Origin of the sequence: Aquabacterium sp. (genome assembly GCF_049317225.1) — a bacterium.
In the GTDB taxonomy this organism is placed as follows: Bacteria; Pseudomonadota; Gammaproteobacteria; order Burkholderiales; family Burkholderiaceae_C; genus Aquabacterium.
Genome location: NZ_JBMOIR010000003.1, coordinates 1 through 56368, shown reverse-complemented (window position 1 = coordinate 56368; position 56368 = coordinate 1). Strand labels below are relative to the sequence as shown.

54 protein-coding genes and 1 tRNA gene (1 of these 55 cut by a window edge) are annotated in these 56368 nt (G+C 60.9%); 35 read left to right on the top strand and 20 right to left on the bottom strand.

All coding sequences use genetic code 11. The annotated features are described in order from the left end of the window. Together katG and dut are read left to right on the top strand one after the other, a co-directional pair. Window positions 1–1765: the 3' portion of a catalase/peroxidase HPI gene (gene katG, locus ACOYNB_RS03545; protein ID WP_422837740.1), read on the top strand. The gene continues 443 nt to the left of window position 1, outside the view; the window shows 1765 of its 2208 coding nt (coding positions 444–2208); the start codon falls outside the window, past its left edge; the stop codon is at window positions 1763–1765. Window positions 1766–1819: 54 nt separating this feature from the next. Continuing rightward, on the top strand, window positions 1820–2281 hold the full coding sequence (gene dut / locus ACOYNB_RS03540; RefSeq protein ID WP_422837739.1) for a dUTP diphosphatase: 462 nt from the start codon (window positions 1820–1822) through the stop codon (window positions 2279–2281). Window positions 2282–2305: 24 nt separating this feature from the next. Here dut and ACOYNB_RS03535 read toward each other — a convergent pair whose 3' ends face one another. Next, a complete protein-coding gene (locus ACOYNB_RS03535) occupies window positions 2306–2827 on the bottom strand; it encodes an FKBP-type peptidyl-prolyl cis-trans isomerase (protein WP_422837738.1) in 522 nt (173 codons plus the stop codon). 101 nt (window positions 2828–2928) lie between these two features. On the opposite strand from ACOYNB_RS03535, the gene ACOYNB_RS03530 reads away from it, so the two are divergent. The 3 genes from ACOYNB_RS03530 (at window position 2929) to ACOYNB_RS03520 (ending at window position 5061) form a co-directional block, all read left to right on the top strand. After that, a complete protein-coding gene (locus ACOYNB_RS03530; protein ID WP_422837737.1) occupies window positions 2929–4191 on the top strand; it encodes a JmjC domain-containing protein in 1263 nt (420 codons plus the stop codon). A gap of 12 nt (window positions 4192–4203) precedes the next feature. After that, entirely contained in the window at window positions 4204–4734 is a 531-nt protein-coding gene (locus tag ACOYNB_RS03525) for a hypothetical protein (RefSeq protein WP_422837736.1), read from the top strand. Between the two features lie 117 nt (window positions 4735–4851). After that, entirely contained in the window at window positions 4852–5061 is a 210-nt protein-coding gene (locus tag ACOYNB_RS03520) for a hypothetical protein (RefSeq protein WP_422837735.1), read from the top strand. Window positions 5062–5233: 172 nt separating this feature from the next. Here the strand turns inward: ACOYNB_RS03520 and bamC are convergent, their stop codons facing one another. The 5 genes from bamC to fliE form a co-directional block, all read right to left on the bottom strand. After that, on the bottom strand, window positions 5234–6385 hold the full coding sequence (gene bamC / locus ACOYNB_RS03515; RefSeq protein WP_422837734.1) for an outer membrane protein assembly factor BamC: 1152 nt from the start codon (window positions 6383–6385) through the stop codon (window positions 5234–5236). 61 nt (window positions 6386–6446) lie between these two features. Then, window positions 6447–7328, bottom strand: a complete 882-nt coding sequence (dapA, locus tag ACOYNB_RS03510; protein ID WP_422837733.1) for a 4-hydroxy-tetrahydrodipicolinate synthase — start codon at window positions 7326–7328, stop codon at window positions 6447–6449. Window positions 7329–7477: 149 nt separating this feature from the next. Further along, window positions 7478–7612, bottom strand: a complete 135-nt coding sequence (locus ACOYNB_RS03505) for a hypothetical protein (RefSeq protein WP_422837732.1) — start codon at window positions 7610–7612, stop codon at window positions 7478–7480. A 2-nt stretch (window positions 7613–7614) separates the two neighbouring features. After that, window positions 7615–8847, bottom strand: coding sequence for an MFS transporter (locus tag ACOYNB_RS03500; protein WP_422837731.1), 1233 nt, complete (start codon window positions 8845–8847; stop codon window positions 7615–7617). Between the two features lie 26 nt (window positions 8848–8873). Continuing rightward, window positions 8874–9224 (bottom strand): flagellar hook-basal body complex protein FliE, encoded by a 351-nt coding sequence (fliE, locus tag ACOYNB_RS03495; RefSeq protein WP_374259030.1) that lies wholly within the window; start codon window positions 9222–9224, stop codon window positions 8874–8876. A 317-nt stretch (window positions 9225–9541) separates the two neighbouring features. Between fliE and fliF the strand changes: the two genes are divergently transcribed. From fliF to ACOYNB_RS03415, 16 genes are all read left to right on the top strand, one after another. Continuing rightward, on the top strand, window positions 9542–11167 hold the full coding sequence (gene fliF / locus ACOYNB_RS03490; protein WP_422837730.1) for a flagellar basal-body MS-ring/collar protein FliF: 1626 nt from the start codon (window positions 9542–9544) through the stop codon (window positions 11165–11167). A gap of 15 nt (window positions 11168–11182) precedes the next feature. After that, entirely contained in the window at window positions 11183–12178 is a 996-nt protein-coding gene (gene fliG, locus ACOYNB_RS03485; RefSeq protein ID WP_374258279.1) for a flagellar motor switch protein FliG, read from the top strand. Further along, window positions 12165–13214 carry a FliH/SctL family protein gene (locus ACOYNB_RS03480; protein ID WP_422837729.1) on the top strand — a complete coding sequence of 350 codons (1050 nt, stop codon included), beginning with the start codon at window positions 12165–12167 and terminating at the stop codon, window positions 13212–13214. The genes fliG and ACOYNB_RS03480 overlap by 14 nt, the downstream gene beginning before the upstream one ends. Continuing rightward, a complete protein-coding gene (gene fliI, locus ACOYNB_RS03475; protein ID WP_422837728.1) occupies window positions 13211–14641 on the top strand; it encodes a flagellar protein export ATPase FliI in 1431 nt (476 codons plus the stop codon). Before ACOYNB_RS03480 ends, fliI begins: the two co-directional genes overlap by 4 nt. Before the next feature lie 18 nt (window positions 14642–14659). Then, window positions 14660–15142: a flagellar export protein FliJ gene (fliJ, locus tag ACOYNB_RS03470; protein ID WP_422837727.1), complete on the top strand. Its 483-nt coding sequence runs from the start codon at window positions 14660–14662 to the stop codon at window positions 15140–15142. 12 nt (window positions 15143–15154) lie between these two features. Then, on the top strand, window positions 15155–16543 hold the full coding sequence (locus ACOYNB_RS03465) for a flagellar hook-length control protein FliK (protein WP_422837726.1): 1389 nt from the start codon (window positions 15155–15157) through the stop codon (window positions 16541–16543). 139 nt (window positions 16544–16682) lie between these two features. Beyond that, on the top strand, window positions 16683–17321 hold the full coding sequence (locus ACOYNB_RS03460; RefSeq protein WP_422837725.1) for a flagellar basal body-associated FliL family protein: 639 nt from the start codon (window positions 16683–16685) through the stop codon (window positions 17319–17321). 45 nt (window positions 17322–17366) lie between these two features. After that, a complete protein-coding gene (gene fliM, locus ACOYNB_RS03455; protein WP_422837724.1) occupies window positions 17367–18368 on the top strand; it encodes a flagellar motor switch protein FliM in 1002 nt (333 codons plus the stop codon). Continuing rightward, the gene (fliN, locus tag ACOYNB_RS03450) at window positions 18361–18837 is read left to right on the top strand and encodes a flagellar motor switch protein FliN (RefSeq protein WP_422837722.1); all 477 of its coding nucleotides are present in this window, start codon (window positions 18361–18363) and stop codon (window positions 18835–18837) included. Before fliM ends, fliN begins: the two co-directional genes overlap by 8 nt. Before the next feature lie 30 nt (window positions 18838–18867). Continuing rightward, window positions 18868–19233: a FliO/MopB family protein gene (locus ACOYNB_RS03445; protein ID WP_422837721.1), complete on the top strand. Its 366-nt coding sequence runs from the start codon at window positions 18868–18870 to the stop codon at window positions 19231–19233. Then, the gene (gene fliP, locus ACOYNB_RS03440) at window positions 19233–19994 is read left to right on the top strand and encodes a flagellar type III secretion system pore protein FliP (protein ID WP_422837720.1); all 762 of its coding nucleotides are present in this window, start codon (window positions 19233–19235) and stop codon (window positions 19992–19994) included. The genes ACOYNB_RS03445 and fliP overlap by 1 nt, the downstream gene beginning before the upstream one ends. Before the next feature lie 9 nt (window positions 19995–20003). Further along, complete coding sequence (gene fliQ / locus ACOYNB_RS03435; protein WP_374258295.1) at window positions 20004–20273, top strand: flagellar biosynthesis protein FliQ; 270 nt, start codon at window positions 20004–20006, stop codon at window positions 20271–20273. Window positions 20274–20276: 3 nt separating this feature from the next. Beyond that, window positions 20277–21038 (top strand): flagellar biosynthetic protein FliR, encoded by a 762-nt coding sequence (gene fliR, locus ACOYNB_RS03430; protein WP_422837719.1) that lies wholly within the window; start codon window positions 20277–20279, stop codon window positions 21036–21038. A gap of 22 nt (window positions 21039–21060) precedes the next feature. Next, the gene (locus ACOYNB_RS03425) at window positions 21061–22428 is read left to right on the top strand and encodes an alkaline phosphatase family protein (protein WP_422837718.1); all 1368 of its coding nucleotides are present in this window, start codon (window positions 21061–21063) and stop codon (window positions 22426–22428) included. A 28-nt stretch (window positions 22429–22456) separates the two neighbouring features. Further along, window positions 22457–24454: a DNA topoisomerase IV subunit B gene (locus ACOYNB_RS03420; RefSeq protein WP_422837717.1), complete on the top strand. Its 1998-nt coding sequence runs from the start codon at window positions 22457–22459 to the stop codon at window positions 24452–24454. A gap of 2 nt (window positions 24455–24456) precedes the next feature. Then, entirely contained in the window at window positions 24457–24849 is a 393-nt protein-coding gene (locus ACOYNB_RS03415; protein WP_422837715.1) for a hypothetical protein, read from the top strand. 16 nt (window positions 24850–24865) lie between these two features. On the opposite strand, the gene ACOYNB_RS03410 is transcribed toward ACOYNB_RS03415, so the two are convergent. Further along, on the bottom strand, window positions 24866–26407 hold the full coding sequence (locus tag ACOYNB_RS03410; RefSeq protein ID WP_422837714.1) for a cryptochrome/photolyase family protein: 1542 nt from the start codon (window positions 26405–26407) through the stop codon (window positions 24866–24868). A gap of 83 nt (window positions 26408–26490) precedes the next feature. On the opposite strand from ACOYNB_RS03410, the gene parC reads away from it, so the two are divergent. Then, window positions 26491–28818 (top strand): DNA topoisomerase IV subunit A, encoded by a 2328-nt coding sequence (gene parC, locus ACOYNB_RS03405; RefSeq protein WP_422837906.1) that lies wholly within the window; start codon window positions 26491–26493, stop codon window positions 28816–28818. Window positions 28819–28828: 10 nt separating this feature from the next. Here the strand turns inward: parC and ACOYNB_RS03400 are convergent, their stop codons facing one another. After that, window positions 28829–29317: a DUF4405 domain-containing protein gene (locus tag ACOYNB_RS03400; protein ID WP_422837713.1), complete on the bottom strand. Its 489-nt coding sequence runs from the start codon at window positions 29315–29317 to the stop codon at window positions 28829–28831. 277 nt (window positions 29318–29594) lie between these two features. Here ACOYNB_RS03400 and ACOYNB_RS03395 point away from each other — a divergent pair, with 277 nt between their 5' ends. Both ACOYNB_RS03395 and ACOYNB_RS03390 read left to right on the top strand, forming a co-directional pair. Then, complete coding sequence (locus tag ACOYNB_RS03395) at window positions 29595–30416, top strand: SDR family oxidoreductase (protein ID WP_422837712.1); 822 nt, start codon at window positions 29595–29597, stop codon at window positions 30414–30416. Window positions 30417–30545: 129 nt separating this feature from the next. After that, window positions 30546–31487, top strand: a complete 942-nt coding sequence (locus ACOYNB_RS03390; RefSeq protein WP_422837711.1) for a PEP-CTERM sorting domain-containing protein — start codon at window positions 30546–30548, stop codon at window positions 31485–31487. A 3-nt stretch (window positions 31488–31490) separates the two neighbouring features. On the opposite strand, the gene ACOYNB_RS03385 is transcribed toward ACOYNB_RS03390, so the two are convergent. Continuing rightward, window positions 31491–32915 (bottom strand): protein kinase domain-containing protein, encoded by a 1425-nt coding sequence (locus ACOYNB_RS03385; protein ID WP_422837710.1) that lies wholly within the window; start codon window positions 32913–32915, stop codon window positions 31491–31493. Window positions 32916–32966: 51 nt separating this feature from the next. Then, a complete protein-coding gene (locus ACOYNB_RS03380; RefSeq protein WP_422837709.1) occupies window positions 32967–34565 on the bottom strand; it encodes a methyl-accepting chemotaxis protein in 1599 nt (532 codons plus the stop codon). A gap of 197 nt (window positions 34566–34762) precedes the next feature. Between ACOYNB_RS03380 and ACOYNB_RS03375 the strand changes: the two genes are divergently transcribed. After that, complete coding sequence (locus ACOYNB_RS03375) at window positions 34763–35065, top strand: H-NS family nucleoid-associated regulatory protein (RefSeq protein ID WP_422837708.1); 303 nt, start codon at window positions 34763–34765, stop codon at window positions 35063–35065. 75 nt (window positions 35066–35140) lie between these two features. Here the strand turns inward: ACOYNB_RS03375 and ACOYNB_RS03370 are convergent. The 9 genes from ACOYNB_RS03370 to ACOYNB_RS03330 all read right to left on the bottom strand — a co-directional run bounded on the left by ACOYNB_RS03370 (window position 35141) and on the right by ACOYNB_RS03330 (window position 42247). After that, a tRNA-Arg gene (locus ACOYNB_RS03370) sits at window positions 35141–35215 on the bottom strand. Between the two features lie 19 nt (window positions 35216–35234). Continuing rightward, a complete protein-coding gene (ureG, locus tag ACOYNB_RS03365; RefSeq protein WP_374258997.1) occupies window positions 35235–35879 on the bottom strand; it encodes an urease accessory protein UreG in 645 nt (214 codons plus the stop codon). Next, entirely contained in the window at window positions 35876–36646 is a 771-nt protein-coding gene (locus ACOYNB_RS03360; protein ID WP_422837707.1) for an urease accessory protein UreF, read from the bottom strand. Before ACOYNB_RS03360 ends, ureG begins: the two co-directional genes overlap by 4 nt. 11 nt (window positions 36647–36657) lie before the next feature. Next, the gene (gene ureE / locus ACOYNB_RS03355) at window positions 36658–37272 is read right to left on the bottom strand and encodes an urease accessory protein UreE (RefSeq protein ID WP_422837706.1); all 615 of its coding nucleotides are present in this window, start codon (window positions 37270–37272) and stop codon (window positions 36658–36660) included. A gap of 60 nt (window positions 37273–37332) precedes the next feature. Next, a complete protein-coding gene (locus ACOYNB_RS03350) occupies window positions 37333–38895 on the bottom strand; it encodes a methyl-accepting chemotaxis protein (RefSeq protein WP_422837705.1) in 1563 nt (520 codons plus the stop codon). Window positions 38896–39121: 226 nt separating this feature from the next. Continuing rightward, window positions 39122–40849 carry an urease subunit alpha gene (gene ureC, locus ACOYNB_RS03345; RefSeq protein ID WP_422837704.1) on the bottom strand — a complete coding sequence of 576 codons (1728 nt, stop codon included), beginning with the start codon at window positions 40847–40849 and terminating at the stop codon, window positions 39122–39124. A gap of 20 nt (window positions 40850–40869) precedes the next feature. Then, on the bottom strand, window positions 40870–41175 hold the full coding sequence (locus ACOYNB_RS03340) for an urease subunit beta (RefSeq protein ID WP_422837703.1): 306 nt from the start codon (window positions 41173–41175) through the stop codon (window positions 40870–40872). 32 nt (window positions 41176–41207) lie between these two features. After that, window positions 41208–41867 carry a HupE/UreJ family protein gene (locus ACOYNB_RS03335; protein WP_422837702.1) on the bottom strand — a complete coding sequence of 220 codons (660 nt, stop codon included), beginning with the start codon at window positions 41865–41867 and terminating at the stop codon, window positions 41208–41210. Window positions 41868–41944: 77 nt separating this feature from the next. Beyond that, entirely contained in the window at window positions 41945–42247 is a 303-nt protein-coding gene (locus ACOYNB_RS03330; protein ID WP_374259004.1) for an urease subunit gamma, read from the bottom strand. Window positions 42248–42330: 83 nt separating this feature from the next. Here ACOYNB_RS03330 and ACOYNB_RS03325 point away from each other — a divergent pair, with 83 nt between their 5' ends. Then, window positions 42331–45870, top strand: a complete 3540-nt coding sequence (locus tag ACOYNB_RS03325; RefSeq protein WP_422837701.1) for an ATP-binding protein — start codon at window positions 42331–42333, stop codon at window positions 45868–45870. After that, a complete protein-coding gene (locus ACOYNB_RS03320; RefSeq protein WP_422837700.1) occupies window positions 45863–46822 on the top strand; it encodes a response regulator in 960 nt (319 codons plus the stop codon). The genes ACOYNB_RS03325 and ACOYNB_RS03320 overlap by 8 nt, the downstream gene beginning before the upstream one ends. On the opposite strand, the gene ACOYNB_RS03315 is transcribed toward ACOYNB_RS03320, so the two are convergent. Further along, window positions 46809–47552 (bottom strand): fused MFS/spermidine synthase, encoded by a 744-nt coding sequence (locus ACOYNB_RS03315; RefSeq protein WP_422837699.1) that lies wholly within the window; start codon window positions 47550–47552, stop codon window positions 46809–46811. The two genes, ACOYNB_RS03320 and ACOYNB_RS03315, sit on opposite strands and share 14 nt — an antisense overlap. A gap of 145 nt (window positions 47553–47697) precedes the next feature. On the opposite strand from ACOYNB_RS03315, the gene urtA reads away from it, so the two are divergent. From urtA to ACOYNB_RS03275, 8 genes are all read left to right on the top strand, one after another. Then, window positions 47698–48975: an urea ABC transporter substrate-binding protein gene (gene urtA, locus ACOYNB_RS03310; RefSeq protein ID WP_422837698.1), complete on the top strand. Its 1278-nt coding sequence runs from the start codon at window positions 47698–47700 to the stop codon at window positions 48973–48975. 134 nt (window positions 48976–49109) lie between these two features. Next, window positions 49110–50714: an urea ABC transporter permease subunit UrtB gene (gene urtB / locus ACOYNB_RS03305; RefSeq protein WP_422837697.1), complete on the top strand. Its 1605-nt coding sequence runs from the start codon at window positions 49110–49112 to the stop codon at window positions 50712–50714. Window positions 50715–50724: 10 nt separating this feature from the next. After that, complete coding sequence (gene urtC, locus ACOYNB_RS03300; RefSeq protein ID WP_422837695.1) at window positions 50725–51861, top strand: urea ABC transporter permease subunit UrtC; 1137 nt, start codon at window positions 50725–50727, stop codon at window positions 51859–51861. Continuing rightward, window positions 51858–52754 carry an urea ABC transporter ATP-binding protein UrtD gene (urtD, locus tag ACOYNB_RS03295; protein WP_422837694.1) on the top strand — a complete coding sequence of 299 codons (897 nt, stop codon included), beginning with the start codon at window positions 51858–51860 and terminating at the stop codon, window positions 52752–52754. Before urtC ends, urtD begins: the two co-directional genes overlap by 4 nt. A gap of 11 nt (window positions 52755–52765) precedes the next feature. Further along, a complete protein-coding gene (gene urtE, locus ACOYNB_RS03290) occupies window positions 52766–53470 on the top strand; it encodes an urea ABC transporter ATP-binding subunit UrtE (protein WP_422837692.1) in 705 nt (234 codons plus the stop codon). Between the two features lie 102 nt (window positions 53471–53572). Then, complete coding sequence (locus tag ACOYNB_RS03285) at window positions 53573–53926, top strand: FKBP-type peptidyl-prolyl cis-trans isomerase (RefSeq protein WP_374259303.1); 354 nt, start codon at window positions 53573–53575, stop codon at window positions 53924–53926. 6 nt (window positions 53927–53932) lie between these two features. Then, a complete protein-coding gene (locus ACOYNB_RS03280) occupies window positions 53933–54364 on the top strand; it encodes a DUF1841 family protein (protein WP_422837691.1) in 432 nt (143 codons plus the stop codon). A 229-nt stretch (window positions 54365–54593) separates the two neighbouring features. Next, on the top strand, window positions 54594–56368 hold a 1775-nt coding region (locus tag ACOYNB_RS03275; RefSeq protein WP_422837690.1), incomplete at its 3' end, for an Ig-like domain-containing protein.

Below are 56368 nucleotides of genomic sequence, written 5' to 3'. Positions count from 1 at the left end.
ATGGGCCGACCTCTTCATCCTGACCGGTAATGTCGCCCTTGAGTCCATGGGTTTCAAGACCTTTGGCTTTGCAGGTGGCCGCGCGGACATTTGGGAGCCCGAGACCGACATCGACTGGGGCCCCGAAGCCAAGTGGCTGGCGAGCAGCAAGGAGGCCAACAGCCGCTACTCAGGCGATCGCGAGTTGGCTAACCCCTTGGCAGCTGTGCAGATGGGCCTGATCTATGTGAACCCCGAAGGCCCGGACGGCAACCCCGACCCCATCGCCTCAGGGCGGGACGTGCGCGAAACCTTCGCCCGCATGGCCATGAACGACGAGGAGACCGTGGCCTTGGTCGCAGGAGGCCATACCTTTGGCAAGGCACATGGCGCGGGAGATCCGGCCTTGGTGGGACCGGAGCCCGAGGCCGCGCCCGTGGAAGCCATGGGCCTGGGTTGGATCAACCAGTTGGGTTCGGGCAAGGGCGTGCACACCACCACCAGCGGCATTGAAGGCGCCTGGAAGCCCAACCCCACCACTTGGGACAATGGCTATTTCGACATGCTGTTTGGCTACGAATGGGCGTTGACCAAGAGCCCGGCCGGCGCACACCAGTGGGTCGCGCAGAACGTCAAGCCCGAACACATGATTCCCGACGCACATGACCCGTCGAAGAAGCATGCGCCCATGATGACCACTGCCGACTTGTCGCTGCGCTTTGACCCGGCCTACGAGAAGATTTCGCGGCATTTCCATCAGAACCCGCAAGCCTTTGCCGATGCGTTTGCGCGGGCCTGGTTCAAGTTGACGCACCGTGACATGGGCCCTCGTGCGCGTTACCTTGGCAAGCTGGTGCCGGAGGAAACGTTGATCTGGCAAGACCCGATTCCTGCCGTCGATCACAAGTTGGTGGATGCGACCGACGTGGCTTCCCTCAAGGCTGAGGTGCTGGCATCGGGCTTGAGCACACAGGCTTTGGTGGCTACGGCCTGGGCATCGGCCTCAACCTTCCGTGGCAGTGACAAGCGAGGGGGCGCCAATGGGGCGCGCATTCGCCTGGCGCCGCAAAGGGACTGGGAGGCCAACCAGCCGGCCCAGTTGACCACGGTGCTGAGCAAGCTCGAAATCATTCAGCAGGCCTTCAATGCCAAGGCTACCAATGGCAAAAAGCTGTCGCTGGCAGACCTGATCGTGCTGGCGGGCAACGCCGCCATCGAGGGGGCTGCCCGCCAGGCAGGCCACGACGTGGTGGTGCCCTTCACGCCGGGTCGCATGGATGCGAGCCAAGATCAAACCGATGTGGCCTCGTTCGCCGTGCTGGAGCCGCGCGCCGATGGTTTCCGTAATTTTGCGAAAGCCGGCTACGAGGGCGTGGCTGCAGAGATGCTGGTCGACAAGGCGCAGTTGCTGACCTTGAGCGCGCCCGAGATGACCGTGCTGATCGGTGGCTTGCGGGCCCTGGATGCGAATGTAGGCGGCACTCGGCATGGCGTGCTCACGGGGCGTCCGGGTACTTTGAGCAACGACTTCTTCGTCAACGTGCTGGACATGCGCACCACCTGGCAGCGTTCAGCGGCCCATCCCCATGTGTTGGAGGGGCGTGACCGCCAGTCTGGGCAGCTCAAGTGGACGGCCACCGTCGTTGACTTGGTGTTTGGCTCGAACTCGCAATTGCGATCGCTGGCCGAGGTCTATGCCTCTGCGGATGCCGAAGGCCGGTTCGTGAGCGACTTCGTGGCGGCCTGGACCAAGGTCATGAACCTTGACCGCTTCGACATTCGGTAAAGTGTGCACCGTGCGCCTGCTTCGGCAGGCGCCTGTGCTCATTGAGGAAACCGGATGTTCAGACGCATTGAAGCTCGAATCGTCAACCCTTTGCTGGGTGACAAGATTGATCGCCCCTCCTACGCCACCGACGGCGCAGCAGCCATGGACCTGCGGGCCTGCCTGGAGGCGCCCGTGACGCTTCAGCCCAGTGAGCGACTGCTCATCAAAACCGGTGTGGCCATCAACATGATGGACCCCGGACTGGTGGCCATCGTTGCATCACGGTCGGGCTTGTCGCTCAAGCATGGCATCCGTGTCGCGCAAGGCATTGGCGTCATCGACGCCGATTACCACGGAGAAATCGGCGTCATCCTCATGAATGACAGCGCCACGCCCTACGACATTCAGCCGGGCGAACGCATTGCGCAGTTGATGTTCCAGCCTGTGATCCAGGTGGATTTGCAGTATGTTGACACCTTCTCCACGGCCACGGCGCGCGGAGAAGGGGGCTTTGGCTCCACAGGTCGCGTCTGAGACCCGTCTACCTCTGCGCTGGGGTCAGTGCAGGGTTTCGCCCGGTGCGGGCGTGGGGGCAAAACTGAAGGGCGAGGTCGACACGGAGCCGTGTTCGATCTCTTCTTCGGTAGCCGGGCGAACGTCGCACACCTTCAGGTTCAGGCGAATGGCGATGCCGGCGAGTGGATGGTTGCCGTCGAGCACCACGTGGCTGTCGTACACCTCGGTGACGGTGTAGAGCGCGTCTTTGGCCAGATCAGGGGTTGTTGCACCTTCCGGCGGACCTTCAAACTGCATGCCTTCGTAGACCTGCTCAGGGAAGATCTCGCGCTTTTCAAAGAACACGAGGTCGGCGTGGTAGTCGCCAAACGCTTGCTCGGGCTCCAGGTGCAGATGGGCTTCAAAGCCTGTGGTCTGACCGATCAGGGCTTGTTCAACCTTGGGCAGCAGGTCATCGCCACCCAACAGAAATTCCATCGGATCGGCCAATTCGTCAATCAACTGGCCTTGCGCGTCTTCAAGACGCCAGACAAGGCTCACAACGCAGGGAGAGGAAATGATCATGGGCGAGATCATCTCACGAGGCGACCTACGTTGTGGCGTGCATCGGAGATCCTTGAGACGGATCAGGTGATGAATGGCCTGCTTCAGCGCACAATCCGAGCATGAAAAAAGCTCGCACCACTGACAAGCCCTCTACCAAGGTTTCTGCCACCGAAACGGCCCAGGCCCCTCAGGTCGCCGGCCCGCTGGCGATTGACGAGGCCACGCCCCTGCTCGGCGGGATCTCGCCCGAGACCTTCATGCGCAAATACTGGCAGAAGAAGCCCTTGCTGATTCGCCAGGCTGTGCCAGGCGCGGTGCCGCCCATTGACCGCGCCAAGCTGTTTGCTTTGGCCGGCGAGGAGGAAGTCGAGTCTCGTCTGATCGTGCGTGACATGCCGGGTGATGCCCCCAAGGCGCGCAGCAAGGCCACCAAGGGTGCCAAGCCGTCGCCGGGCTGGAAACTCGCGCATGGCCCTTTTACGCGCCGTAGTCTGCCCGCGATGACGCAATCGGGCTGGACTTTGCTGGTGCAGGGGCTGGATTTGCATGTGCCCGCTGCGCATGACCTGATGCAGCAGTTTCGCTTCGTGCCAGACGCCCGACTGGACGACTTGATGATTTCCTACGCTACCGACGGCGGTGGCGTGGGCCCGCACTACGATTCTTACGACGTGTTCCTGTTGCAGGTACATGGCAAGCGCCGTTGGCGCATTGGTCGCCTGAAGGATTCGACCTTGCAGGAAGACGTGCCGCTGAAGATTTTGACGAACTTCGAGCCCGAGCACGAGTACGTGCTGGAGCCGGGTGACATGCTGTATCTGCCGCCCAAGTGGGCGCACGATGGCATCGCCGAGGGCGAGTGCATGACCTGTTCGATCGGCTTCCGCGTGCCGGAAGCGACTGAGTTGGCGCGCGAGGTGCTGGTGCGTTGGGTGGAAGAGATCGAATGCGACGACAAGGTGCGTCTGTATCAGGATCCCAAACAACCTGCGACGGCCCATCCTGGACGCATTCCGGACGCCTTGCAGAAGTTCACGGCAGAAGCCATCGAGCGTCTGCTCAAGGACCCGGATGGCCTGAAGTCAGCGTTGGGCGAGATCCTCACCGAGCCGAAGCCGCGCGTGTGGTTCCACTCCGGTGCGCCGTTGCAGGCGGGCGTGGGGGTTCGCCTCGATGCGCGTACCCGCATGGTGTACGACGATGATCGGGTGTTTGCCAACGGTGAGTCGTGGCGTGCTGCGGGCAAGGATGCTCGCCATTTGCGTCAACTGGCCGACAAGCGTTTCCTGGATGCTCGGACGGTGTCTCAGGTCAGTGATGACCTGCGTGATCTGTTGGACCAGTGGTCGCAAGACGGTTGGCTGCATCCGTTGACCGCTTGATGGAAGTCAGTCATGAGTGAAGCGTCGTCCACACCAGGTGAGCCGCGCAATGTGACCGAGTTGTCCGGGCGCATTACCAGCTGGCGCGATTTCGCTGACCGGGTCAGTGCAGTCATGGCCATGGCTGCGGTCGAGCCGGTCAGCATCACCATGACAGACACCAATTTTGTGCACTGGCCCTTGGGGCAGCGCAGCGTCATGGAAGCCTTTCAGCAGTGGGCTGTGAATGGTTCCAGCGTGGTGAAGTGCCGTTTACTGGCGGGAACCTATGAAGAGTTTGCGCGAAGTCATCCTCGTTGGCTGATGTGGCGTGCAAACTGGTCACATCGGGTCATTTGTCAGGAAGCTCCGGAGGAGTTGGCTTCACAAATTCGCCCTATGTTGCTGCTTCACGGTCGTTTGGGATTGCGTTTGGTGGAAGAGCATCTGGGGACAGGCGTCTGGACCCGCGATCCCGGTGTCTTGTCGGACTGGCTGTCTGACTGTGATGCTATTTCGCAACGATCGCATGACGGTATGCCTCCGACGACACTCGGTTTATAGGGATTAGCCCGAGGCATCGTATAATCATTGTCTGAATATGGCGCTCAGCTCATTGAGGGCTTGGCACATAGTTTCAATATCACCGGTTTTATTGACACTCCTTTTGAGGATACAAGCATGAAAAAGTCGCTCCTGCTGGCTTCCCTGATCGCTGCCATGGCCCTGGCTGCTTGCGGTAAGAAAGAAGCCGCTCCTGAAGCCGCTTCCGCTGCTTCCGAAGTCGCTTCCGCTGCTTCTGACGCCGCTTCCGCTGCTTCTGACGCCGCTCCTGCTGCTTCTGAAGCCGCTTCCGCTGCTTCTGACGCTGCTTCCGCTGCTTCGAACTAATCTTTAGTTCGCACGGAATCAAAAGCCGCTCTTCGGGGCGGCTTTTTTTCGTCTCTGCTTGGCGCGAGATATTCTGTAACCGAGTTATTACAGGTTTCCCGTGAAGTAAAAAAGCCCGATCGCTATTCGCGGATCGGGCTTTTTGTTTCCCCTTGAATAAGGGGGGGCTGAATTAATTCAGTTCGTCTTGCAATTGACGGGCAATGCGCTTGGCTGCGGCAGAGGTGGTTTGCTCGCCGCCGCTGGTCAGCACGCTGATCAGGCTGGTGCGGTTGCCTTGGGCTTGCACGCGCACCTGATAGCGTTGCAGGTTTTCTGCTGCCTTTTCGCTGCTGAACATGCGAGCGAAGAAGCCGGGCTTGGCGGCGGCAGGATCGTTGTCCGACAGTCGCACGTCGAAGGTGCCTTGCTTGCGGTCGCGGTTTTCAACCGTGAAGCCGCTGCGGTCCAGAGCCAGGCCCACACGGCGCCATGCTGTATCGGCGTCAACATCCAATGTCAGGGCATTGCCGGCGGCGTTCAGTTGAACAGCCTGACGGGCGGGGGCTGCTGCCACCTCGGGGGCCTTCTCTTGCTTGACCGCTGCGGCCGCTTCCTTGGTGGCGCCCAACTTCAGCATCAGGCGAGACAGCATTTCAGCTTCCAGTCCTGGGTCGGAGGGGCGGGCGCGCCAGGTGGTGCGTTCTTTGCGGTTGTCCTCGTACTCTTCAGACATGCCGCGGTGGCTGATGTAGATCTCGGTGCCGTTGGCGGTGCGCTCGATGCGAGTGCGATACATGTCGCGCTCGCCGGTGTCGTAGAGCATGTCAAAGACGCGACCCAGCGACTGGCGAATGATGCCATCTTGAGGAACCTTGGCCTTGTTTTCGGACCAGTTGGTTTCCATGATGCCGACGTCAGCCTTGTCCACTGTCAGCTCAAAGCCCACGTCTTGCCAGAAGGCGCGGACTTGAGGCCACACTTGCTCGGGCGTCTGATTGACGCTCAGCCAACGGTTTTGGCCCTGACGTTCCAGCTTGACACCGCCTTGCGTGGTCGATGCCACGGCAGGGTTGGCAGCGGTATCAGCTTGCTTGGCGCCAGCGCGCTGCAGGCTGGATGCGCTAATGGTCGATGCTTGCACCTGACCGTAGCGGATCTGGCCGGGCAATTGGCTCAGATCGGGCGGGACGTCCAGTTTGACGGACTGAGTGCCCGTCGTGCGGTAATCCACCTTTTCGCCAACCAGCGTGTCGCTGATCGACGAGCAACCGGATGTGAGCAGGACGCAGGCCAGCGCGGCGCCGGCAACGATAGTGGTCTGGTGACGAGGTGTGATCGGCATGGAAAAGTGCTTCTGATCCCGACACCAGTGGGGTCGGGCCAAGGGTCAGGATCGGAGAGGTTTACAGAACCCCGGAATCGCGCAGGGCGCCTTCCACCAGAGTCTGAGACGCGGGTGTGAGTTCCGTGAGAGGCAGGCGCAGTGTGCCGCCAATTTTGCCCATGCGTGCCAGCGCCCACTTCACGGGAATTGGGTTGGGCTCGCAGAACAGTTGCTTGTGCAGTGGCAGCAGTTGCATGTGCAGGTCGATGGCGCGCTTGGCGTCTTGCGCCATGGCGGCTTTGCACAGCTCGGCCATGCCGCGAGGTGCGACGTTGGCGGTGACGCTGATGTTGCCGTGACCGCCCATCATCATCAGATGAACGGCAGTGGGGTCATCACCCGAGAAGATGCTGAAACCCTTGGGCGCTTGCTTGATCAGCCAGGCTGCACGGTCGAGGTTGCCGGTGGCTTCCTTGATGCCGATGACGCCGGGCAACAGAGCCAGGCGCAGCGCAGTTTCAGGCGTCATGTCGGCAACGGTGCGGCCGGGCACGTTGTACAGCACCACGGGGATATCGACGGCTTCGACAATCGCCTTGAAGTGCTGGTAGATGCCTTCTTGGGTTGGCTTGTTGTAGTACGGCACGACCTGCAGGGTGCAGTCTGCGCCGACCTTCTTGGCGAACTTGCTCAGCTCGATGGCTTCGGCCGTGGAATTGGCGCCTGCACCAGCCATGACGGGCACGCGGCCGGCAGCTTGCTCCACCGCGACACGGATGATTTCGCAGTGCTCTTCCACCGACACGGTGGGGGACTCACCCGTCGTGCCCACCACGCCGATGCAATTGGTGCCTTCGGCGATGTGCCAGTCGATCAGTTTGCGCAGATTGTCGTAATCGACGCTGCCGTCTTCATGGAGGGGGGTGACCAGTGCAACGATGCTGCCAAAAATGGGTTTCATGGTGATTCCTTCAATCCGACGATTCTACTGGGGCGCGAGGGCAATCTGACGCACTCGTGACGCGCTCGGTGGCTCGCCGGTTTGATTCAACGTTTCAGGCGCGATCAGGATGACAGAGATGCACGCAAATGCGGCGTTTGACTGGGACGTCACATGCAATTCCAGAGACGGCCGGCCAGGTCCACGATAAAGCCCGGCTGAAGGTAAAGCGCAAAGACGCCGCCAAGAGCAATGGCTGCGGCGAGGTAGGCCAGTCGCTTGGGCCAGGGGCTGGGCTTGCGCATGCTCAAGCTGTGACAAGACGCGATGCGGGTTGCCGGTTTTCCCGAATGGGAAGGTTCAGCATGCTGGCGACAACGCCCAGCGCAATCGCAATCCACCAAACGACGTTGTAACTGCCGGAGAGGTCATACAGTCGCCCAGCCAGCCACACGCCCATGAATGAACCGATTTGGTGGGAGAAAAAGACGATGGCGCCCAGCATGGTCAGATGTTGTACGCCGTGCATTTGAGCGACGACGGCGTTGGTGGGTGGGACGGTGGACAGCCACAGCGCGCCCATGACTGCCGCAAAGATGCCGACGGACAGTGGGCTGATGGGGGTGAGGATGAACAGCGTCATCACCACGGCGCGACTCAGGTAGATCGTCGACAGGATGCGAGTTTTGCGCAGGCGCTGCCCCAAGGCACCTGCTGCATAGGTGCCAATCACGTTGAAGAGACCGATCAGGGCCAAGGCCGTTGTAGCCACTTCGGGCGAGAGCTTTTGATCGGCCAGATAGCTGGGCAGGTGGACCCCGATGAATGCGACCTGAAAGCCGCACACGAAATAGCCAGCAGTCAGCAGAAGGTAGTCACGATGGCTGAAGGCTTCGCGCAGCGCCTGTGCGGCCGATTGAGCAGGCGTGTCAGTGGGATGCGCGTGACGCGGGGGGCTTTGGCGACTTGGCTCGCGCAGGCCCCATGCAAATGGCGCAATCAGCAACGCCGATGCGGCCAGCGCGAGCAAGGCGGAGGACCAGTCCAGTCGGTGTAGCAGTGTGCTGGCCAGAGGCACCATCAAGAATTGACCGAAGGAGCCTGCCGCAGCGGTGATGCCCATGGCCCATGAGCGTTGCGATGCATCGATGTTGCGACCAATCACGCCATAGATGACAGCGTAGGTGGTGCAGGCCTGGCCCAGACCGATGGTGACCCCGGTTGCGAGCAGGAAGGGCAGATGCTGGTCAAAAAGTGCCATGCCCGCCAGGCCCAGCGCGTACAAGAGGGCGCCGGGCACCAGCACACGGAACGCGCCGCTGCGGTCGGCCCACCATCCGATGAAGGGGCCGCTTGCACCCCAGACGAGGTTTTGCAAGGCCAGGGCCAGTGAGTAGTCTTCCCGCGTCCAGCCATGAGCCATGGTGATGGGTTGCAGCCACAAGCCAAAAGCGTGGCGAATGCCCATGGACAGGGTGACGATGAGTGCGCCGCACAGCAGCATTTGCCGCATGGGCAGTCGACCGGGAGAGGATGTCATGAAGATGGCAGGGCGGGCAGGGGGCCTCAAACCTGCATGTTCATGATATCGGTGTACGCCTGAACGAGTTTGTTGCGCACCTGAACAGCCGACTGGAAGCCGAGTTGGGCTTTTTGCATGGCGACCATCGTCTCTTCCAAGCTGACGGTCGGGTTGCCAAACTGTACTTCGCGCTGCAAGGCCGTGGCGGCTTCCTGGGATTTGCTGATTGAGCCCAAAGCGCCTGTGAGGGCGTTTTGAAAACTGGGCTTGTCAACGGCGCCAGTGGAGCCTGCGGCTTCGGCTCGGGTCTTGGCCTCGACGCGCCGTGCGACGTCGGCCATGCCAGCCTTGGCGGCTGCCTGCGCGAAATCAAAGGGCTTAAGTTTGAGGTCCATGATGCCGTTAAGTCCGACGTGGGTGTGGTGCCAATCACCACGATTTGGACTCTAGAGCGTTCAGGCATTGTTCAATGCACGGAAGAAGTCGGCATTTCCGGGGCTGTTCGCAGCATTTTTGTCTGCCTTCTTCTCAATAATGGGGCCGTCATAGCGGTAATGCGGCGTCGTATGGTTACGGTGCGCAGCCTCTTGTATCGGCCACCATGGAAGTTACTGTCGCTCAACCTCAATCTGTTGCAAATGCCTCCGCCGGGCAAGTGGTGGACGCCACCACGTCTCAGCCGGGGTTCGCGCAACGTGTGATGGCTCTCCCCATGCAGCGCAAACTGATGCTGGCGGGTGGGATCGCAGCCATCGTGGCGATTTTTGCGGCCATGCTGATCTGGGGGCGCGAGGGTGATTACCGCGTGCTCTATACCAACTTGTCTGACAAGGACGGCGGGGCCATCCTGGCGCAGCTGCAGCAAATGCAGGTGCCTTACAAGCATGCAGACGGTGGTGCGGCCATTCTGGTGCCTGCCGACAAGGTGCATGACGTTCGACTGAAGTTGGCCTCTGCCGGTTTGCCCAAGGGCTCGGTGGTGGGGTTCGAGTTGATGGAGAACCAGAAGTTCGGCACCACGCAGTTTCAGGAGCGTTTGAACTTCCAGCGCGGTTTGGAAGGCGAGTTGATTCGCTCGATCCAGGCGCTCGCCAGTGTGCAGAGCGCCCGCGTGCATTTGGCGCTGCCTAACCAGAATGGTTTTTTCCGTGAGCAACAGAAGGCCTCGGCCTCGGTGGTCCTGACCCTGTACCCAGGGCGTACGCTGGATCGGGCTCAGATTGCCGGGATCGTGCATCTGGTGTCGTCGAGCGTGCCTGAAATGTCACCCAAGGCCGTGAGCATCGTGGATCAGACTGGCACGCTGTTGTCCGGCCCTCAGGAGGGTGTGGATCAGACGGGGCTGGACGCGCAGCAACTTCAGTATGTGCGCCAGATCGAGGCGAACTATACGCAGCGCATCAAGGACATCCTGGAGCCCGTGGTGGGCAAGGACAACTTGCGCGCCCAGGTGACGGCTGAGCTGGACTTCTCGCAAGTGGAGTCGACGGCCGAGGAGTACAAGCCCAATCAAGGTCAATCGACCACGGCCACTGTGCGCAGTCAGCAAACCAGCGAGCAGGTGGGGCAGGGTACGGCTCAACCATCTGGTGTGCCTGGTGCCACGTCCAATCAGCCTCCGGTGCCAGCGACGGCACCGGTCAATGGCGCTTCGCAGCCCTTGCAGGCTGCGCAGGGCGGTGCAAATGGCGGAAACAGTCGCCGCGAAGCGCTGACCAATTACGAGGTGGACAAGACAGTGCGGGTGACTCGCAGTGCAACGGGCTCCATCAAGCGCTTGAATGCCGCGGTCGTGCTGAACCACCGCACTGTGACGGATGCCAAGGGCAAGACGACGACCCAGGCCATTCCTCAGGAAGAATTGGACAAGTTGACGGCTTTGGTGCGCGAGGCGATTGGTGTGGATGACCGTCGCGGTGATTCGATCAAGGTGGTGAATACGCCATTCCAGGTTGTCAAGGAAGAAGAAGTCGACACGCCAATGTGGAAGTCGCCTGAAACGCAGGACATGATTCGGACGCTGGCTGTTCCGGCTGCGCTGACTCTGGCTGCGTTGATCGTGGTTTTCGGTGCCATCCGGCCCGCCATTCATGCAGCACGTCCGGTGCAGCCTTCCGAGACCGAGGTAGCCAAACTGAATGCCGTGGTGGATGATGCGAATGAACTGCCCGCATTGGAGGCCACGCTGGTGGATGGTCACGTAGTGGGACCGGATGGTCACCCATTGCCTGCACTTGAGGCGCCGGGGACCGATCCACGACTGGATGCTGCCCGCCGACTGGCCAAGGAGAATCCGCTGGCAATGGCCACGGTGCTGCGCGGTTGGATCACTAACTGATCAAGGACTCAAGTCATGGACGAAAAAGGCCTCGAAGACGCCGCCATCCTGCTGATGTCCCTGGGCGAGGAAGAAGCCGCCGAGGTGTTCAAGCACCTCGAGCCTAAGGAAGTGCAGGGCTTGGGCGAGACGATTGCCAAGCTCAAGACGGTGACCAAGGACCGTATCAGCAGTGTGCTGGATCGGTTCACGGAAGAGTCGACCGAGATGGGCATGCTGGTGCCCGATACTGACGAGTACATCAAGACAGTGCTGCGCAAGGCCTTGGGTGATGACAAGGCCAATTTGCTGATTGACCGGATCATCCAGGGTAGTGACACCACGGGCATTGAAAGCCTGAAGTGGATGGACCCCGGTTCGGTGGCTGAACTGTTGCGCAACGAGCACCCGCAGATCGTGGCCGCCATCTTGGTGCATCTGGATCCCGATCAGGCCTCGTCGGTGTTGAAGTCGTTCCCCGAACGTCATCGCAACGAGGTGATGGTGCGGATTGCGACGCTGGACGGTATCCAGCCTGCGGCACTGAAGGACCTGAACGAGGTGCTGTCGCGTGTGTTGGCAGGTGGTCAGCAGTTGCGCAAGTCGTCGCTGGGCGGTGTCAAGCCTGCGGCCGAGATCATCAACCTCATGGGCTCGAGCCTGGAAACGTCGATCCTGGATTACATCCGCGAGGCCGATGGCGATCTGGCGCAGAAGATCATGGACAACATGTTCGTGTTCGACGATCTGATCAAGTTGGACGACAAGGGCTTCCAGGCCCTGCTCAAGGAAGTTCAGACCGAATCGCTCATCATCGCGCTCAAGGGCGGTTCGCCGGAGATTCGCGAGAAGGTGTTCAAGAACATGTCCAGCCGCGCCGCCGAAACCTTGCGCGAGGACCTGGAGTCTCGCGGTCCGGTCAAGTTGTCCGAAGTGGAAGGCGAGCAGAAGGAACTGCTGAAGATTGTGCGCCGTCTGGCCGACGAAGGTCAGATCGTGTTGAGCAGCGGAGGCGACGATGCCTACGTCTAAGCCTAAGTCGCCGCTGGGTTCTCAGGGCGGGTCGGGAGCGCCGACTGGTACGCCCTCTGCCCCCAGCTCATACGCCAGATTCATCCCTCGGGAGGAACTGGGGAGCTTTTCTGCATGGAATCCTGCTGCATTTGAGGCGCCCAAAGCCCCCGCCCAGCCGGATCTCGTGGGTGGTGTGCGCAAGCCGACCTTGGCTGAACGGGCCGCTGCCGAAGTGCGGCCGCCCATGCGTTCATCGACCGCGCATCATGCTGCGCAGGCCATGGGGGCCAAGGTGTCTCAGCAAGAGCCAGCCGCACCGCCCAAGCCTGCTGTCCGCCGACCGATCGTAGGCGGTGTGCCAGGACAGGCCGAAGCCGAAGCGGCCGCAGCCGAAGCTGCTGCGCGTGCGGCCGCTGAGCCACCACCGCCACCGCCGCCCAATGTGGATGAGTTGGTGGCTGAGGCGCGCAACACCGGCTATCAGGATGGCTACCGCAACGGTTTGGCCGCATTGGAGTCTTACAAGCAGACTCAGGCTGCGCAGTTAGCCGCTCACATGAGCGAACAGGTTGCTGCTTTGGCCAACGAGTTCCAACTGCGGCTGGAATCGTTGGAGCAGCAATTGGCCGGGCGCATTGCAGGCGTGGCGCTGGAGTTGGCGCGACAGGTGGTTCGCAGTGAGTTGCTGCAGCGTCCGGAATTGGTGGTGGACGTGGCCGAGCAGGCATTGAGTGCCTTGCTGACATCCGCGCGTCAAATCGTTTTGCGCCTTCACCCAGATGACCACGCCATGGTGCAGGCGCAACTCACGGAGTTGTTGGCCGCACGTGGTGCGCGTGTGGTGGGGGATCCCTCCATCACCCGGGGTGGCTGCGTGGTGGAGTCGGATATTGCCGTGGTGGATGCGTCCATCGAGGCCAGTTGGGAGCGTGCGGCTGCCGCCATGGGCCATGACGCACCTTGGAACGGTGGTCATGAGGCTCATGGCTCGACGGCTGTGGTGCGTGATCCCGCTGAGTTGCAAGAAGATGATTGGCCGGAGGGTGGTGTATGACAGCCTCTGCGCGTGATCGTCAAGATGTCGGCATGGATCGTTGGGCGAGGTTTCTCGACGATCTGGATGTTTGCGCAGGCACGCCGTTGCCTCTGGAAAATCACGGCAAGCTGGTGCGTGTGGCGGGCTTGGTTCTTGAGGCTGCCGGTTTGCGCCTGCCGGTCGGCGCGGTGTGTGAAATTCATTCGGAAGCCCGTCTGGAAGCCACCCCCGTTTTGGCTGAAGTGGTCGGGTTTGCCGGTGACCGTGCGTATTTGATGCCAACCGCTGAAGTGCATGGTCTGGCCAGCGGCGCGCGTGTGGTGCCGCGATCCATTCCCATCAATCCTCCGGTGTTGGGGCGTCCGAATCACCCTTGGCGTCGCAGCGAGGACAGAACTCGACATTTGCCCATTGGCGGCGGACTGCTGGGACGTGTCATTGACGCGCAAGGTGTTCCCATGGACCGAAAAGGCGCCTTGCAGCATGTGCGCAGTGTGCCGTTGGCCCGTCGTCCGATCAACGCGATGGAGCGCGACCCGGTACGCCAACCGCTGGACACGGGCGTGCGCGCCATCAATTCCATGCTGACCGTGGGGCGTGGACAGCGGATTGGTCTGTTTGCGGGCTCCGGCGTGGGCAAAAGCGTGCTGTTGGGCATGATGGCGCGTTACACGCAGGCCGATGTGATTGTGGTGGGCCTGATCGGCGAACGGGGCCGCGAAGTCAAGGAGTTCATCGAGGACATCCTGGGCGAAGAAGGGCTGGCGAGGTCCGTCGTTGTGGCGGCACCAGCGGATGCGCCGCCTTTGACGCGTATGCAGGGTGCCAACTACGCCACCGCCATTGCCGAATATTTCCGCGACCAAGGCCTGCATGTGCTGCTGCTGATGGATTCGCTGACCCGCTACGCCATGGCGCAGCGTGAAATCGCGCTGGCGATTGGTGAGCCCCCTGCAACCAAAGGTTATCCGCCCTCGTGCTTTGCCAAGTTGCCCCAACTGGTGGAGCGCAGCGGCAACGGGTTGAACGGACACGGCTCGATCACGGCCTTCTACACGGTGCTGTCCGAGGGAGATGACCAGCAGGATCCGATTGCGGATGCGGCCCGCGCCATTCTGGATGGTCACATCGTGCTGTCACGAGAACTTGCGGAATCCGGACATTTCCCAGCAATAGACATCGAACGCAGTGCTTCTCGAGTGATGCACAACGTCGCGGAGCCTCAACATATCGATGATGCGCGGCGCTTCCGTCAGTTGTGGTCGAAGTACAGCAAAGCCAAGGATCTGATTCAGCTGGGGGCCTATGTTCCCGGCCACGATTACGACCTTGACATGGCAGTCAAATCCCACCAGGCGATGGTGCATTTGTTACAGCAAGGCATGCATACGCCGGCCCCTATGGAAGAAAGCGTTAACGCGTTGCATCATATTGTGGCGAGTTGATAAAAGGACGAGACGAGCATGAGTGCAAACCAAGCTTTGTTGATGGTGTTGGAGTCGGCTGAAAAAGAGCGTGACGAAGCCATGGCGCAGCTTGAAGCGCGCCGAAAGGCTTGTGACGCGGCGCGTCAGCAGGCGCAGTCCCTCACCGATTGGCGCAAGGAATACCAGCAGCGCTGGCAAAACCAGTTCCGCCAGTCCGGTGGCATGGAAATCGTGCGCTGCTACAACGACTTCATGCAGCGCCTGGCTGATGCCGTGACCGAACAAGACAACCGATTGGCGCAAGCCGAGCAAATGCTTGAGCGCAGCCGTCTGGAGTTGATCGAGCGCGAACGCAAGGTGGCCGCGGTGTCCAAGTTGATCGACAAGCGTGTCCTGGAAGCTCAGGCGCGCGTGAATCGTCAGGATCAAAAGGCCATGGATGAGATGGCCTCGCGGGCTGCTCGTGTGTCGACGGCGTTGTCCGGCAGCGTCAATCCGCTGGCGGGTTCGGTCATCTAAGGAGCAGGGACCATGAGCACGTCGGTGAAAAATGCGAATGCACAAGCCCTGAGTGGCAATGTGTCGTCGACCAGCAGTGAGTTGATGGCACGCCTGAGTGCGCAAGCCCGTGCGGCGGAGGGCCTTGGGGCACAAAAGGATTTTTCCGGCTGGATGGTCCAGCACGGCCAAGACATGGCCGCCAAACCTGATGCCAAGCCGGCTCAGACCGCGGCACCAGCCAAAGCAGCAGGGACTCAGCCTGAACAGACGGCTGCCGAGCGTGGTTTGACCAATGCTCGCTTGAGTGAGCAGGCCATGGCGCGTGCGCGTCAGCAGGCACTGGCCGCGCAGCGCCAAGCCGAGCAAGCCCGTTTGAATGAGGCTTCGGCAGGGGCGCGCAAGGACAAGGCTGCTGCACCGACCGCAAAGTCTGAGGGTGAGAAGCCGGCAGAGGCTGAAGCCAAGGTCGAAGACAAAGAGAGGCAGCCTGCTGATGCGGCGCCGACCGCTTTGACAGCCGATGCAAAACAAGTGGCCACGCCCCAGGATGCAGCCCCCTCGGATAAGTCCGGCATGATGGCTTTGCTGGCCAGCCTGAACCATGCGGGTGCCAAGGCAGGTCAGCCCGGTGGCGATGCGTTGTCTGACGCAAGCGAGGCCGTACAAAAGCGAGACCTGCTCCAAGGCGGCGACACCACTCTGGTCCAAAGTGATCGCTTGGGTGCTGGCGCCAACGGCGCGCATGGACTGGATCCGCAGTTGTGGCAAGGCGTTCAGTCCACGGCCGCTCTGCAAGTGGATGCGATGTTGTCGCAAGCTGGCGCGGTGAGCGAACGTAAAGCGGATGTGGATGCGCTGTCCGGCTTGATGGCAAATGGTGGCATGCGCGCTCCCACGCCGGGTTTGGGTACGGCTGAAGCTGCCGCATCCGGTGTCCGGCACGAATCCGCGACCTTGGGTGTGCCCTTTGGCAGCGCCGATTTTGCACAAGCGCTGGCGGAAAAAGTCAGCATGTGGGTCAGTTCGGCGCGAGCCGATGGCCCGATGACGGCTGAATTGCACCTCAACCCGGCAGAAATGGGCCCCATCAACGTGAAAATTTCACTAGATGGTGATTCCGCCCAAGTGGATTTCGCTGCAGCAGCGGTAGAAACCAGACAGGCTATCGAAGCCAGTATGTCGATGTTGTCCTCGTCACTGAGCGACGTGGGCCTGACCTTGACCGGTGGTGACGTGTCTGCGCAGACCTCGCAGCAGTCGTTTGCCCAGCAGTGGGGCCAGTCCGAGTCGGGGGGGCGTTCGGGCAATGCGCAGACCTCAGGTTCGCGTGATCTGCCCGAATCGGATGAGGGTCTGTCCATGCGTCAAGTGGCTGCGCCGCGGCCAGGGCGCGTGGGTGGTTTGGATCTCTACGCTTGAGCGTCGGGTGACAGCAACGAAGAATCGAACGGATTTACTACTGCTTATCGGTTCTTCAGTTTGACGCTGACTTCGAATAATCCACCTATGGGCCAGTCTTAAGTACTTGGTTGGTTCATAAAACCCAGGAGATACACGAATGTCAGCACCTGCAGCCGCGCCGGCTGAAGGCGAAGCCCCCAAGAAGGGCCCCAAAAAACTGGTCATCATCGGTGCCGTGGTGGCGTTGCTGCTCGTGCTCGGTGGTGGTGGCGCCTTCTATATGATGAAAAAGAAGGCGGCTGATGCCGCTGCCGCAGAAGGCGGTGACGCCGAGGGCGGTGATGCCCATCATGAAGCGCCCGCCAAATCGGCCAAGAAGCCTTCTGGGGATAAGCACGCTGGCCCGCCAACATTTGTGCCGCTTGATCCGTTCATTGTCAATCTGACGGATCGTGACTCTGAGCGCTACGCGCAGGTGGGCATCACCTTGCAGGTGGATGACCCTCACATGGGCGACGAAATGAAGGCGTACATGCCAGCCATCCGCAATGCCGTGTTGCTGGTGCTGTCTCACAAGTCTTCTGCGGACCTGTTGAGCGCGGAGGGCAAGGAGAAGCTTGCTCACGAGATTCGTCGTGATGCAGCCCGCGCCATGGGCTACGAAATCTACGACCCCGATGAAGAGGCAGAAGATCCTGAAGCGGAAACATCTTCCAAGAAGAAAAAGAAGAAGCGTCCAGCGGAGTCTTACAACCCGATCGTTCAGGTTCACTATTCCAACTTCATCATCCAGTGATCGCTTGCTGACCAACCCTAACCCGGCTCAGAGAAGTCACCGGCCATGAACCAGCAAATCCTTTCTCAAGACGAAGTCGATGCCCTCTTGCAGGGCATCACCGGCGAAAGCCAGAAGCTGGAGCAGGAAGAGGCGCCAAAGGAAGGCGTTCGTGACTACAACCTGGCTCAGCAGGAGCGGATCGTTCGTGGGCGCATGCCGACCATGGAGATCATCAATGAACGCTTTGCCCGCAACATCCGGGTGGGGTTGTTCAACTTCATTCGCAAATCGCCTGAAGTGTCTGTGGGTGGGATCAAGGTACAGAAATACAGTGCCTTCCTGCGCGAAATCGTGGTGCCCACCAACTTCAACATCATGGCGGTGCGGCCTCTGCGCGGGTCTGGTCTGATCGTTTGTGAGCCGTCGCTGGTGTTTTCGGTGATTGATGCCTTGTTTGGCGGCGCCGGCAAGTTCCATACGCGGATTGAAGGGCGTGATTTCTCGGCCACCGAGCAACGCATCATCCACCGCCTGGTCGACGTCATCACACAGGAATACAAGCGGTCGTGGCACGGTATTTATCCGGTCGAGCTGGATTACCAGCGCTCGGAAATGCAGCCACAGTTTGCCAACGTGGCCACCCCCAGCGAGATCGTGGTGTGCTGTTCGTTCACGCTGGAAATTGGTGACACCAGCGGCACCATCCACATTTGCATCCCTTACGCGACCCTGGAGCCCATTCGGGACATTCTTTTCTCGTCCATCCAGGGTGATTCGGCCGAACCTGACCGTCGTTGGGTCAAGTTGCTCACGCAGCAGATCCAGGCCGCTGAGGTGGAACTGGTGGCGGAACTGGCCCACGCACCCGCGACCGTGGAGCAGTTGCTGGCGCTCAAACCAGGTGACTTCATTGAGCTCGATCTCGAGCAGGTGATCCAGGCCAAGGTCGATGGTGTGCCGGTATTTGATTGTTACTACGGCACATCCAACGGCAAGTACTCGCTTCGTGTTGACAAGATCCTGACCAATACCGGCAGCAGCTGGCTTGGAGAACAAAATGTCTGATCCCGCAGAATTCCCCCCGTCCGGCGACGCTGAACAGGATGCCATGGCCGCTGAATGGGAGGCTGCGCTGGCACAACAGTCCAGCACGTCCTCGGCATCATCCGGCGGCAGTTCGGCCGCCAGTGAGGTGTCAGACCCTGCGCCTCAGATGACGCCCGCGGCGTTTGCCAACTTTTCGCCGACACCCGCAGCGGCGGCAGGCAACGACATCAACATGATCCTGGACATTCCCGTCCAGTTGACGGTGGAGTTGGGTCGCACGCGCATTCCGATCAAGAACATCCTGCAACTGGCGCAAGGCTCTGTGGTGGAGCTGGATGCCTTGGCGGGTGAGCCCATGGATGTGCTCGTCAACGGTTTCTTGATCGCGCAAGGCGAAGTGGTGGTGGTCAACGACAAATTTGGTATCCGTTTGACTGATATCGTGACGCCTTCGGAGCGCATGCGTCGTCTCAGCCGTGGTGGCTGACCGCTGCGCCCGCAGGCAGAGGCTTCTCAGATGGCATCCAGTGGCTTGATGGTGTTGTGGTTTGTGGTCATCGTGGCGCTGATTCCGGTGTCACTGTGGCTGCTCAAGCGTTCAGGGCTGGCCGCTGGTGCGCTCGGTGGTGCCGCGCAGATCATCAAGCCAGTGGGGCAACTCAATATCGGCCCCGGCCAACGCATCGTGACGGTGGAAGTGGGCTCGGGGGACGAGCGCACGTGGTTGGTACTGGGTGTGACCGGTCAAAGCATTCAGACCCTGCACACCATGCCTGCGCAGACCTTGCCAGAGGGGGCTTCGGTGCCCGACAGTTCGCACCCGGCCTTTGCTGCGCTGTTGCGTCGGACGACGTCGCAGGCTCAAGGCAAGGAGAGCGTGTGATGCGTTCAGGCATGAAAAAAGGGTTGCTGGCTTTGACCTTGTCGGGCATGGCCGGCTGGGCCATGGCGCAAGGTGCGCCCACCGGTTCGGCCACCTTGCCGCTGCTGATCGGGCAGGGCGTGGGGGGCAACAGCTACTCGGTGCCCATCCAGACCCTGCTTTTCTTCACGGCACTGAGCTTTCTGCCCGCGCTGTTGCTGATGATGACCGGCTTCACCCGCATCGTGATCGTGTTGAGCCTGATGCGACAGGCCATTGGTGCGCAGGCCGCGCCGCCCAATCAGGTCATCATCGGCTTGTCGCTGTTCCTGACGCTGTTCGTCATGGGCCCGACGCTGGACAAGGTCTACAAGGACGCGTACGAGCCCTTTGCCGCCAACCAGATCAGTTTCAATGAGGCACTGGAGAAGGGCCAGGGCCCCATGCGTGCCTTCATGCTGAAGCAAACCCGTCAGTCTGACCTGGGCTTGTTCACCCGCTTGGCCCGCCTGGAGGGGGAGGTTAAGCCCGAAACCGTGCCGCTTCGCGTGCTGGTGCCGGCTTTTGTCACCAGCGAATTGAAGTCGGCGTTTCAGATCGGTTTCCTGATCTTCATCCCGTTTCTGGTCATCGACATGATCGTGGCCAGCGTGCTGATGAGCCTGGGGATGATGATGCTGTCGCCCGTGATGGTGGCCTTACCGTTCAAGTTGATGCTGTTCGTGCTCGCTGATGGCTGGAACCTGTTGCTGGGCTCTCTGGCAGCCAGCTTCGTGCAGTAAGGAGGCACCATGGATCCGCAACAGGTATTGACCATCAGTCGTGACGGCTTGCTGACCCTGCTGGTCGTGTGTGGCCCCATTGTGTTGGTGGTGCTGGCCGTGGGCCTGGTGGTGTCCATCTTCCAGGCCGCGACGCAGATTCACGAAGCGACCTTGTCGTTTGTGCCCAAGTTGCTGGCAGCGTTTGCGACCCTGGCAGTGGCTGGCCCATGGATGCTGTCCACGCTGGTGGATTACATCCGTTCGGTGTTGGAGTCGATTCCGACGGTGGTGGGCTGACACGTGGTGTCGTTCACCGAAGCCCAGGTGCTGGCGTGGATCACGCCCTTGCTGTGGCCCTTCTTCCGGGTGCTGGGTTTGTTCACGTCTGCGCCCGTGTTGTCGCAAAAGAGCATTCCTCGGCGCGTGCGCCTGAGCCTGGCACTGTTGATCGTGCTGTGTGCCCAGCCCAGCCTGCCTGAGATGCCACCCATCGCTGTCAATTCGCCGCAGGCGTTGATGGTCATTGCGCAGCAGGTGCTCATCGGGCTGACCATGGGGTTTGCCGCGCGCGTGGTGTTTGCGGCCATCGAGTTTGCGGGCGAACTGATTGGCCTACAAATGGGCCTGAACTTCGCGAGCTTTTTCGACCCCATGAGTGGGGGCACGGCCACGGCGGTCAGCCGCTTCTACGGCACGGTGGCCGCCTGGCTGTTTGTGGTGGTGAACGGCCACCTGTTGCTGACGGGGGCGGTGTTGCACAGCTTCACCGCATTTCCGGTGTCTCCGGAGCCGTTGGCCTTTTTGCACACCGTGCAGCCGCAGGTGTGGGGCGCCGAGGTTTTCAAATTGGGCCTGTGGGTGGCCTTGCCCGTGGTGTCCATGCTGATGCTGGTCAACATGGTGATGGGACTGATTGCGCGTGTGGCGCCGCAGATGAACATCTTCTCCATCGGTTTCCCGGTGACCTTGGGCGTGGGCTTGACGGGGCTTTGGCTGACGCTGCCCATGATGCAAGCGCCGCTGACCATGGCCATCGAACGCATGATGGCGCTTTTCGAGTGAATTTGGCGCTATCTTGGCGGCCATGAAATTGCCAGCACGTCATTCATCTTTTCGCACGGCCCGTTTGCGCCGCACTGCCAGTGATCTGACCCGTCGCCAGGCTGTGGCAGGGCTGCTGGGGACCGGGTTGGGCGCGGTGCTGCCGACGGGCGCGGCCGACGCCAAAACGACGGCGCAGGAGAAAACGCCCGGAGCGCCGCTCTGGAAACCGGATCACACGGTCATCGTGATCCTGGAGAACCTGTCAGCCTATGACGCCACCGCTGCGCAGCGCAAGACCGGCGATGCACCGGTGTACAGCCCGCAGTCTGATTGGCGATTTTTGAACCAGTTGGCCAAGCAAGGGATGCGTTTCACCAATGCCCACTTTGCCCGCACTCCCTACGGATCGGCCCTGCCAACGCGGTCCAGCCAACCGAATTACCTCTTTTTGTTCAGCGCTCATCACCAAGGCGTGCTGCCGCCTTGGTTCGAAGACCTGAAGTCCCCCTACCAGGGTGATGCCTTGTGTGACCGTGATGGTCGGCCCTTGCCTGAGCGTCGGCAAACCAAGGTGGGCGTGGCCAACAACAATGTGCCGCTGGAATGGCTGCCATTGACGTCGCCCAATCTGGGGGCGGCCCTCTTGAAGAGCGGCGGTACCTTTTTGAGCTTTTGTGAGTCCTTGCCCTACCCAAGCTGGAATTGCGGCACCGATTCTCGGCAGGTGCCGTGCTCGGCCAGCCATGCGCCCACGGACTTTTATCGACGCAAGCACAACCCGACCATCAACTGGACGGACCAGCTTGCGCCGACGAGTGAGCGCGGCTTGAAGGGGGATCTGCCCCATAACGTGTTGCCCATTTCTGTGAATCTGGGGTTCGAGGCAACCCGTGATCCGGTCTTGAAACAGTCCTTTCGCGGCTTTGCGCAGGATGCGAGCGGCAAGTCGTTGCCATTCAGTCAACTGCCCACGGTGTCCATCGTGGTGCCCAACGAGCAAAACGACGCTCACAGCAACAGCGCCAAAGTGGCCGACGACTGGCTCCAAACCCACATCGGCCCGTATGCCGATTGGGCGATGAGACACAACAGTCTGCTCATCATCACCTTTGACGAAGATGGCAGCACGGACGCGTCCCAAGGCAACCCCTACATCACCGGCACCCACCGCATCCCGACGATTTTCGTGGGGGCGGGCGTCAAGCAAGGTGAGTCGTCACAACGGATTGACCATTTGAGCGTGCTGTCGACCGTGCTGTGGCTGAACGGGGCGCTGGACACGTTCAAGGCCGACTTCAAGCAGTTTCATGGGGTGACAGCCGGGGCAGGTTCGGAGGCTGAGAAGGAGTGGTTGGCCCTTGAACCAATCACAGATGTTTTTCACCGACCTGTTGTGAAGCAAAAATAATCGGCCTTCGTTCGTAGAATCGGCGCCCATGTCTTCCAAGCAACCTGCCAAACCTTCCAGCCAGCCCAGCTCGACCTACGGCGAGGGCTCGATCCGTGTTCTCAAGGGACTGGAGCCTGTCAAGCAGCGCCCGGGCATGTACACCCGGACCGATAACCCCCTGCACATCATTCAGGAGGTGATCGACAACGCGGCGGACGAAGCGCTGGCCGGATTCGGCAAGCGGATTGCCTTGACCTTGCACACCGATGGCTCCATCAGTGTGGAAGACGATGGCCGCGGCATTCCCTTCGGCTTGCACCCCGAAGAGGGCGTGAGCGTGGTCGAGATCGTGTTCACCCGCCTGCACGCCGGGGGCAAGTTCGACAAGGGCTCGGGCGGCGCTTACAGCTTCTCGGGCGGCCTGCACGGGGTGGGGGTGAGCGTGACCAATGCGCTGTCCACCCGCTTGCAGGTGACGGTGTGCCGCGACAAGCAAGTGGCCACCCTGGCGTTTTCCGGGGGCGATGTGATCGAACCCGTGGCGGTTCGACCCGCTGCTTCGGGTGACCGCAAGAACGGCACCTCGGTGCGTGTGTGGCCGGACGCCAAGTATTTTGAAAGCGCCGACTTGCCCAAGGGTGAGTTGGTGCACATGCTGCGCAGCAAGGCCGTGCTGATGCCAGGCGTGACCATCACGCTGACGCATGAAAAATCGGGCGAGACGCAGACCTGGCTCTACAAGGCGGGTTTGCGTGATTACCTGGGCCAGACGCTGAGCAGCGAGCCGCTGATCCCCATGTTCGAAGGCGAGCAGTACGCCAAGGGCAGCGAGGACGAAAACTTCGCCGAAGGGGAGGGCGCCGCCTGGTGCGTGGCCTTCACCGAAGAAGGCGCGCCCATGCGCGAAAGCTACGTCAACCTGATCCCGACGGTGGCCGGGGGCACGCACGAGGCGGGCCTGAAGGATGGCCTGTTCAACGCCGTCAAGGGCTTCATCGAGATGCACTCCTTGCTCCCCAAGGGGGTCAAGCTCATGCCGGATGACGTCTTTGGTCGAGCGAGCTTTGTCTTGAGTGCCAAGGTGCTGGATCCGCAGTTCCAGGGACAGACCAAAGAGCGGCTCAACAGCCGTGATGCCTTGCGACTGGTGAGCACCTACGTCAAGCCAGCCATGGAGTTGTGGCTCAACCAGCACGTCGAATACGGCAAGAGGCTGGCTGAGTTGGTGATCAAGCAGGCACAGGCGCGCCAGCGGGCTGGCCAGAAGGTCGAAAAGAAGAAGAGCTCTGGTGTGGCTGTGCTGCCGGGCAAACTCACCGACTGCGAAAGCCGCGACATTGCCTTCAACGAAGTCTTTCTGGTGGAAGGGGACTCGGCAGGCGGCAGTGCCAAGATGGGCCGAGACAAGGAAACGCAGGCGATCCTGCCCCTGCGTGGCAAGGTGCTGAATGCGTGGGAGGTCGAGCGCGACCTGCTTTTCAAGAACAACGAAATCCATGACATTTCGGTGGCGATTGGCGTGGACCCCCACGGACCGAACGACTCACCCGATCTGTCGGGGCTGCGTTACGGCAAGATCTGCATCCTCTCTGATGCGGACGTCGATGGCTCGCACATCCAGGTGCTGCTGTTGACGCTGTTCTTCCGGCACTTCCCCAAGCTGATCGAGGCGGGCAACATCTACATTGCGCGCCCGCCACTGTTCCGGGTGGATGCGCCCGCCCGTGGCAAGAAGCCCGCTGCCAAGCTCTATGCCCTGGACGAAGGCGAACTCAATGCCATCTTGGACAAGCTGCGCAAGGAAGGCTGCCGCGAGGGATCCTGGACCATCAGCCGCTTCAAGGGTCTGGGCGAAATGAATGCCGAGCAGTTGTGGGAAACCACACTGAATCCGGATACGCGCCGTCTGCTGCCCGTGGCCTACGGGGAGCCAGGCTTTGCGTCGACCGAGGGCTCTTTCAACAAGCTGATGGGCAAGGGCGAAGCAGCTTCTCGCCGCGAGCTGATGGAGCTGTACGGCAACGACGTCGAGATCGACGTGTGAGCATGACCTGGTTCATGCACCTGGCTGGCTCTGAGTTGCGCGAGGTGTGTTGCGAGCCCGGTCTGGTACGGCTGGTGTTTTCGGCGGCATGGGTGCAGCCAGAGCGGCCTGTCTTGGGGCAGGGGAATCCGCATGCATTTCATCGTGGGGTGACATGGCGTTTGTACAAGGCCTGTATCCAAGGGGATGTCGCGGCCATGCGAGGGCGTCTGACTGAAGGGGCGTTGACGTGTGCCGGGCGTTTGGTGCGTGCCGTGTCCTTGCCTTCAAGTCACTTTGACGGTGTGACGCTGACCTTGGTGAGCGCCCAAGGTTTGCGCTTGGACATCCAGGCGCTGACCTTGCACGTGCAGGTTGAGCCAGGGGCCACATGCTTCGAATCCATGGCATGTTGACTCCCGCCGCTGATCGTCAAAGTGTGTCGAGCTTCAGCAGGATGGCTCGGGCTTGGGTCTCGACTGCCTCTCGTTCAGACACGGTCATACGGTCCAGGTTTTTGTAGACCATGCTCAAGCGCGGATTGCTGCGCAGCTGTGTCGCGTGCCGCATGTGAAAGTCCCAGTACAGCGCATTGAAGGGGCACGCTTGGGGGCCGATGCGGTCTTGCCGGCGATAGGTGCAGTGTTCGCAGTGGTCGCTCATGCGGTGGACATAGCTGGCACTGCCCACGTAAGGCTTGGTGGCCAGCAAGCCGCCATCGGCAAACTGACTCATGCCGAGCGTGTTGGGGACTTCGACCCACTCGAACGCATCGGCATACACGCCCAGATACCAGCGATGCACCGCTTGGGGCGCCAGTCCGGCCAGCAAGGCGAAATTCCCGATCACCATCAGGCGCTGGATGTGGTGGGCGTATGCACTGTTCAACGATTGTCGAATCGCGATGCGGGCGCAAGCCATGCCCGTGTCACCGGTCCAGAACCAGTCGGGTAGGGGACGATCATGCTGCAAGGCATTGCGTTCGGCATAGCCCGGCATGTGCGCCCAATACACCCCTCGGACATATTCGCGCCAGCCCAGAATCTGCCGGATGAACCCCTCCACCGACGACAGCGGTGCGTGCCCATCGGTCCACGCTTGTTCCGCCCGACGCACCACCTCACGTGGGTTCAACATCTTGGTGTTCAGCGCGAATGACAGCAGGGAATGAAACAAGCGCTGGTGCGTTTGACTCATCGCATCCTGATAGGTGCCAAACCACGGCAAGGCGTGCGTGATAAAGCTGTCCAGGTGCTGCAGTGCCTCGGCGCGATGGACTGGCCAGCGCAATTGGTGGGCTTCGGGCTCGCCAAAGGTCTGGATGCCGGCCGCTTCAATCTCTTGCCACAAGGTGCGGTGGTCGTGTAAGCCACGCCAATCGGCCGGCGCCTGAGGGGTGCCGCGCCAGGCATGTCGGTTGTCGCTGTCAAAGTTCCAGCGCTCGCCCTCGGGTTGTCCATCGGGCCTCATCAGCACCTGGTGCTGACGGCGCATGTGCCGGTAAAAATGCTCCATCAGCCATTGCCGTCGTTCGCCAAAGAGCGATGTCACAGCACGCCGATTGCTGAAAAAGTGCTCCGAGTCCACGCATGTCACGGTCAGGCCGTGTGCCTGCTGTCGATGCGCCCATTCGCTCAACTGCTGGTCCAGGCGGTATTCGTCGGGGGACTGGTAAGCAACGGACGACGCCTGGTAGTGCCTGATCAAGGCATCCAGGTTGTCGGTCAGCGATTGGCGATTGGATGGATCACCAATGCGCACGTACCTGACGCGGTGACCGCTTTCCTTCAGCACTGTCGCAAAAGCACGCATGGCCGCAAAGATGGCCAGTACCTTTTGCGCATGGTGCAACACGTAGTCGGTCTCTTGACGGATTTCCATCAAGACGTAGACCACGTCGGGTTGAACATCGTTGAACCAGCTGTGTTGCGGGTTCAGTTGGTCTCCCAGAATCAGGCGCAGTGTCAGGCTCATGGCGTTTCGAGGATATGCCAGAGTGCGTTGGCTTGCAGAGCCACTACACTTCCGACCACATTCAGGATGTCATTTCTCTGTTCATGACGACGCAGCAATCGATCGACTTCAATCCACCGCGAGAGGATTCTGGTGAATCTTTGACCTTGGCGCATTACGCTGAGCGTGCCTACCTTGAGTACGCCCTCAGCGTGGTGAAGGGCCGTGCCCTGCCAGACGTTTGTGACGGGCAGAAGCCCGTGCAGCGTCGCATCCTGTACGCGATGGACCGCATGGGGCTTGGGTTTTCGGGCAACACGGGTGCCAAACCGGTCAAAAGTGCCCGGGTGGTCGGGGATGTGCTGGGTCGCTATCACCCCCATGGTGACAGCGCTGCCTACGAAGCCATGGTGCGCATGGCGCAGGACTTTTCGCTGCGCTATCCCCTGATCGACGGACAGGGTAATTTCGGTTCGCGCGACGGCGACGGTGCCGCTGCCATGCGGTACACCGAAGCCCGTCTGGCGCCCATCGCCCGCCTGCTGCTCGACGAAATCGACATGGGTACGGTGGACTTCATGCCGAACTACGACGGCTCGACCGAAGAGCCCAAGCAGTTGCCGGCCCGGTTACCGTTCGTACTGCTCAACGGTGCCAGCGGCATTGCCGTGGGCCTGGCCACGGAAGTTCCGAGTCACAACCTGCGTGAAGTGGCCACGGCAGCCGTGGCCTTGATCAAGAACGACAAGCTGCCAGATACCGAACTGTTCGAGATCGTGCAGGGCCCGGACTTCCCGGGCGGGGGTCAGATCATTTCCAGCCCGCAGGACATTGCCGACGCGTACCGAACTGGTCGCGGTAGCCTCAAGGTGCGCGCACGCTGGAAGATCGAGGACTTGGCGCGTGGACAGTGGCAACTGGTGGTGACCGAGTTGCCGCCGGGCACCAGCTCGCAAAAGGTGCTCGAAGAGATTGAAGAGCTGACCAACCCCAAGATCAAGACCGGCAAGAAGGCCCTGACGGCGGAGCAAACGCAGCTCAAAGCCACGGTGTTGTCGGTGCTGGATGCCGTGCGCGACGAATCCAGCAAAGATGCTGCCGTGCGTCTGGTGTTCGAACCCAAGAGCCGAACGGTCGAACAGCAAGAGCTGATCACCACCTTGTTGGCGCACACGAGCCTGGAGAGTTCGTCGTCGATCAACATGACCATGATCGGTGTGGATGGCAAGCCTGTTCAAAAGGGCTTGCGTCAGGTGCTGACCGAGTGGATTGGTTTCCGTCTGGAGACGGTGATCCGGCGCACGCAGCATCGCCTGAACAAGGTGCTCGACCGCATCCATATTCTGGAAGGCCGTCAGACCGTTCTGCTGAACATTGACGAGGTCATCGCCATCATCCGCAACAGTGACGAGCCCAAGGCCGCACTGATCGCGCGGTTCAATTTGAGCGATCGCCAGGCGGAAGACATCCTGGAAATCCGTCTGCGCCAATTGGCGCGGCTGGAAGCCATCAAGATCGAGCAGGAACTGTCCGATTTGCGGGGTGAGCAAGCCAAGCTGGAAGACATCCTGAACAACCCCGGCGTGCTCAAGCGTACAGTGGTCAAGGAAATCGAGGCGGATGCCAAGCAATATGGCGACGAGCGTCGCACCTTGATCCAAGCCGAAAAGCGTGCCGTGGCCGAAGTGAAGGTGATCGACGAGCCCGTGACCGTGGTCATCAGCCAGAAGGGCTGGGTGCGTGCACGCACCGGCCATGGGCATGACCCGGCAAGCTTTGCGTTCAAGGCTGGCGACGGGCTGTATGGCACCTTCGAGTGCCGCACGGTGGATCCGTTGATCGTGTTTGGCACGAATGGCCGGGTGTACAGCGTGGCGGTGAGCGCCTTGCCGGGCGCGCGTGGCGATGGGCAACCCATCACCACCATGATCGAGCTCGAATCGGGGACGCAACCTCACCACTATCTGGCCGGCAATGCCGAGCAGACCATTTTGTTGGCCAACAGCGGTGGCTTCGGCCTGCTGGCTAAGCTGGGCGATCTGATCACCCGTCAGAAGGGCGGCAAGGGTTTCCTGACGCTGGACGAGGGCGACACCGTCCTGCCTCCGGTGGTGGTCAAGCCGGAGCACACGCAAGTGGCCTGTTTGTGTGAAGACGGGCGCATGCTGGTGTTCGGGCTGGATGAGCTCAAGCTGCAATCCAACGGTGGCCGCGGCCTGACGCTGATGGACGTGGACGCCAAAAACGCCCCGCTGATTTCCGTGGCGTCGTGCCTGAATGGCGTGCGGGTCATCGGCACCACCCGTGGCGCCAAGCCCAAGGAAGACGACGTGCGCAACTCAGCGTATGCCGCGCACGTGGGCAAGCGCGCTCGCAAGGGCAAAGCGGTGGACGCGTTCCAGAAGGTCTTCCGCGTCCAGGCCCTGAGCTGAACGACGACGGTTACTGGAAGATCACGGCCAGCGCCTTGAACTGGTCGTGTTCTTCTGGTCCGGTGATGCTATCGAGCGTCTGGTTCGTGGATTGCACCTTGAAGCCTGCCTTTTGCAGAGTGGCCAGCAATGCTTCTGGTGTTTGATGAGCCAGGGGCGCGATGTTGGTCAACGGTGCGTGCAAAACCGCTTGGCTGGCTCGGCGAGCTGGATGGCCGCCGCCTTCGTCTTCTTCCTTGATGAAGAACGATGCCGCCAGGATGACGACGAACACCCCAACGATGGCCAGTGCAGCGGGTTTGCTCAAGTAACGCTTGAAGGCCGCGAAATTGGCGGTCACGTGAGCGGCTGCGCCAGCGACCATGGCCCAGCCCAACCATTCGTGCACTTCCTTGTTGAGGCCGGTGTCCGCGTGGAAGAACATCAGGATGCCGGTGCAGCCCATCAAGATAAAAGAGCCGATGGTGAGTGGGGTGGCCCATTCGCGAGAGATTTGCATGATGTGGTCTCTTCTTGGTTGTGAATCGTGACAGTCTGCCAAGTAACTGTTGCTGCAGTGTTGAGCATCCGTTGACAAATGTGGGCACTTTTGACGGGCGTCAACCTATCCGGTGATCTAACCGTCTGGGGCGGTTGGGGTAATGGGTTGACCTTTGCGGAAGTTGTGTGAGCCGTGCATTTCGGACATCAAGCAGGAAAACGCTGAGGTAGCAGGGGCGTGCAGAACACTAGCCTTGGGGGCGGTGTTATCAGCCTTGCTCATGGAGTTGAAAGACATGCCGTCCCTCGCCGGAAAGACCCTTTTTATCACTGGTGCCAGCCGAGGCATTGGCAAAGCCATCGCACTACGCGCAGCCAGGGATGGTGCCAACATTGTGGTGGCGGCCAAAACCGCTGAGCCTGATCCAAGGTTGCCCGGCACGATCCATACCGCCGCAGCGGAAATTGAGGCTGCTGGCGGTCGCGCCTTGCCGCTGGTGCTGGATGTGCGAGACGAAACGCGCGTGCAGGAGGTCGTGAAGGCTGCGGCTGAGCACTTCGGCGGCATTGACATCCTGATCAACAACGCCAGTGCCATCAACCTGAGTCGCATGACCGACACCCCGGCCAAGCGTTACGACTTGATGTTTGACATCAATGTGCGTGGCACGTTCATGTGCTCGCAGGCTTGTATGCCTTACTTGGAGCGTGCACCCAACCCGCATATCCTGGTGCTGTCGCCCCCCATCAACCTGCAGCCCAAATGGTTTGCGAGCCATGCGGCGTACACCACGTCCAAGTACGCCATGAGCATGCTGGCATTCGGCATGGCCGCAGAATTGAAGGCCAAGGGCGTCGCGGTGAATGCGCTGTGGCCCCGGACCCTGATAGCCACATCGGCGCTCAACATCGCCGGATCACAGTTGGGGACGATGGGTCGCACCCCCGAGATCATGGCCGATGCGGCCTACGAAATCCTGACCCAGGACAGCCGAAGTCACACGGGGAACTTTCATGTGGATGAAGACGTCCTGCGTGCAGCAGGCGTCACCGACTTTGATCCCTATCTGGTCACCCCCGGGAGTCAGCCGATGCTCGATCTGTATATCGAGGAATGATACGGTTCGTCACATATTGAACGATTGGTTCACCGTGATGAGGGGGTTACAGAAAGGCATGTGATTGGTACAAACCCGGTCATCTCAACAAAATGCCGGGAGTACCTCATGCGCCAGTCGCGCTCATTCATGTTCACGTTACTTGGCGTGTTGTGCGCCTCGACGGCTCACGCTGAAACTTCATTCAGTTGGGGGCTCAGCGCTGAGGAACACACAACCTCGACCTGGAACTACCTGCATGCGGACGCCCCCTACGATGTGTTCACAACGGGTGGTGTTCGCACGCTGACATCTGGAGTGGTGTCCGCCTCTGTGAATGCTTGGGGCGATCCGGTCACGGGGTTCTTCAAGTCCATCACCGAGGTGCACATGAGTGGCGATACGCCCGTCAACATTGCCGATTCGTATGTGGCAATGAATGTGTCGGATGTGATTCGCGTCAATGGGGCATCCCCGACCACGACGGTGTCCTTCACGCTGGACTACGACGCGACGCTGTCTGGCTTGGGCATGACGCCATTTCCTCGTTACAACGAGGTCAGTCATTTCATGCAGGCGTGGTCCGATCGGTCCGTCGTGTTGACATACGAAACGGAAAACCCATCGTATGACCCCTCAGCAACCTGTATAGATTGGGGCTCGGATGGAATCTACTGCCCACCAGAGACAGAGAAGATGTTGACGGTCAGAGAAGCCGCGGGGAAAGGCTTTTTCAGGGAGTGGGCGCTGGGCGGTCCAGATGGCGTGTACAGCAATGGTGACGCGGAGAACCGGAATTACTCAGGGCAGGTGACCTTGACCGCGGTGGTTCCGACGAATGTGAACATTCGGGTAGACCTCAATTTTTACAATGGGTTGACCTGCTTCCACTTGGCCAACTGCAATTTGGTGAATGACTCCAGTCACTCCGACTACGTCGGGCTTGATCTGGAGGATGGCTTTACCTTCAATTCAGCGCATGGTTACCAGTACATGGGCAAGGTTGCAGCCGTTCCGGAGCCATCGACCCTCACACTGATGGGGATGGGGTTGTTGACGGTGTTCGCGATGCATCGTCGACGCAAAATGTGAGTCTTAGAGGCGAACCACGGTCACGGAGCACGCAGCCTCAGCGACCACCTGAGCACTCACGCTGCCAAAGTAACGTCGCATGGCTGAGTGCCCGCGCGCGCCCATCACAATGTGTTGGACGTGGTTCTTCTCGGCAAATTCCAGGATGGCTGAAGCGGTGTCGCTGGATTCGAGCACATGGAAGGTCAGATTGTGCTCACCCAGATTCATGCGTTGTTGCAGAGGTTGCGCCCACTGTTTGATGGACACCAGGTGTTGAACGTGGCGCGCATTGCCGCCCTCCAGCGCGTACGGGTCACTGTCGAGTTGGTTGGGCTTCATCACGCAGACGCATGCCAAGCGGGCGTGTGGCTGGAGCGTCAGAATCCGCTGCACGGTCTCCAGCAGCTTTTCATCCAGGGCGGGTGGACTGATCTTGACCCCGATGGCCACCATGATGATCTGCGCCTCGCCATCTGCGCCGGCGGCTGAATCGCCACTTTTGTGCTCCGGCGCCCGTGTCTGGAGCCACCGCTTCAAGGTACTGAACGTGCCTTGTTGGCCCGTTCGGCGTGAACGCTCCGTCAACACGAGTTGTTCGCGCTGGCGAAGGTCGGTCACCAAATCCTGCGCGTGCTGGTAACGGTAAGAGGGGTTGGGCTCAAGGCAGCGCAAGATCACTTCCTGCAGCCAAAGCGGGAGGTGTGGCTGGAGATCCCGTGGGGGCCTGGGGGCGATATACAAGCGCTGCCGCAAGCCCGCAACGCTGTGGGGCTGCCCGAACGGACGGACACCCGTTGAAAGGTGATACAGCATGACGCCCAAAGAAAACAGGTCGCTGCGAGGGTCGCTTCGGACGAACTGGACTTGTTCGGGTGAGATGTAGGGACCTGTGCCCATCGGAAGCGAGAACTCTTCTTCCAGCAGGTCCGGCAGACGCTGGTGGTGGCACAAGCCGAAGTCCACCATGACGGCCTCGCCGCTTGGGCGGAACATGATGTTGCTGGGCTTGACGTCGAGGTGCACCACACCTTGCCGGTGCAAGTCGTGCAGGGCCAGGGCAACTTGTAGTCCGATTTCGGCCACATGTTCCGCAGGAAGGGGTGCCAGGTCGAGCATGGCGCGCAGCGATGCGCCCTCAATGCGCTCCATCACGATGTAGGGCAGCGGGTCGAAGTCTCCCTTGGCCACGAAAGCGGGCACATGCGGGCCGGTCAGCAGAGGCAAGACCATCTGCTCCACCTCAAAACCGACGATGGTGGCCGGATCATCGCTGCCCTCGATGCGAGGTACCTTCATGACCAGCGGCACAGGCGATGCCTGATCCACCTTGGCGACCTGCCATAGCGACGCCATGCCGCTCTGGTGCAACAACCCCAGAAGGCGGAAACCGTCGATTTCCATCCCTTCGCGCAGATGGCGATTGCGATCTGCGAATGCATCAACCATGACCAGACCTCCTGTCTGGCAGTCTAGCCAGACTTCAGGGGGATTGATGGCTTACGTGTGAATGGTTTGGGAGTCGGAGTCGAGCTTGAACACTTGCACCGAGGCTGAAACCACCTTGGCTCGCTGCGCGAGTGACATCGAGGCGGCAGCGATTTGCTCGACGGCCGCAGCGTTTTGCTGCGTGATGCCATCAAGATGCGCGACGGCCTGGTTGACTTGCGAGATGCCCTGCAATTGCTCGGAAATGCCGTGGCTGATGCCGGACACCAACTCACCAACTTCGGCAACGGCCGCCAGAGCTTCCTGCATGGTGCTTTGAACCACATGTGTCAGGTCACTGCCGGCGTGTACCTTGTCGGCCGAATCCGTGATCAGCGACTTGACTTCTTTGGCCGCAGTCGCCGTTCGTTGTGCCAGCGCACGGACCTCTGCAGCGACCACGGCAAATCCACGCCCTTGTTCGCCTGCGCGTGCAGCCTCCACAGCCGCATTCAGGGCCAGGATATTGGTTTGGAAGGCGATGCTGTCAATGACTTGAATGATGTCGTTGATGCGGTTGGATGACTCTTCAATGCGGTGCATGGTGTCGGTCAGCTTGTTTACCACTTGTCCACTGCGTTCGGTGATGGAGGTGGTTTGGCTGGCCAGATCTGCCGCTTGCTGCACGGTTGCCGCCCCGTTGCGGGCCGTCCCGGTGATTTGCTCCATGGATGCTGCTGTTTCCTCAAGGCTGCCTGCCTGCGCTTCTGTTCGGCTTGACAGGCTCTGGTTGCCTTGGGCGATCTCGCTGGTGGCGGTCAGCATCTCATCGACTTCATTGCGGGCGTCTCGTACGATGGCAAACAGGTTGACCTTGAGTTGGTTGAGCGCGCGGGTCAGTTGACCAATCACGTCTCGACGACTGGAATGAACACTGGCCGTCAGATCCCCAGCGGCCAGAATGTTGGCAGCCTTCAGTAGTTCGCGCAGAGGTTTGATGGCGATGTGGTTGAACACCTGTCGGATGAGGCATCCCGTTGCGACCCACGCGGCGATGGCGGCGATCCATAGCCAGCCGGAAACGTCCCCGATGTGCCCTGTCATCCATGCGCCAAGCAGGAAGCCTGTGATGCCAATGAACATGGAAACCATGGTCAGTTCGCCGGACAGGTCCAGATACAAGGCACTCCGAATGCGCCCGGAAAAGGAGCTGGAGCGGATGTTGCCGCTGTGAAGGCGGTGTATCAGGCGGCCATCTGCGGCTTCCGCTTGCATGGTCTGATAGAGGGTCTCGGCGGCACGCACCTCTTCCTGTTCGGGCTTGGTGCGTACCGACATGTAGCCGGTGGGCTTGCCGTTCTCGACCAACGGCGTCACGTTGGCTTTGACCCAGTAGTACCGGCCATCTGCGCGCCGGTTCTTGACCAATCCCGACCAAGGGTGCCCCGCCTGGATGGTTTCCCACATATCCCGAAATGCCTCCGCGGGCATGTCTGGGTGGCGGATGAGGTTGTGTGGTTGCCCCAGTAACTCTTCCCGGCGATAGCCACTGACGTGGATGAAGGCCGGATTGCAGTAGGTGATGGTGCCCGCCAGATCCGTGGTGGACACCAGTGACTCTCCATCAGGGAATGGATAGGCTTGATCAATGACGGGCGTGTTCAGTCGCATGGGGTGCTCTGCTGAAGTGGCTCGGCCATGACGAGTGATACAGCGTACTCGTGGCGCTGGGGTGTGAATGAACGTTAATCGTTTTTCACGCTTGTGCTATCGGTGCTTGCTCTAAAAACTAAAGCAAAACGAGAATGTTCGGTTCACTGGATAATCGGAAACCTGAATAACCCAGATTTGCTTTCCCAAGGAGACGTGTGGCAGCGCCCACCAGTCGCGACGTGCTGCCCGTGAAGTGCATGACTCCAGAACAAGAAGCGGTTTTGCGCTCAGTCCGCAAGCTCATGGACTTCTGGCAAATTACGCCAGAAGAGTTATCGACTGAATCCCCCTTATCGGTGCCTGTGGCCGAGCCTGTGGGCTTGCCGCCGAAATATCGGCATCCTGTCACGGGTGAAGCCTGGGATGGGACGGGCAGCCAGCCTCAGTGGTTGCGTGAGGCGCTGACCAAGGGGGGGTATCTGGTCGAGGAATTGTTGGTGACGCACCAGAATGGGTAAGCATCAACTGTGACGCCCATGCATATGCCGAGCGCCCATTGAAAAAGCCTGCGTGATGCAGGCTTTGTGTGGTCGTGGTCCCTCCGACAGGAATCGAACCTGTATTTGCCGCTTAGGAGGCGGCCGTTCTATCCATTGAACTACGGAGAGACTGAATCGACGAGCGGCATTATGCCTTGAGCATGCCCTTGGTTTCGATGAAGCCAATCACGTCTTGCAGGCCCGCTTGCGTCTTGAGGTTGGTCATCACGAAGGGGCGTGTGGGGCGCATGCGCTTGGTGTCGGCTTCCATGATCTCGAGGTTGGCGCCCACGTGTGGCGCCAGGTCCGTTTTGTTGATGACGAACAGATCGCTCTTGGTGATGCCGGGGCCACCTTTGCGCGGGATTTTTTCGCCAGCAGCCACGTCGATCACATAGATGGTGAGGTCGGACAGCTCGGGGCTGAACGTGGCGGCGAGGTTGTCTCCACCGGACTCAATGAACACAATGTCGGCATCGGGGTACTTTGCCAGCATGCGGTCCACGGCTTCCAGGTTGATGGAGGCGTCTTCGCGGATGGCTGTGTGAGGGCAGCCACCTGTTTCCACACCCATGATGCGGTCGGGGTCCAGGGCGCCTGCCACCGTCAACAGGCGCTGGTCTTCCTTGGTGTAGATGTCGTTGGTGATGACGACCAGGTCGTACTGTTCGCGCATGGTCTTGCACAGCATTTCGAGCAGGGTGGTCTTGCCGGAACCCACGGGGCCGCCCACGCCAACGCGCAGGGGGGGGAGTTTTTTGGTGCGGCCGGGGATGTGATGCAAAGCGCTCATGATCGGAAAAGTCGGGAGTATTGGTGTTCGTGCTGGCTGCTCAGGATGGCCAGCATGGGCGTGAAGGCCTGGCGCTGGCTGTCATGCAGCGCCAGGGCGTGGTCGATGGCCTCCGGGATGACATCCACCACGGCTTGAAGAATGCGTTGGCCAGCACTTTGGCCTAAGGGAACGGCCTTGATGGCAGCTTGGGCCATGTTTTCAGCCCAGCCAAAGGCAAAGCTCAACATCGCCTCGCGCACCAGGGCTTGCAGGGCGACAGCATCTTGGCTGGCGCTGCCGGCGGGCAAGCACTGCGCCACGGCCAGGGCGAAGGCCACGGACCAGTTCGGGGCCGGAGTCAGTGCGGCGCATTGGGCCAGCCGCGGGTCTTGTGCGAGGGCGTGCAGGTCGCCGCTGCGGTTGCGCAGCCATTCGCACAACGATCGGCCCATTTGCTCGCTTTGCAGGCGCAACTCACTGGTTTCGCGGGTCAGTGTGACCCATTCATTGAGTTCTTGAATGCGCGCTAGGTCGCTGCGTACCCAGGCAGCGATGGCTTTGGCCACCACGGCCAGATCAGATCGGGCGAGGCTCAGCCGGATCTGGTCGATGAACCATTGCGCGGCCTGCAACTCGTTGCTCACCAGACCGGCATCCACCGCAGCCTCCAGGCCTTCGGAATAGCTGAAGCCGCCCACGGGCAAAGCGGGTGAGGCAAGCCACATCAGTTGCAGTCGGGTGGCGGGCGGCAGCGGCGCGGCGCGCGCCGGGATGACACGGCTCATGAATAGGCGCTTCAGTGATCGTGATGGTCGTGACCACAGCCGGGGCCGTGAACGTGTGGGGCAGGGGCTGACTTGATGGCAATGCCGATGGGCTTGCCACGGTTGGTGGCGGCCGGGGTGTGCTCGTGCCCAGGGTTGCAGCCTGGACCATGCGCGTGGCCATGCCCGTGTCCGCTGGCGTAGGCGCCGCCTTCGGGCTCGAACGAGTCCTCGATGGCTTCAACCGTCATGTGCATGGCGCGCAGCATGTCGGCGAGCACATGGTCGGGTTCGATTTTCAGATGGTCGGGCTGCAGTTCTATCTGCACGTGGCGGTTGCCCAGGTGGTAAGCCGCGCGGGTGAGATCGAATGGACTGCCGTGCTCGCTGCAGGGGGTGATTCGCAGCACGGGTTGGGCGGCGGCCAACACGCGGATCATGGTGCCGTCTTCAGCGACCAGCACGTCGCCACCGCGCACGACGGTGCCACGTGGCAGGAAGATGCCCAACTGACGACCTTGACTGTCGATGGCATCAAAGCGGCTTTTCTGGCGGACGTCCCAGTCCAGCTCCACGGTGGCAGCGCGCTTGAGGAGGACAGAGGCCAAGCCCTGTCCTTGAGGGAGAAGTTTGTTGACGGTCAGCATCACGAATCAGTGCAATCCACCGTGAGGTGTGAAGCACAAAGTGTACCGACCGTGGCTCGATCAAGCTGCTGTCAGGCGAAATACCGAGACGGACTCCAGCAGTTTGTCTGCTTGTTGTTCCAGACCGGCGGCTGCCGCGGTGCTTTGCGACATCAGGGAGAGGTTTTCTTGCGTGGTCGCATCGAGCTGGTGTACGGTCTGGCGAACCTGGCTGATCGCATGGGCGTGCTGGCCGCAAGACGCTGACAGCCCCTGGATCAGCGACGCCACTTCTTCAATCGTGCCTTGCAGGCCTTGGATGGTGGTGCTGGTGTGGCTGACTTGGTCTGCACCGGCCGAAACGCGTTCGACGTTGTCGGTGATCAGTTGCTTGATTTCGCGAGCGGCGTTGGCGGAGCGCTGGGCTAGTGACCGCACCTCGGAGGCCACGACCGCAAAGCCGCGCCCTTGCTCGCCTGCTCGGGCGGCTTCGACCGCGGCGTTGAGCGCCAGGATGTTGGTCTGGAAGGCGATGCCGTCGATGACGCCGATGATGTCGGCGACTCGGTGGCTGGCGGTGCGGATGCCTTGCATGGTCTGGTTGACTTGGGTCATCGAGCCTTGGCCGTGCTGCGCGGCCTCGCGTGCAAGGGTGGCGAGCTCGCTGGCACGACGGGTGTGTTCGAGGTTCAGGTGGATGTCGCGCTCGATTTGTTCCAGCACGTCGCGAGATTGGGCGAGGTCTTCTGCATGGCGTTGCGCGCTATGGGTGACATGGGTGGCGCCCGTGGCCACATCACGGGAGGTGCGGGCCACTTGTTCGGACTGATCGCGAACGTCGCTGGTCAACTGCACCAGGCTGTCGCGCATCCGCTTCATGGACTGCAGCATGCGTCCCAGTTCGTCTTGGGCAGGTTCGGCGTGGACGTGCAGCGCCAGTTGACCTTCGGCGATGGCCTCGCTGACCTTCATGGCGGCCAGTGCAGGGCGGCTGACCGATCGGGCGATCAGCCAGGCCCAGGCAGCACCCGCCACCAATGTCACCAGGGTGAGGATGCTGATCAGCCATTCGCTGGTGGCAATCGAGGTGTCGTAATCGCTTTGCGCTCGGCGCGTGGCGGTGTTCACGAGGCCTTGCAGGGCCTCATTGTCGCGGGTCACTGCAGCGGCGGAGGGCACGAGGGCAGACTGTTCGCGTTCGGTGGCTTGCAGGGTCTGGCCGGTTTCAACCAGGTCGAGTACACCGTTGCGGGTCTGAACGTAGGTCTGATGATTTTTTTGCAGCGAGGCAGCCGTGCGGCGGACGTCTGGCTGGGCGTGTTGCGTCAATTTGGTCAGTTGCTGCGTGATGGCCTCATCAGCCTTGAGCAACTCTGGCTTGAAGCGATCGGTCACTTCCGGCATGCCTGCCGAGCGAATGATGGCCTGGCTCTTGATCAGGTCTTGCTGGAGCAGGGCGTTGATTTGCAGCCCTTGCTGCCGGGCATCCAATTCGGCCAGAAACACGTCGTGCAGTGAGCGGGTGCGCTCCAGACCCATGAGGCCCAGTAAGGCGACGATGCACACCAAGGTCAAGATCAGGCCGAAGCCGATGGCCAGACGGGTGCCAACTTTCCAGTTGCGGAGTCGGTTGAAGTGGTTCACGTGATTCCTGAAGCGGGGTGTCTGAACAGCTTGTCAGGCAGCCTCCCCTGTGGCCCTGACAAGCGTGCCGGCACGACGCGGCGGCGCTAGTGTCGCCACCTTATCGAGCGTTCAACGCTCAGCTTGAGGCCCAAAAAGGAATCTTGGTGAAAATATCTGAATTTGGTCCAGATCAAACAGATGACATCAATTTGTCATCTGTTTGACATCTTTTGATGACAGTTCCTCAAAACAGGAAATATCGCTGCGCCAGAGGCAAGGACACGGCAGGCTCGCAGGTCAGCAGCAGGCCATCGGCACGGACCTGATAGGTTTGGGCATCGATTTCCATCACGGGCATGTAGTGGTTGTGCACCATGTCGGCCTTTTTGACCGTACGGCATCCCTTGACCGCCACCACTTGCTTCTTGAGTCCGTAGTGCGACGGCATACCTGCAGCGATGGCGGACTGGCTCATGAAAGTGAGTGATGTGCGGGCCACGGCGCCCCCAAACGACCCAAACATGGGGCGGTAGTGCACAGGCTGGGGGGTAGGGATGGACGCATTGGGGTCGCCCATGGCCGCCGCGGCAATGAAGCCACCTTTGAGGATGAGACTGGGCTTGACGCCAAAGAAGGCGGGGCGCCACAGGACAAAATCTGCCCATTTGCCTTCTTCGATGCTGCCAACCTCGTGTGACACGCCATGCGCCAAGGCCGGATTGATGGTGTATTTCGCCACGTAACGCTTGATGCGGGCGTTGTCGTGGCGGTCGGTGTCACCCGGCAGCTTGCCGCGTTGGGCTTTCATCTTGTGGGCGGTCTGCCAGCAGCGCAAGACCACCTCGCCCACGCGGCCCATGGCCTGTGAGTCGGAGCTGAACATGCTGATGGCACCCAGGTCATGCAGGATGTCTTCGGCGGCGATGGTTTCGCGGCGAATACGGCTTTCGGCAAAGGCCAAGTCTTCGGCGATCGACGCGTCGAGGTGGTGACACACCATGAGCATGTCAAGGTGCTCGTCGATGGTGTTGACCGTGAAGGGGCGGGTCGGGTTGGTGGACGAGGGGAGCACGTTGGGCTCGCCGACCACCTTCATGATGTCTGGCGCGTGCCCACCGCCCGCACCCTCGGTGTGGAAGCTGTGGATGGTGCGGCCCTTGAAGGCGGCCACGGTATCTTCCACAAAGCCCGATTCGTTCAGCGTGTCGGTGTGGATCGCCACCTGGACGTCGGTCTCTTCGGCCACGCTCAGGCAGTTGTCGATGGCGGCAGGCGTGGTACCCCAGTCCTCATGCAACTTCATGCCGATCACGCCGGCGTCGACCTGTTGGCGCAGCGCCTCGGGCTGACTGGCGTTACCCTTGCCCAGGAACCCTAGGTTCATCGGGAAGGCTTCAGCCGCCTTCAACATCATGGCGATGTTGTCGGGGCCTGGTGTGCAGGTGGTGGCGAAAGTGCCCGTGGCGGGGCCGGTGCCGCCACCGATCATGGTGGTCACGCCACTGTTGAGCGCCTCATCTATCTGCTGAGGGCAGATGAAGTGAATGTGTGTGTCGATGCCACCTGCGGTGACGATCATGCCTTCAGCGGCAATGATCTCGGTGCCGGGGCCAATGACGATGTCCACCCCCGGTTGAACGTCCGGGTTGCCGGCCTTGCCGATTTTGACGATGCGGCCCGCCTTGATGCCGATGTCGGCTTTGACGATGCCCCAGTGGTCAAGGATGAGGGCGTTGGTGAGCACGCAGTCGGCGGCTTCCATGGCGCCCGGGCCATTGGGGATCTGGCTCTGGCCCATGCCATCGCGGATGGTTTTGCCGCCGCCAAACTTCACTTCTTCGCCGTAGCCCCCGGCGCGGAGGGTGTAGTCGTGTTCAACCTCCAAAACGAGGTTGGTGTCGGCCAGTCGCAGGCGATCCCCGGTGGTGGGGCCGAACATTTCGGCATAGGCGCGACGGTTAATGCTTGCCATCTTGTGGGGTCCTTTGCGAATCAGAGTTGGCCTTGCACCAAGCCACGGAAGCCGTAGACGGTACGACCGCCGGCGTAGTCGACCAGTTCGACGGTGCGTTGTTGGCCAGGCTCAAAGCGCACGGCGGTCCCCGAGGCAATGTTCAGACGCATGCCGCGGGCGGCCTCCCTGTCAAAGCGCAGGGCGGCGTTGGTTTCGGCAAAGTGGTAGTGCGAGCCAACCTGGATCGGGCGGTCGCCTGCATTTTCAACAACCAGGGTGAGCGTGCGCCGACCTTCGTTGATGGCGAGATCGGGGCCGTCCGTGAGCAGTTCACCGGGGATCATGGGGATTCCTGTGGAGGTGTCGGTTGTTCAGATCACAAAACGGTCGCCATCGCGGGCATCAGCAAAGAGCCGCCCAGGAGTGCCACCGCGGCACCCGCAGCGCGCGCCAGCCACTTGGCAGGGGTGCGTTGAGACTGTTGGAGATGTTGGCCGATCCACATGCCGGTGCCATGCAGCATCAGGGTGCTGATCACCATGCCGGCAAGGGCCGCGCCCATGTGACCCGAGAGTTCTGCGCCGTGCGCCAGGCCGTGGTACAGGGCAAACATGGCCATCAACGCGGCGCCCAGCAGCGTGGACAGGTGCAGGCGTGTGGCCACCAGAAGGCCGATCACCAGCAGAGATGCGGCGATCATGGGTTCCACCGCGGGGGTCTGAATGCCCATGGCGCCCAGGACGCCACCCATCAGCATGGTGCCTGCAAAGGCAAGGGGGGCCGACAGGGTGCGCCGATCCATGCGTTCGGATCTGGCGGACAAGGTGCTCCATAGTCCGACACTCAGCATGGCGGCCAGGTGGTCCAGTCCGGTGAAAGGGTGAATGGCGCCCTCGGCCAAGCTGCTGAGGAGATCGGCATGGTGGCTGTGCACGCCTGCCTCTGCACCAAGGTGCGCCATGGCCAAGGGGGAGGCCAGGGCAGCGGCGGTACCGGCCAGCGTCAATACGGTGCGGCGATTCAGGATGCTCGTCATGGTGTTGGGTCTGTCTGGTCAATGAATGGATTCAATGCACGAAAGTGGTGCAATGGACGCTTGACTGATTCGTGGCGTCATGCAATGGGTTGGTGCACGGTCACCAACTTGGTGCCGTCCGGGAAGGTGGCCTCGATCTGAATGTCGGGAATCATGTCCGGAACGCCTTCCATGACCTGATCGCGGCTGAGTACCGTTTTGCCGTCACTCATCAACTCGGCCACGCTCTTGCCATCCCGTGCGCCTTCCATGATGAAGGCAGTGATAAGGGCGACGGCCTCTGGGTAGTTGAGCTTCAGGCCACGAGCGAGCCGGCGTTCGGCCAACAGGGCGGCGGTGAAGATCAGGAGCTTGTCTTTTTCGCGTGGGCTGAGATCCATGTGCTGTGTCCTTGACGCCTGGGGGGGCGACGGTTGCGTCGGCATTGAACTTGCGGTGTTCAAGGCGCGCTATGAACATCACTATGCAAAACCCAGACCCGCTTCGTCTAGCCCCCGATGTGCCGGGGGAGGGCGAGGCTGCCACCCAGCAGGAGGCCTTGCAGCGTGTGGTCAAGGTTCGCCGGGACTACAACACCTGGGTTGCGAGCGAGACCATGGAGGACTATGCCTTGCGGTTCACGCCCCGCTCGGCGCGTCGTTGGAGTGAGTGGCGGGTGGCCAATACGGCTTTTGGGGTGGCGTCGTTTTTGGTGCTGGAGGCCGTGGGGGCCACCTTGCTGGTGGAGCACGGCTTTGTGAACGCCTTCTGGGCCATTCTGGCCACCGGGTTGATCATTTTGCTGGCGGGGGGGCCCATCAGTGTGTATGCCGCCCGACATGGGCTGGACATGGACCTGCTGACGCGGGGGGCGGGCTTTGGCTACATCGGCTCCACCATCACGTCGCTGATCTACGCCTCGTTCACCTTCATTTTCTTTGCGCTGGAAGCCGCGGTGATGGCCTACGCCCTGGAGTTGGCCTTTGATGTGCCGCCGGCGTGGGGCTATCTGATCTGTGCGCTGGTGGTGGTCCCGCTGGTGACGCACGGGGTAACCATCATCAGCCGCTTGCAGTGGCTGACGCAGCCCATCTGGTTGGTGATGCTGGTGCTACCCTATGTGTATGTGTTCCATGCGCATCCGAATGTGGTGCAGGACTTGATGGCCTATGCCGGCGCAGACGGCACACACGCTGGCTTCGACCTCAAGTCCTTTGGTGCGGCCTTGACCGTGGGCATTGCGCTGATCACGCAGATGGGCGAGCAGGCGGACTACCTGCGCTTCATGCCCGAATCGCGCGAGGGCGAAAGGGCCAAATGGTGGACCGCCGTCTTTATCGGGGGGCCGGGTTGGGTCATCCCAGGTGTGTTGAAGATGTTGGGCGGAGCGCTGCTGGCGTGGCTGGCGATTTCGTATGCCGTGCCGGTTGAGCGGGCAGTGGACCCCAATCAGATGTACTTGGTGGCGTGGGAGAAGGTGTTTCCCAACCCGACCTGGGCGGTGGCGGCGGTGGCGGCCTTCGTGGTCATCTCGCAGATCAAGATCAATGTGACCAACGCGTATGCCGGGTCACTGGCGTGGTCCAACTTCTTTGCCCGTTTGACCCACAGCCACCCCGGGCGCGTGGTGTGGGTGGTGTTCAACGCCGTGATTGCCTTGCTGTTGATGGAGTTGAACCTGTTTCAGGCGCTGGGCAAGGTGCTGGGTTTGTATTCCAACCTGGCCATTGCCTGGATGATGGCTGTGGTGGCGGACCTGGTGGTGAGCAAACCCATGGGGTGGTCGCCCAAGGGCATTGAGTTCAAGCGCGCGTACCTGTATGACATCAACCCGGTGGGCGTGGGTGCGATGGGACTGGCCTCGGTGGTGTCGGTCATGGCCTACGTGGGCTGGCTGGGCGAATTGGCGCAGGCCTTTTCTGCAGTGATGGCCATGGTGGTGGCATTTGTCACCGCGCCGTTGCTCGCCTGGGCGACTCGGGGAAGGTATTACCTGGCACGACAGCCGGCGCCGCTCGATGAGCACGAGGGGCGTCCTTTGAGTCGTGTCATCAAGCTGAAGGCCTTGCACCGCTGTACCGTGTGCGAACAGGAATACGAGGCGGAAGACGTGGCGCAGTGCCCGGCCTACCAGGGCTTCATCTGCTCATTGTGTTGTTCGCTGGATGCGCGTTGCCAGGACCTGTGCAAACCCCATGCGCGCTGGGGGGAAGAATGGCGATCACTGGGGCGTGCGTTGATGCCTCAGGCGCTGTGGCAGCGGCTCGACACCGAGTTGGGGCACTTTCTGTTGGTCATGCTCGTGCTGGGGCCGCTGTTGGCGGGGGTTTTCGGTCTGGTCTATCAGCAGCAACTGCGCGAGCTGGACGCCTTGCCGGTCGCGGCCACGGGTGCAGCCACGCAGGTGCTGCAGGCAGCCTTCATCAAGGTCTTTGCTGCCTTGTTGCTGGTGGTGGGGGTGGTGGCCTGGTGGCTGGTGTTGACGCACAAGAGCCGGCAGGTGGCCCAAGAGGAGTCCAACCGGCAGACCCATTTGCTGGTGCAGGAGATCGAGTCTCACCGCATCACGGACCAGAAGCTGCAGGATGCCAAGAGCGCTGCGGAGCAGGCCAATCAGGCCAAGAGTCGCTACATCACCACCATCAGCCACGAGTTGCGCACGCCTCTCAATGGCATCTTGGGCTACGCGCAGCTGCTGGATGAAGACCCCAAGCTGGCTGACAACGTCAAACAGGCTGTGGGCGTGATCAAGCGAGGTGGAGACCACCTGCTGTCGTTGATCGAGGGCACGCTGGACATCGCGCGCATTGAAAACGGCAAGCTCACGCTGGAGGTCAAACCGGTCAGACTGGGCGACTTGCTGCATCAGATCACCGGGCTGATCGAGCATCAGGCTCAAGCCAAGCATCTGACCTTTGTGGCCGACATCGATCCGTCTTTGCCCGAGTATGTGCGAGCGGACGAGCGCCGGGTGCGGCAGATTTTGCTCAATGTGGTGGGCAATGCGGTCAAGTTCACCACGGTGGGGCAGGTGACGCTCAAGGTGCGTTATGCCCGTGAGATCGCGCTGGTAGAGGTGACCGATACCGGCCCGGGCATTGCACCCGCAGAGGTCGAGAAGATTTTTGAGCCTTTTGCGCGTGGGTCGTCGGCCGCGGGGCAGTCTGTGGGCGGTACCGGCCTGGGGCTGACCATCAGCAAGATGCTGACCGACCTGATGGGCGGCGAGATGAGCGTGCGCAGCGAAGTAGGCAAGGGCACCTGCTTCCGCATCCGACTCTTTTTGCCGGAGGTGCGCGGCGCAGAGGTGGTGCGCAAGGTGCAAACGGGTGTGCGCACCGGGTATGCCGGCGCGCGTCAACGCATTTGGGTGGTGGACAACGAAGAGGCCGACCGTGGCTTGCTCGTTCGCATCCTGGAGCCCTTGGGCTTCGAGGTGCAGGCGCATGCATCCGGGGTGGCGTGTCTGCAGGCGCTGAGGCTGGCCCGCGCAGCCGATTTGCCGCATGCCTTTTTCATGGACCTGGCCATGCCGGGCCTGGATGGCTGGGCCACGTTGAAAGCCATTCAGGACGAGGGCTTGAGCACAGCGCCCGCTGCCATCGTGTCGGCCAATGCGTTTGACAAGACCTTGGACAACGACGTGGGGATCACGCCTGACGACTTCTTGGTCAAGCCCGTTCGGGTCAGTGAGTTGCTGGACTGGCTGGGGCGAAGGCTGAATCTGGAGTGGGTGATGGCCGAGCGGTCGTCGGTGCCCCTGCCGGCCTCTGCGCCCGCAGAAGCGCAGGTGTTGCCCAATCTGGAGGCCCTTCGGCAGTTGGAAGATCAGGTGCACACCGGCTATGTCCGAGGGGTGCACAAAATGCTGGACCAGATGGAGGCGGCTGAGCCGCAATGTGCCCCCTTTGTGGCCAGGATGCGTGGGCTGGCCAAGCAGTTTCAACTGGAAACGATGGCCAATATTTTGAAATCACTCATTGAGCAGGCACCGCCGGCGGACGCGGTGACCCACCATGTTTGAACGATTAGACCGAAGCCGCACGGACGTGGTGCTCATCGTCGACGACGTGCCGGACAACTTGTCCCTGCTGCACGATGCCTTGGATGAAGCGGGCTATACCGTGCTGGTGGCCACCCATGGCGAGGCCGCGCTGCAGCGTGCCAGCCAGTCGGTGCCCGACATCATCTTGCTGGACGCGGTCATGCCCGGCATGGATGGCTTTGAGGTGGCCCGACGCCTGAAGGCGCAGCCAGAGACCAGCCACATCCCCATCGTGTTCATGACCGGGCTGACCGAGACCGAGCACGTGGTGGCTGCCTTTCAGGCGGGCAGCGTGGACTATGTGGTCAAGCCCATTCGTCCCCGAGAGGTGCTGGTGCGCATCGAGGCCCACATGGCCAGCGCCCGGCAGGCTCGGCAGGCGCGCAATGCGCTGGATGCGTTTGGGCATGCGTCGCTCACGGTGCGTTTGTCTGACGGGCGGGTGCTGTGGCAAACCCCTTTGGCGCGGCGTCTGTTGCAGCGGTACTTCGATTCGCCTGAATCGGTGGCGCCGGCCGAGTTGATGGACTGGTTGCGCTTGGCGGTGCCGCGCTTTGAGCAGGATGTAGCCCAGGCGCAAGGTGCGGTCACGCAGCCGCAGTGGGCGGTGAATCAGGGCAACAATCGCCTCAGCTTTGTGCTGCATCAGCCTACCGGCGACGACGAGTGGTTGCTGGTGATGCAGGAAAGCTCTGACCTGGCTGCGATGGATGCCTTGAGTCAGGAGTTCAAGCTCACCGCCAGAGAAGGCGAAGTCTTGTACTGGGTGGTGAAGGGCAAGACCAACCGCGACATTGGCGACATCCTCGGCAGCAGCCCGGCCACGGTCAAGAAACAGCTGGAAAGCGTGTTTGCCAAGATGGGTGTGGAGACTCGCACGGCCGCCGCCGGGCTGGCCTTGAGCCGCGTGGTGCAACTCAAGGCGCGTTAGGTCTGGGCACCTTCTGCAGGGCCCGCTGTAGCCGCGTCGAGGCCACAGCCAGTGTGGTCTGGTGAATGGCAGCCAGTTCAGACCAGCGTGCCTCAAAACCCTCTGCGGCGCGCCACAGGGTGTCGACCTGACTGGCCACGACGATGTCATTGCCGCCTTCGTCGGACTCGAAGGACAGTACGGCGCCGTCAAACACACGCCCCACACGTTTGAGGATCTCGCGCGTTTGCTCGGTATCAGCCTGCACATTGGCCACCATCACACCCTGCGGGGAGAGAGCTGCCCGCACGCGACGGTAAAAGCCGGGCGAGCACAGTGCGTCAGGGATGCCTTCTCCGGTGAAGCCATCAACCAAGATGACGTCGTAAGACTGCGAGGGCTTGCTGAGAAACGCCGCGCCATCGGCGCAGAGGATGCGTGAGCGTTCGTCGTCTGGTGGGATGCAGAAGTCCTGGCGCAGGTCGATCACGCCGGGGTTGATCTCGACCGTGGTGATGTCGGTGCCGAGCAAATGTCGGTGCACGTATTTGTGAATGGATCCGCCACCGAGGCCAATCATCAGGATGTGTGCCGGATTCGAGTTGAGCAGCAGAAAGCTCATCATCGCCCGGGTGTAGTCCAGCACCAGTTCATCGGGGTCGGCCAGGCGCATGCAGCTCTGGATGAGCGAGGACTCGAAAGACAGCGAGAGGGTCTGGCTGTTGCTGTGCAGCCGTGCGTGTTCAGACATGGCGGGAGTGTCGCATGGTCGCTCCTGGTCCGCCGCGCGTACGCCGCTCGTACGCCATGTGGCGTATTTCTCATTTTGGAGGGGGTCGGCACACTGAATCCATACCGATTTCGTTCAACCCACCGCTTCAAAGGAGCGACCTCAAATGAACATCTCTCGTCGCAGTGCTACCGCCTCCCTGACCGCCGTTGCCCTGGGTGTGGCCGGTCTGGCTTTCAGCTCGCTGGCTCAGGCCGCCGACACCATCAAGGTGGGCGTGCTGCACTCCCTGTCGGGCACCATGGCCATCTCCGAGACCGTCCTGAAGGACACCGTGCTGATGGCCATTGACGAGATCAATGCCAAGGGTGGTCTGTTGGGCAAGAAGCTTGAGCCCGTGGTGGTGGATCCCGCCTCCAACTGGCCTTTGTTTGCTGAAAAGGCCAAGCAACTGCTGACGCAAGACAAGGTGGCCGTGACCTTCGGTTGCTGGACTTCCGTGTCGCGCAAGTCGGTGCTGCCTGTCTACAAGGAAAACAACGGTCTGCTGTTCTACCCCGTCCAGTACGAAGGTGAAGAGCTCGAGAAGAACGTGTTCTACACCGGTGCGGCGCCCAATCAGCAAGCCATTCCCGCTGTGGAATACCTGATGAGCAAAGATGGCGGTTCGGCCAAGCGCTTCGTGCTGCTGGGCACCGACTACGTCTACCCACGCACCACCAACAAGATCCTGCGCGCCTTCCTGAAGTCCAAGGGCGTGGCTGATGCAGACATCATGGAGGAGTACACCCCCTTCGGTCACTCCGACTATCAGACCATCATCGCCAAGATCAAGAAGTTCTCTTCCGAAGGCAAGAAGACGGCCGTGGTGTCCACCATCAACGGTGACTCCAACGTGCCTTTCTACAAGGAACTGGGCAACCAAGGTCTGAAGGCCAAGGACGTGCCCGTGGTGGCCTTCTCGGTGGGTGAAGAAGAACTGCGCGGTGTGGACACCAAGCCTCTGGTCGGTCACCTGGCTGCCTGGAACTACTTCATGTCCATCAAGAACCCGACCAATGCCGAGTTCATCAAGAAGTGGTCCGAGTACGCGAAGTCTCACAACATCGCGGGTCACAAGGACAAGCCTTTGACCAACGATCCGATGGAAGCGACTTACATCGGCATCAACATGTGGGCACAGGCTGTGAAGAAGGCCGGCTCGACCGATGTGGACAAGGTGATCAAGGCCATGGCTGGCCAAACCTTCCCGGCTCCTGGCGGCTTCATGTCCAAGATGGATGAGAAGAACCACCACCTGCACAAGCCCGTGTTCATCGGCGAAGTGAAGGCGGACGGCCAGTTCAAGGTGGTGTGGAAGACCCCAGGTCCGGTCAAGGCCCAACCTTGGAGCCCTTACATCCCCGGCAACGACAAGAAGAAGGACGAGCCGGAAGCCAAGTGATCCGGGTCCGTTGATTCTTGCGAGCGCCCGCCCTCGCCAACGGCGGGCATCAGTGGAAACAGAGCGGTTAGCCCCGTTGGCGGGTACCCAACGGGGCTCTTTTTTTGACCGTTTCAACCATGCAGGACAAACCTGTGACATTACATACTTGGTTATCGACGCTGGGTGCGGCGGTGGTTCTGGCCCTGTCGGCTGCCGTGCCGGCCGCCCATGCCCTGACGGCTGAAGAGGCCTACGCCATCTCCGGTGGCGATAACGACGCCCGGATCGTGGCGTTGCAAAAGCTGGCGCCCAAAGGGGACCCGGCTTTGACGCCTTTGCTGCAGGCCTTGATGAGCGATGCCGTCAAGGTGTCAGGGCAAAAGGTTTACATCATTCAAGACGATGGCTCGGCAGTGGATGCCACGACCGGGCAGGCGGTGGCCTTGCCCGCCGATGCCGAAGATGTCGTCAACAACAACCGCATGAGCAGCGAGATCGAGGCGGCGCTGGCAGCGGGCAAGCTGGCGTCCACGGATGCCACGGTGCGGGCCGAGGCGATTGAGTCGCTGGCGGCAGCCGCTGACGAGTCCAAATTGCCCGTGATTGACAAGGCTTTGGCGAGCGAGAAGGACGAAGCCTTGCTGAAGAAGCTCAAGGCGGTGCGCAACAAGGCCCTGCTGGCGGCCGAAGATCCTGCTCGCCGCATCGAGGCTGCGAAGGCGCTGGGCGAAGACGCCAGTCCAGATTCCCGTGCGCTGCTGATGGAGCGTCTGCAAGAGGGTGTGGAGTCGGACGCGGCCGTGAAGGGCGCCTTGTTGGCCGCACTGGACAAGGTCAACCGCCAACTGGCTTGGGGTGAATATGCTGGCGTGCTGTTCACCGGCGTGAGCCTGGGCTCGATTTTGCTGCTGGCGGCCTTGGGCTTGGCCATCACCTACGGCTTGATGGGCGTGATCAACATGGCCCATGGTGAGCTGATGATGATCGGTGCCTACGCCACGTTCGTGGTGCAGAACCTGTTCCGTCAATACCTCCCCGGTCTGTTTGACTGGTATCTGTTGCTGGCGGTGCCGATGTCATTTCTGGCAGCTGGCCTGGTGGGGGCGGTGTTGGAGCGCACGGTGTTCCGCTTCCTGTACGGCCGGCCACTTGAAACGCTGTTGGCCTCTTGGGGCGTGAGCCTGGTGCTGATGCAGTTGGTGCGCACGGTGTTTGGCGCGCAGAACGTGCAGGTGGAGAACCCCAACTGGATGTCGGGCGGCTTGGATGTGCTGAGCAACCTGACCTTGCCTTACAACCGTCTGGCCATCATCGCCTTTGCGGCGGCTGTGCTGGTGGGCATGACCTTGTTGATTGCCAAGACACGCATGGGCTTGTTTGTGCGCAGCGTGACCCAGAACCGCCCGATGGCGTCGTGCATGGGGGTGAACACCGCCCGAGTGGACACGATGGCGTTTTCGCTGGGCGCCGGGATTGCAGGTCTGGCGGGGTGCGCCTTGTCCCAGATCGGGAACGTCGGACCGGATCTGGGCCAGAACTACATCGTGGACTCGTTCATGGTGGTGGTGCTGGGTGGTGTCGGCCAGATCGCTGGCACGGTGTATGCCGCCTTGGGTCTGGGCCTGATCAACAAGTTCCTGGAAGGGTGGGCGGGGGCCGTGCTGGCCAAGATCATGGTGCTGGTCATCGTGGTGGTCTTCATCCAGAAGCGCCCACAAGGTCTGTTCGCCATGAAGGGCCGCAGTGCCGAAGCCTGAGGACACAAACATGAGTGCAGTGATGACTTCTTCCATGCCGTCAGGTGTGACCGTGCCCGGCAGTGCGCTGGGCGCCAAGGGCTGGACGGCCGTGATGGCCGCCGTGATCTCCGTGGTGGTGCTGGCGCCCGTCTTGAATTTGCTGGTGCCGGTCGACTCGGCCTTCCATTTGTCGGACTATGCCCTGTCGCTGGTGGGCAAGATCATGTGCTACGCCATCTGTGCGTTGGCCATGGACCTGATCTGGGGCTATACCGGCATCCTGTCGCTGGGACATGGCTTGTTCTTTGCGCTGGGTGGCTACGCCATGGGCATGTACCTGATGCGTCAGATTGGCCGTGACGGCAGCTATGGCGCGGACATCCCGGACTTCATGGTCTTCCTGGACTGGAAGACGGTGCCTTGGCACTGGACCTTGAGCGAGTCCTTCATCGGACAGATGCTGCTGGTGGTGCTGGTGCCTGGCTTGCTGGCCTTCGTGTTCGGCTTCTTCGCCTTCCGCTCGCGCATCAAAGGGGTGTATTTCTCCATCATCACCCAGGCGATGACGTATGCGTCGATGCTGCTGTTTTTCCGTAACGAAACGGGCTTTGGCGGCAACAACGGCTTCACCGACTTCAAGCGCATTCTGGGCATCCAGCTGGCGCAGCCGTCGACGCGCATGGTGCTGTTCGTGATCACCGGCCTGACGCTGATTGGCTTCTTCCTGATGGCGCGCTGGTTGGTCAACACCAAGTTTGGCCGGGTGCTGCAAGCCATTCGTGACGCTGAAAACCGCGTCATGTTCTGCGGCTACAACCCACTGGCGTACAAGCTGGCCATCTGGACGCTGTCTGCCGTGATGTGTGGCATTGCGGGGGCTTTGTATGTGCCGCAGGTGGGCATCATCAACCCGAGCGAAATGTCGGTGGCGTCGTCGATCGAGATCGCGATCTGGGCGGCCGTGGGTGGGCGCGCCACGCTGATCGGGCCCATCATTGGTGCGTTCTTTGTCAACGGCGCCAAGTCGTGGTTCACCGTGGCTTTCCCCGAGTTCTGGCTGTATTTCCTGGGCGCGCTGTTCATTGCCGTGACGCTCTTCCTGCCTGACGGCATCGTCGGCGGCATCAAGAAGCTGTTCAACAAGAAAGCCGAGGTGAAGGCATGACCCCCGAACTGATGGAAGAGGGCTCGGCGGTACGAGCCCGTGCTGAGAAAGCAGTGGATCACGCCGGGGAGTCGGGTGGTCGGGAGGCCGCTTACGGCCGCGTTCTGGAAGCCGGCAAGCTGGACCTGACCCATGGCCGCATCCTGTACCTTGACGACATCGAGGTGAGCTTTGACGGTTTCAAAGCACTGAACAAGTTGTCGCTGGACATTGCCGTGGGCGAGATGCGCTGCATCATCGGTCCCAACGGCGCGGGCAAGACCACGATGATGGACGTCATCACCGGCAAGACGCGCCCGGACAGTGGTTCGGCGTTCTTTGGGTCGACCATTGACCTGCTGAGCCTGCGCGAAAACGAAATTGCGCAGATCGGCATTGGCCGCAAGTTCCAGAAGCCCACGGTGTTCGAGCAGCTGAGTGTGTTTGAAAACCTGGAGCTGGCGTTGAAGGCGGATCGCCGTGCCCGGTCGTCGGTGTTCTTTCGCTTGAGCGGTGAGCAGCTCGATCGCATCGGGGCCATGTTGCAGCTGATCCACCTGAAGGATCAGGCCCAGCGCACAGCAGGGCTGTTGTCGCACGGGCAGAAGCAGTGGCTTGAAATCGGGATGCTCTTGATGCAGGACCCGAAGCTGCTGTTGCTCGATGAGCCGGTGGCCGGTATGACCGATGAAGAGACCGAGCGTACGGCGGAGCTGTTCCTGTCACTGGAAGGTGCGCATTCGCTGGTGGTGGTCGAGCACGACATGAAGTTCATTCACGAGCTGACCACGCAAGGCGCCAACGCGGCCAAGAAGAAGGTCACGGTGTTGCATGAGGGCTCGGTGCTGGCCGAGGGGACACTGGCTGAGGTGCAGTCCAACGACAAGGTCGTTGAGGTGTATCTGGGCCGATAAGGGAAAACAAGATGCTGACAGTCGAAGCCGTTAACCAGTACTACGGGGGCTCGCACATCTTGCGCGGGCTGGATTTCGAGGCCAAGGTGGGTGAGGTCACCGTGGTGTTGGGCCGCAATGGCGTGGGCAAGACCACCTTGCTCAAGAGCCTGATGGGGCTGGTGCCCATCAAGTCGGGTGCGATCAAGCTGGACGGGCAGGCCATTGACAAGCTCAAGCCCTACGAGCGGGTGCGCCTGGGGGTGGGCTATGTGCCTCAGGGGCGTGAGATTTTCGGACGCCTGACGGTGGCCGAAAACCTGCAAATGGGTTTGGCGAGCAAAGCGGGCAGCACGCCGATTCCCGAGCAACTCTTTGAGTTGTTTCCGGTGCTCAAGCAGATGATGCATCGCCGGGGCGGTGACTTGTCCGGTGGTCAGCAGCAGCAACTGGCGATTGCACGTGCCTTGGCTGCGGGTCCCAAATTGCTCATCCTGGACGAACCCACGGAAGGGATCCAGCCCAGCATCATCAAAGATATCGGCCGGGCGATCCGCAAGCTGGCGGATGAAGGGCTGAACGGTCAGAAGATGGCGGTGGTGCTGGTGGAGCAGTTTTATGACTTCGCCGCCGAACTCGCCGACCAGTATCTGGTGATGGAACGTGGCGAGGTGATTCAACGTGGCCGCGGGCAGGACATGGAAGCCGAAGGCGTGCGACAGTTGATGGCGATTTGAGTGTGGGCGAGGGCGGAATGCCCCGCGCCTGTGTCAGGAGAGAGGCCAGCGGTTAGACTCTGGCCTCTTTTATTTTTGTGTCGCTTTTTGAAAGGGCAAGCCATGGCTGTCGTGACCACCACCTCCGGACTGCAATACGAAGACGTTACCGTTGGTAGCGGCGCTGAAGCCAAGGCCGGCAACTTTGTGTCGGTGCATTACACCGGCTGGTTGTACGAAGGCGGCGTGCGTGGCGCCAAGTTCGACTCGAGCAAGGATCGTGGTCAGCCTTTCGAATTCCCTCTGGCTGCCGGTCATGTGATCCGTGGTTGGGACGAGGGCGTGCAAGGCATGAAGGTGGGTGGCACCCGCATTCTGGTGATCCCTCCTCAACTGGGTTACGGTGCCCGTGGCGCAGGTGGCGTGATCCCTCCCAACGCCACGCTGATGTTTGAAGTCGAACTGCTGGGCGTCTGATCCATCATGTTTGCCCCCAGTCAAGAGCAGGTTCGCCGTTTCTTTTGTGAGGCCTGGGCCAAGCACTTGGCTGGCCAGCCACTGACGCCGCTGGAAGCGCAGGCAGTGGACTGGATGGTTCAGCATCCTGAATACCATCAGGATCTGGCTGACGTGGAGGCCGCCGTGGCCGCCATGTACACCGTGGAGGAGGGGAGAACGAATCCCTTCCTGCACCTGTCGATGCACCTGTCCATCACGGAGCAGGTCAGCATCGACCAACCCCGCGGCATCAAGGCTGCGGTGGAGCGCTTGGCGCACAAGCGCAACTCTCTGCACGAGGCGCACCATGAGGCTATGGAAGCGCTCGGCGAGATGGTCTGGGAGTCTCAACGCTCCGGCAAGCCCTTTGACGGGCAGTCCTACATCGACCGGGTGTCGATGCGCGCGACGCGTTAACTGACCTTCTGTTTGTTACATCCAGCCATGCATGGAACGGTGCAGGTGGCGTGCTGCCTGCTTGCTTGACGCGGATATTTGGCGCGTCAGGCGGTTCCGGTGGTCTGAAAGGTTTGTGAACCGTCAAAAACTGTGATCTTTGGCGCAAAGCACAGCTGTCTTTTAAAGATTAGGAGCAAATTGGTCGATACACTGGTGTTGTTACAAATAGGTACAGTAAGGCCAAGCCATGCCCGTCCTCGTCAAATCTGCCGGATTCATCACAGCCATCTGGGGAGAAGCCTTCCGACGCTTGCCCGACGGTCGCATGGAGCAACTGAAGGTCGGCGACAAGGTGGAGGAGCATGAAGTCATCCTGACGACTCAGGACGGCATCGTGCAGATTTCGCCAGAAACGGGTGGCTTTGCTGCGGCGAAGGCCAAGTTGCTGGCAGGTGACATCGACAAGGCCATTGAAGGTCTGCAGTCTCAAGATGAAGATGCTGCCCCTGCTGCGGGTTTGACTGGTGGTGGCGGGAGTGCGCTCTCGGAAGGCTATCGCGTTGACCGTGTGGCTGAATCTGTGGGCGGGGCGCAGCAAGAGTTCAACTTCGCGGGAACGTCGAGTTTGGACAGTGCTTCAGCAGCGCCGACGGGTTTGATCCTGGCGCAGCCTGTTGCGGATACCACCGCGCCAACGGTCAGTGTCAACGCGCCTGACAACACCAGTGACACCACGCCGACCATCAATGGAACCACGAGCGCGCCAGTAGGCAGTACGGTCACCATTCAGATTGTCGATGCGGGTGGCGGCACGCAAACTTTGACGACGACGGTTCAACCCGGTGGCGTCTATTCTGTAACGCCCACCACCGATATTGCCGAGGGCCCCTACACCGTCAAGGCGAGTGTCACCAGCGCGACAGGCGTGCCGGGTGTGGCCATTGATGCGGGCAATGTGGACACGACGGCGCCGGGGATCACGGTCAATGCGCCAGACAACACCGCCGATTTGACGCCCACCATTATTGGTGTCACCGATGCACCTGCCGGCAGCACGGTGACGTTGATTGTGCTTGATGCCATGGGTGCGACGCAGACACTGACCGCCGTGGTTCAGGCTGACGGCTCCTACAGTGCCACGCCGAGCACGCCGCTTGCAGAAGGTGCCTATTCGGTTGCAGCCAGTGTGTCGGATCCATCAGGCAACGTTGGTCATGCCACGGATGCGGGTGGTGTCCAGATGGCGATACCAACTGTCACTGTGACAGCGACAGATGTGTCAGAAGGCGCCGTGACAGTGGGTACCCCTGTTGCGACGTTTGTTGGCGCGGATGCTGACGCAGGCGACACGTTGAGCTATGCACTGCTCAACAATGCGAACGGCTATTTCGCGATCTCAGGCAATCAGGTGGTCCTGACTGCAGCCGGCGTGGCGGCGGTCAATGATGATGCGCTCAACCTGACTAATTTGACTGTGACGGTTCAGGTGACCGATGCCATTGGTCACACTTCGAGTGGCTCAGACGTTGCAGATGTGGTGCGCGTCAATGATGCGCCAGTGTTGAGCTTGGCGACGCCTGTGCAATTGACCGAGGGCGGCGCTACTGCGGGTATCGTGGTGACGACGGCCAGCGCCGTCGATCCCGAGGGTGACAAGTTGACGTACAGCCTGACGGCAGGCAGCGATCCGAAGGGTTACTACAGCATCGACGCGGACACCGGTGTGGTGACGCTGACGCAAGCGGGTGCCGATCTGGTGAACGCCGGTGGCGACCTGCCGGCCGTGAACGTGACCGTGACCGACGGTCAGGCCTCGGACACCGAATCGGTGAACGTGCCCGCCACCGTGGACGTCAACGACGCCCCCGTGTTGAGCCTGACAACGCCGACGGCGCTGACAGAAGGCACGGCCACAGTCGGCCAAACGATCACGACGGCCTCGGCGACGGATGAAGACGGAGACAAGCTGACGTACAGCCTGACGGCAGGCAGCGATCCGAAGGGTTACTACAGCATCGACGC

Bases quoted from the DNA above. Each gene is read 5' to 3' on its own strand.
- ureG (WP_374258997.1), bottom strand. From the start codon at position 35,879: ATGAGCGCTTTGCATCACATCCCCGGCCGCACCAAAAAACTCCCCCCC.
- ACOYNB_RS03320 (WP_422837700.1), top strand. From the start codon at position 45,863: ATGTTTGAACGATTAGACCGAAGCCGCACGGACGTGGTGCTCATCGTC.
- ACOYNB_RS03420 (WP_422837717.1), top strand. From the start codon at position 22,457: ATGTCTTCCAAGCAACCTGCCAAACCTTCCAGCCAGCCCAGCTCGACC.
- ACOYNB_RS03335 (WP_422837702.1), bottom strand. From the start codon at position 41,867: ATGACGAGCATCCTGAATCGCCGCACCGTATTGACGCTGGCCGGTACC.
- fliQ (WP_374258295.1), top strand. From the start codon at position 20,004: ATGGATCCGCAACAGGTATTGACCATCAGTCGTGACGGCTTGCTGACC.
- ACOYNB_RS03395 (WP_422837712.1), top strand. From the start codon at position 29,595: ATGCCGTCCCTCGCCGGAAAGACCCTTTTTATCACTGGTGCCAGCCGA.
- ACOYNB_RS03400 (WP_422837713.1), bottom strand. From the start codon at position 29,317: ATGCAAATCTCTCGCGAATGGGCCACCCCACTCACCATCGGCTCTTTT.
- ACOYNB_RS03380 (WP_422837709.1), bottom strand. From the start codon at position 34,565: ATGCGACTGAACACGCCCGTCATTGATCAAGCCTATCCATTCCCTGAT.
- ACOYNB_RS03530 (WP_422837737.1), top strand. From the start codon at position 2,929: ATGAAAAAAGCTCGCACCACTGACAAGCCCTCTACCAAGGTTTCTGCC.
- fliN (WP_422837722.1), top strand. From the start codon at position 18,361: ATGTCTGATCCCGCAGAATTCCCCCCGTCCGGCGACGCTGAACAGGAT.
- ACOYNB_RS03340 (WP_422837703.1), bottom strand. From the start codon at position 41,175: ATGATCCCCGGTGAACTGCTCACGGACGGCCCCGATCTCGCCATCAAC.
- dapA (WP_422837733.1), bottom strand. From the start codon at position 7,328: ATGAAACCCATTTTTGGCAGCATCGTTGCACTGGTCACCCCCCTCCAT.
- urtE (WP_422837692.1), top strand. From the start codon at position 52,766: ATGCTGACAGTCGAAGCCGTTAACCAGTACTACGGGGGCTCGCACATC.
- ureC (WP_422837704.1), bottom strand. From the start codon at position 40,849: ATGGCAAGCATTAACCGTCGCGCCTATGCCGAAATGTTCGGCCCCACC.
- ACOYNB_RS03505 (WP_422837732.1), bottom strand. From the start codon at position 7,612: ATGCGCAAGCCCAGCCCCTGGCCCAAGCGACTGGCCTACCTCGCCGCA.
- parC (WP_422837906.1), top strand. From the start codon at position 26,491: ATGACGACGCAGCAATCGATCGACTTCAATCCACCGCGAGAGGATTCT.
- fliE (WP_374259030.1), bottom strand. From the start codon at position 9,224: ATGGACCTCAAACTTAAGCCCTTTGATTTCGCGCAGGCAGCCGCCAAG.
- bamC (WP_422837734.1), bottom strand. From the start codon at position 6,385: ATGCCGATCACACCTCGTCACCAGACCACTATCGTTGCCGGCGCCGCG.
- urtC (WP_422837695.1), top strand. From the start codon at position 50,725: ATGAGTGCAGTGATGACTTCTTCCATGCCGTCAGGTGTGACCGTGCCC.
- fliG (WP_374258279.1), top strand. From the start codon at position 11,183: ATGGACGAAAAAGGCCTCGAAGACGCCGCCATCCTGCTGATGTCCCTG.
- fliF (WP_422837730.1), top strand. From the start codon at position 9,542: ATGCAGCGCAAACTGATGCTGGCGGGTGGGATCGCAGCCATCGTGGCG.
- ACOYNB_RS03385 (WP_422837710.1), bottom strand. From the start codon at position 32,915: ATGGTTGATGCATTCGCAGATCGCAATCGCCATCTGCGCGAAGGGATG.
- ACOYNB_RS03535 (WP_422837738.1), bottom strand. From the start codon at position 2,827: ATGATCATTTCCTCTCCCTGCGTTGTGAGCCTTGTCTGGCGTCTTGAA.
- ACOYNB_RS03315 (WP_422837699.1), bottom strand. From the start codon at position 47,552: ATGTCTGAACACGCACGGCTGCACAGCAACAGCCAGACCCTCTCGCTG.
- ureE (WP_422837706.1), bottom strand. From the start codon at position 37,272: ATGCTGACCGTCAACAAACTTCTCCCTCAAGGACAGGGCTTGGCCTCT.
- ACOYNB_RS03465 (WP_422837726.1), top strand. From the start codon at position 15,155: ATGAGCACGTCGGTGAAAAATGCGAATGCACAAGCCCTGAGTGGCAAT.
- ACOYNB_RS03410 (WP_422837714.1), bottom strand. From the start codon at position 26,407: ATGAGCCTGACACTGCGCCTGATTCTGGGAGACCAACTGAACCCGCAA.
- ACOYNB_RS03285 (WP_374259303.1), top strand. From the start codon at position 53,573: ATGGCTGTCGTGACCACCACCTCCGGACTGCAATACGAAGACGTTACC.
- fliI (WP_422837728.1), top strand. From the start codon at position 13,211: ATGACAGCCTCTGCGCGTGATCGTCAAGATGTCGGCATGGATCGTTGG.
- fliM (WP_422837724.1), top strand. From the start codon at position 17,367: ATGAACCAGCAAATCCTTTCTCAAGACGAAGTCGATGCCCTCTTGCAG.
- ACOYNB_RS03415 (WP_422837715.1), top strand. From the start codon at position 24,457: ATGACCTGGTTCATGCACCTGGCTGGCTCTGAGTTGCGCGAGGTGTGT.
- ACOYNB_RS03445 (WP_422837721.1), top strand. From the start codon at position 18,868: ATGGCATCCAGTGGCTTGATGGTGTTGTGGTTTGTGGTCATCGTGGCG.
- ACOYNB_RS03500 (WP_422837731.1), bottom strand. From the start codon at position 8,847: ATGACATCCTCTCCCGGTCGACTGCCCATGCGGCAAATGCTGCTGTGC.
- ACOYNB_RS03460 (WP_422837725.1), top strand. From the start codon at position 16,683: ATGTCAGCACCTGCAGCCGCGCCGGCTGAAGGCGAAGCCCCCAAGAAG.
- ACOYNB_RS03360 (WP_422837707.1), bottom strand. From the start codon at position 36,646: ATGAGCCGTGTCATCCCGGCGCGCGCCGCGCCGCTGCCGCCCGCCACC.
- fliJ (WP_422837727.1), top strand. From the start codon at position 14,660: ATGAGTGCAAACCAAGCTTTGTTGATGGTGTTGGAGTCGGCTGAAAAA.
- ACOYNB_RS03525 (WP_422837736.1), top strand. From the start codon at position 4,204: ATGAGTGAAGCGTCGTCCACACCAGGTGAGCCGCGCAATGTGACCGAG.
- ACOYNB_RS03390 (WP_422837711.1), top strand. From the start codon at position 30,546: ATGTTCACGTTACTTGGCGTGTTGTGCGCCTCGACGGCTCACGCTGAA.
- urtA (WP_422837698.1), top strand. From the start codon at position 47,698: ATGAACATCTCTCGTCGCAGTGCTACCGCCTCCCTGACCGCCGTTGCC.
- ACOYNB_RS03325 (WP_422837701.1), top strand. From the start codon at position 42,331: ATGCAAAACCCAGACCCGCTTCGTCTAGCCCCCGATGTGCCGGGGGAG.
- ACOYNB_RS03280 (WP_422837691.1), top strand. From the start codon at position 53,933: ATGTTTGCCCCCAGTCAAGAGCAGGTTCGCCGTTTCTTTTGTGAGGCC.
- ACOYNB_RS03520 (WP_422837735.1), top strand. From the start codon at position 4,852: ATGAAAAAGTCGCTCCTGCTGGCTTCCCTGATCGCTGCCATGGCCCTG.
- ACOYNB_RS03425 (WP_422837718.1), top strand. From the start codon at position 21,061: ATGAAATTGCCAGCACGTCATTCATCTTTTCGCACGGCCCGTTTGCGC.
- ACOYNB_RS03330 (WP_374259004.1), bottom strand. From the start codon at position 42,247: ATGGATCTCAGCCCACGCGAAAAAGACAAGCTCCTGATCTTCACCGCC.
- fliP (WP_422837720.1), top strand. From the start codon at position 19,233: ATGCGTTCAGGCATGAAAAAAGGGTTGCTGGCTTTGACCTTGTCGGGC.
- ACOYNB_RS03480 (WP_422837729.1), top strand. From the start codon at position 12,165: ATGCCTACGTCTAAGCCTAAGTCGCCGCTGGGTTCTCAGGGCGGGTCG.
- dut (WP_422837739.1), top strand. From the start codon at position 1,820: ATGTTCAGACGCATTGAAGCTCGAATCGTCAACCCTTTGCTGGGTGAC.
- urtD (WP_422837694.1), top strand. From the start codon at position 51,858: ATGACCCCCGAACTGATGGAAGAGGGCTCGGCGGTACGAGCCCGTGCT.